This window comes from Rossellomorea vietnamensis, assembly GCF_025398035.1.
GTDB classification, from domain to species: domain Bacteria; phylum Bacillota; class Bacilli; order Bacillales; family Bacillaceae_B; genus Rossellomorea; species Rossellomorea vietnamensis_B.
In genome coordinates this window covers 1,899,682-1,953,584 of sequence record NZ_CP104558.1, presented here as the reverse complement: position 1 = coordinate 1,953,584, position 53,903 = coordinate 1,899,682, and the positions used below count along the sequence as shown (strand labels likewise).

The 53,903-nt window shown below is 46.5% G+C and carries 68 protein-coding genes, 2 pseudogenes and 1 riboswitch (1 of these 71 running past the window's edge); of the genes and pseudogenes, 45 read left to right on the top strand and 25 right to left on the bottom strand.

What is annotated here, in order from left to right:
• The 7 genes from hxlB to N5C46_RS10125 form a co-directional block, all read left to right on the top strand.
• Window positions 1-227, top strand: partial view of a 6-phospho-3-hexuloisomerase gene (gene hxlB / locus N5C46_RS10155; RefSeq protein WP_261751959.1) — the 3' portion only. The gene continues 322 nt to the left of window position 1, outside the view; only the last 227 of its 549 coding nucleotides appear in the window; its start codon lies beyond the left edge, outside the window; the stop codon is at window positions 225-227.
• Window positions 228-244: 17 nt separating this feature from the next.
• Entirely contained in the window at window positions 245-901 is a 657-nt protein-coding gene (locus N5C46_RS10150; RefSeq protein WP_261751958.1) for a bifunctional 4-hydroxy-2-oxoglutarate aldolase/2-dehydro-3-deoxy-phosphogluconate aldolase, read from the top strand.
• 16 nt (window positions 902-917) lie between these two features.
• Window positions 918-1,943, top strand: coding sequence for a TRAP transporter substrate-binding protein (locus N5C46_RS10145; RefSeq protein ID WP_261751957.1), 1,026 nt, complete (start codon window positions 918-920; stop codon window positions 1,941-1,943).
• 68 nt (window positions 1,944-2,011) lie between these two features.
• On the top strand, window positions 2,012-2,488 hold the full coding sequence (locus N5C46_RS10140) for a TRAP transporter small permease (RefSeq protein WP_261751956.1): 477 nt from the start codon (window positions 2,012-2,014) through the stop codon (window positions 2,486-2,488).
• Window positions 2,485-3,774 (top strand): TRAP transporter large permease, encoded by a 1,290-nt coding sequence (locus N5C46_RS10135; protein WP_261751955.1) that lies wholly within the window; start codon window positions 2,485-2,487, stop codon window positions 3,772-3,774. Before N5C46_RS10140 ends, N5C46_RS10135 begins: the two co-directional genes overlap by 4 nt.
• Before the next feature lie 36 nt (window positions 3,775-3,810).
• The gene (locus N5C46_RS10130) at window positions 3,811-4,092 is read left to right on the top strand and encodes a cupin domain-containing protein (RefSeq protein WP_261751954.1); all 282 of its coding nucleotides are present in this window, start codon (window positions 3,811-3,813) and stop codon (window positions 4,090-4,092) included.
• 176 nt (window positions 4,093-4,268) lie between these two features.
• Window positions 4,269-4,721 (top strand): GNAT family N-acetyltransferase, encoded by a 453-nt coding sequence (locus N5C46_RS10125; RefSeq protein WP_261751953.1) that lies wholly within the window; start codon window positions 4,269-4,271, stop codon window positions 4,719-4,721.
• Between the two features lie 76 nt (window positions 4,722-4,797).
• On the opposite strand, the gene N5C46_RS10120 is transcribed toward N5C46_RS10125, so the two are convergent.
• The gene (locus tag N5C46_RS10120; RefSeq protein ID WP_261751952.1) at window positions 4,798-5,622 is read right to left on the bottom strand and encodes an STAS domain-containing protein; all 825 of its coding nucleotides are present in this window, start codon (window positions 5,620-5,622) and stop codon (window positions 4,798-4,800) included.
• Between the two features lie 469 nt (window positions 5,623-6,091).
• On the opposite strand from N5C46_RS10120, the gene N5C46_RS10115 reads away from it, so the two are divergent.
• The 3 genes from N5C46_RS10115 (at window position 6,092) to add (ending at window position 8,683) form a co-directional block, all read left to right on the top strand.
• Window positions 6,092-6,304, top strand: coding sequence for a DUF5412 domain-containing protein (locus N5C46_RS10115; protein ID WP_261751951.1), 213 nt, complete (start codon window positions 6,092-6,094; stop codon window positions 6,302-6,304).
• 131 nt (window positions 6,305-6,435) lie between these two features.
• On the top strand, window positions 6,436-7,425 hold the full coding sequence (locus tag N5C46_RS10110) for an NADPH:quinone reductase (RefSeq protein WP_261751950.1): 990 nt from the start codon (window positions 6,436-6,438) through the stop codon (window positions 7,423-7,425).
• A gap of 112 nt (window positions 7,426-7,537) precedes the next feature.
• A riboswitch (purine riboswitch) is annotated at window positions 7,538-7,637 on the top strand.
• A 53-nt stretch (window positions 7,638-7,690) separates the two neighbouring features.
• Complete coding sequence (gene add / locus N5C46_RS10105) at window positions 7,691-8,683, top strand: adenosine deaminase (protein ID WP_261751949.1); 993 nt, start codon at window positions 7,691-7,693, stop codon at window positions 8,681-8,683.
• A gap of 80 nt (window positions 8,684-8,763) precedes the next feature.
• Here the strand turns inward: add and N5C46_RS10100 are convergent, their stop codons facing one another.
• Window positions 8,764-8,946, bottom strand: a complete 183-nt coding sequence (locus N5C46_RS10100) for a CsbD family protein (RefSeq protein ID WP_159361406.1) — start codon at window positions 8,944-8,946, stop codon at window positions 8,764-8,766.
• Window positions 8,947-9,223: 277 nt separating this feature from the next.
• Between N5C46_RS10100 and N5C46_RS10095 the strand changes: the two genes are divergently transcribed.
• Both N5C46_RS10095 and N5C46_RS10090 read left to right on the top strand, forming a co-directional pair.
• Window positions 9,224-9,565: a PadR family transcriptional regulator gene (locus tag N5C46_RS10095; RefSeq protein ID WP_159361407.1), complete on the top strand. Its 342-nt coding sequence runs from the start codon at window positions 9,224-9,226 to the stop codon at window positions 9,563-9,565.
• Window positions 9,562-10,575 (top strand): HAAS signaling domain-containing protein, encoded by a 1,014-nt coding sequence (locus N5C46_RS10090; protein ID WP_159361408.1) that lies wholly within the window; start codon window positions 9,562-9,564, stop codon window positions 10,573-10,575. The genes N5C46_RS10095 and N5C46_RS10090 overlap by 4 nt, the downstream gene beginning before the upstream one ends.
• A 35-nt stretch (window positions 10,576-10,610) precedes the next feature.
• Here the strand turns inward: N5C46_RS10090 and N5C46_RS10085 are convergent, their stop codons facing one another.
• Window positions 10,611-10,973, bottom strand: coding sequence for a VOC family protein (locus N5C46_RS10085; protein WP_261751948.1), 363 nt, complete (start codon window positions 10,971-10,973; stop codon window positions 10,611-10,613).
• Between the two features lie 193 nt (window positions 10,974-11,166).
• Here N5C46_RS10085 and N5C46_RS10080 point away from each other — a divergent pair, with 193 nt between their 5' ends.
• Window positions 11,167-11,571 carry a DUF4181 domain-containing protein gene (locus N5C46_RS10080; RefSeq protein ID WP_261751947.1) on the top strand — a complete coding sequence of 135 codons (405 nt, stop codon included), beginning with the start codon at window positions 11,167-11,169 and terminating at the stop codon, window positions 11,569-11,571.
• Between the two features lie 81 nt (window positions 11,572-11,652).
• Window positions 11,653-12,081: a DUF4181 domain-containing protein gene (locus tag N5C46_RS10075; protein WP_261751946.1), complete on the top strand. Its 429-nt coding sequence runs from the start codon at window positions 11,653-11,655 to the stop codon at window positions 12,079-12,081.
• A gap of 86 nt (window positions 12,082-12,167) precedes the next feature.
• Here the strand turns inward: N5C46_RS10075 and N5C46_RS10070 are convergent, their stop codons facing one another.
• Entirely contained in the window at window positions 12,168-12,299 is a 132-nt protein-coding gene (locus tag N5C46_RS10070; protein WP_261751945.1) for a DUF2959 domain-containing protein, read from the bottom strand.
• Window positions 12,300-12,544: 245 nt separating this feature from the next.
• Between N5C46_RS10070 and N5C46_RS10065 the strand changes: the two genes are divergently transcribed.
• The 4 genes from N5C46_RS10065 to N5C46_RS10050 all read left to right on the top strand — a co-directional run bounded on the left by N5C46_RS10065 (window position 12,545) and on the right by N5C46_RS10050 (window position 14,626).
• Window positions 12,545-13,063 (top strand): SRPBCC domain-containing protein, encoded by a 519-nt coding sequence (locus N5C46_RS10065; RefSeq protein ID WP_261751944.1) that lies wholly within the window; start codon window positions 12,545-12,547, stop codon window positions 13,061-13,063.
• A 27-nt stretch (window positions 13,064-13,090) separates the two neighbouring features.
• Complete coding sequence (locus tag N5C46_RS10060) at window positions 13,091-13,471, top strand: VOC family protein (RefSeq protein WP_261751943.1); 381 nt, start codon at window positions 13,091-13,093, stop codon at window positions 13,469-13,471.
• A 236-nt stretch (window positions 13,472-13,707) separates the two neighbouring features.
• Entirely contained in the window at window positions 13,708-14,100 is a 393-nt protein-coding gene (locus N5C46_RS10055) for a hypothetical protein (protein ID WP_261751942.1), read from the top strand.
• A 16-nt stretch (window positions 14,101-14,116) separates the two neighbouring features.
• Window positions 14,117-14,626: a GNAT family N-acetyltransferase gene (locus N5C46_RS10050; protein ID WP_261751941.1), complete on the top strand. Its 510-nt coding sequence runs from the start codon at window positions 14,117-14,119 to the stop codon at window positions 14,624-14,626.
• Between the two features lie 74 nt (window positions 14,627-14,700).
• Here N5C46_RS10050 and N5C46_RS10045 read toward each other — a convergent pair whose 3' ends face one another.
• The 3 genes from N5C46_RS10045 to N5C46_RS10035 form a co-directional block, all read right to left on the bottom strand.
• Entirely contained in the window at window positions 14,701-15,546 is an 846-nt protein-coding gene (locus N5C46_RS10045) for an AraC family transcriptional regulator (RefSeq protein WP_261751940.1), read from the bottom strand.
• A gap of 129 nt (window positions 15,547-15,675) precedes the next feature.
• A complete protein-coding gene (locus tag N5C46_RS10040; RefSeq protein WP_261751939.1) occupies window positions 15,676-16,689 on the bottom strand; it encodes a hypothetical protein in 1,014 nt (337 codons plus the stop codon).
• Window positions 16,682-17,566 carry an ABC transporter permease subunit gene (locus N5C46_RS10035; protein ID WP_261751938.1) on the bottom strand — a complete coding sequence of 295 codons (885 nt, stop codon included), beginning with the start codon at window positions 17,564-17,566 and terminating at the stop codon, window positions 16,682-16,684. Before N5C46_RS10035 ends, N5C46_RS10040 begins: the two co-directional genes overlap by 8 nt.
• A 115-nt stretch (window positions 17,567-17,681) precedes the next feature.
• Here N5C46_RS10035 and N5C46_RS10030 point away from each other — a divergent pair, with 115 nt between their 5' ends.
• Complete coding sequence (locus N5C46_RS10030) at window positions 17,682-18,356, top strand: hypothetical protein (protein WP_261751937.1); 675 nt, start codon at window positions 17,682-17,684, stop codon at window positions 18,354-18,356.
• Window positions 18,357-18,406: 50 nt separating this feature from the next.
• On the opposite strand, the gene N5C46_RS10025 is transcribed toward N5C46_RS10030, so the two are convergent.
• The 3 genes from N5C46_RS10025 to N5C46_RS10015 all read right to left on the bottom strand — a co-directional run bounded on the left by N5C46_RS10025 (window position 18,407) and on the right by N5C46_RS10015 (window position 21,261).
• The gene (locus N5C46_RS10025) at window positions 18,407-18,757 is read right to left on the bottom strand and encodes a potassium channel family protein (protein WP_261751936.1); all 351 of its coding nucleotides are present in this window, start codon (window positions 18,755-18,757) and stop codon (window positions 18,407-18,409) included.
• Between the two features lie 138 nt (window positions 18,758-18,895).
• Window positions 18,896-19,453: a DJ-1/PfpI family protein gene (locus N5C46_RS10020; RefSeq protein WP_261751935.1), complete on the bottom strand. Its 558-nt coding sequence runs from the start codon at window positions 19,451-19,453 to the stop codon at window positions 18,896-18,898.
• A 155-nt stretch (window positions 19,454-19,608) separates the two neighbouring features.
• Entirely contained in the window at window positions 19,609-21,261 is a 1,653-nt protein-coding gene (locus N5C46_RS10015; RefSeq protein ID WP_261751934.1) for an ABC transporter substrate-binding protein, read from the bottom strand.
• A 99-nt stretch (window positions 21,262-21,360) separates the two neighbouring features.
• On the opposite strand from N5C46_RS10015, the gene N5C46_RS10010 reads away from it, so the two are divergent.
• Both N5C46_RS10010 and N5C46_RS10005 read left to right on the top strand, forming a co-directional pair.
• On the top strand, window positions 21,361-22,617 hold the full coding sequence (locus tag N5C46_RS10010) for an MDR family MFS transporter (protein ID WP_261751933.1): 1,257 nt from the start codon (window positions 21,361-21,363) through the stop codon (window positions 22,615-22,617).
• A 71-nt stretch (window positions 22,618-22,688) separates the two neighbouring features.
• A complete protein-coding gene (locus tag N5C46_RS10005; RefSeq protein ID WP_261751932.1) occupies window positions 22,689-23,024 on the top strand; it encodes an NIPSNAP family protein in 336 nt (111 codons plus the stop codon).
• A gap of 40 nt (window positions 23,025-23,064) precedes the next feature.
• On the opposite strand, the gene N5C46_RS10000 is transcribed toward N5C46_RS10005, so the two are convergent.
• Window positions 23,065-23,535, bottom strand: coding sequence for a GNAT family N-acetyltransferase (locus tag N5C46_RS10000; protein WP_261751931.1), 471 nt, complete (start codon window positions 23,533-23,535; stop codon window positions 23,065-23,067).
• A 13-nt stretch (window positions 23,536-23,548) separates the two neighbouring features.
• The gene (locus N5C46_RS09995) at window positions 23,549-24,061 is read right to left on the bottom strand and encodes a hypothetical protein (RefSeq protein ID WP_261751930.1); all 513 of its coding nucleotides are present in this window, start codon (window positions 24,059-24,061) and stop codon (window positions 23,549-23,551) included.
• Between the two features lie 146 nt (window positions 24,062-24,207).
• Between N5C46_RS09995 and N5C46_RS09990 the strand changes: the two genes are divergently transcribed.
• The 8 genes from N5C46_RS09990 to N5C46_RS09955 all read left to right on the top strand — a co-directional run bounded on the left by N5C46_RS09990 (window position 24,208) and on the right by N5C46_RS09955 (window position 27,625).
• A complete protein-coding gene (locus tag N5C46_RS09990) occupies window positions 24,208-24,381 on the top strand; it encodes a hypothetical protein (RefSeq protein ID WP_261751929.1) in 174 nt (57 codons plus the stop codon).
• 166 nt (window positions 24,382-24,547) lie between these two features.
• A complete protein-coding gene (locus N5C46_RS09985) occupies window positions 24,548-25,039 on the top strand; it encodes a GNAT family N-acetyltransferase (RefSeq protein ID WP_261751928.1) in 492 nt (163 codons plus the stop codon).
• A complete protein-coding gene (locus tag N5C46_RS09980; protein ID WP_261751927.1) occupies window positions 25,029-25,562 on the top strand; it encodes a GrpB family protein in 534 nt (177 codons plus the stop codon). The genes N5C46_RS09985 and N5C46_RS09980 overlap by 11 nt, the downstream gene beginning before the upstream one ends.
• A 2-nt stretch (window positions 25,563-25,564) precedes the next feature.
• Window positions 25,565-26,170, top strand: coding sequence for a hypothetical protein (locus N5C46_RS09975; RefSeq protein ID WP_261751925.1), 606 nt, complete (start codon window positions 25,565-25,567; stop codon window positions 26,168-26,170).
• Window positions 26,171-26,180: 10 nt separating this feature from the next.
• The gene (locus N5C46_RS09970; protein ID WP_261751924.1) at window positions 26,181-26,456 is read left to right on the top strand and encodes a hypothetical protein; all 276 of its coding nucleotides are present in this window, start codon (window positions 26,181-26,183) and stop codon (window positions 26,454-26,456) included.
• Window positions 26,457-26,569: 113 nt separating this feature from the next.
• Window positions 26,570-26,917 (top strand): hypothetical protein, encoded by a 348-nt coding sequence (locus N5C46_RS09965; protein WP_261751923.1) that lies wholly within the window; start codon window positions 26,570-26,572, stop codon window positions 26,915-26,917.
• A gap of 134 nt (window positions 26,918-27,051) precedes the next feature.
• Window positions 27,052-27,261, top strand: coding sequence for a hypothetical protein (locus tag N5C46_RS09960; protein WP_261751922.1), 210 nt, complete (start codon window positions 27,052-27,054; stop codon window positions 27,259-27,261).
• On the top strand, window positions 27,233-27,625 hold the full coding sequence (locus N5C46_RS09955; protein WP_261751921.1) for a DUF3021 domain-containing protein: 393 nt from the start codon (window positions 27,233-27,235) through the stop codon (window positions 27,623-27,625). Before N5C46_RS09960 ends, N5C46_RS09955 begins: the two co-directional genes overlap by 29 nt.
• A gap of 254 nt (window positions 27,626-27,879) precedes the next feature.
• On the opposite strand, the gene N5C46_RS09950 is transcribed toward N5C46_RS09955, so the two are convergent.
• Window positions 27,880-28,140, bottom strand: coding sequence for a DUF4190 domain-containing protein (locus tag N5C46_RS09950; RefSeq protein ID WP_261751920.1), 261 nt, complete (start codon window positions 28,138-28,140; stop codon window positions 27,880-27,882).
• A 182-nt stretch (window positions 28,141-28,322) separates the two neighbouring features.
• Here N5C46_RS09950 and N5C46_RS09945 point away from each other — a divergent pair, with 182 nt between their 5' ends.
• The 7 genes and pseudogenes from N5C46_RS09945 to N5C46_RS09915 all read left to right on the top strand — a co-directional run bounded on the left by N5C46_RS09945 (window position 28,323) and on the right by N5C46_RS09915 (window position 36,854).
• Window positions 28,323-28,793: a MarR family winged helix-turn-helix transcriptional regulator gene (locus N5C46_RS09945; RefSeq protein WP_261751919.1), complete on the top strand. Its 471-nt coding sequence runs from the start codon at window positions 28,323-28,325 to the stop codon at window positions 28,791-28,793.
• Window positions 28,790-30,514, top strand: coding sequence for an ABC transporter ATP-binding protein (locus tag N5C46_RS09940; protein WP_261751918.1), 1,725 nt, complete (start codon window positions 28,790-28,792; stop codon window positions 30,512-30,514). The genes N5C46_RS09945 and N5C46_RS09940 overlap by 4 nt, the downstream gene beginning before the upstream one ends.
• Window positions 30,511-32,373, top strand: a complete 1,863-nt coding sequence (locus N5C46_RS09935; protein WP_272501233.1) for an ABC transporter ATP-binding protein — start codon at window positions 30,511-30,513, stop codon at window positions 32,371-32,373. The genes N5C46_RS09940 and N5C46_RS09935 overlap by 4 nt, the downstream gene beginning before the upstream one ends.
• A 370-nt stretch (window positions 32,374-32,743) precedes the next feature.
• Window positions 32,744-34,117, top strand: coding sequence for an MDR family MFS transporter (locus tag N5C46_RS09930; RefSeq protein WP_261751917.1), 1,374 nt, complete (start codon window positions 32,744-32,746; stop codon window positions 34,115-34,117).
• A 107-nt stretch (window positions 34,118-34,224) separates the two neighbouring features.
• Window positions 34,225-35,049, top strand: a complete 825-nt coding sequence (locus tag N5C46_RS09925) for an STAS domain-containing protein (RefSeq protein WP_261751916.1) — start codon at window positions 34,225-34,227, stop codon at window positions 35,047-35,049.
• A gap of 148 nt (window positions 35,050-35,197) precedes the next feature.
• Window positions 35,198-36,439, top strand: a complete 1,242-nt coding sequence (locus tag N5C46_RS09920) for an ATP-binding protein (RefSeq protein WP_261751915.1) — start codon at window positions 35,198-35,200, stop codon at window positions 36,437-36,439.
• 75 nt (window positions 36,440-36,514) lie between these two features.
• Window positions 36,515-36,854, top strand: a pseudogene (locus N5C46_RS09915) (n-acetylglutamate synthase).
• A gap of 73 nt (window positions 36,855-36,927) precedes the next feature.
• On the opposite strand, the gene N5C46_RS09910 reads toward N5C46_RS09915, so the two are convergent.
• The 9 genes from N5C46_RS09910 to N5C46_RS09870 all read right to left on the bottom strand — a co-directional run bounded on the left by N5C46_RS09910 (window position 36,928) and on the right by N5C46_RS09870 (window position 41,093).
• Complete coding sequence (locus tag N5C46_RS09910) at window positions 36,928-37,119, bottom strand: hypothetical protein (protein WP_261751914.1); 192 nt, start codon at window positions 37,117-37,119, stop codon at window positions 36,928-36,930.
• Window positions 37,120-37,275: 156 nt separating this feature from the next.
• Complete coding sequence (locus N5C46_RS09905; RefSeq protein WP_261751913.1) at window positions 37,276-37,695, bottom strand: hypothetical protein; 420 nt, start codon at window positions 37,693-37,695, stop codon at window positions 37,276-37,278.
• Between the two features lie 26 nt (window positions 37,696-37,721).
• Window positions 37,722-38,156 carry an Hsp20/alpha crystallin family protein gene (locus tag N5C46_RS09900; protein WP_261751912.1) on the bottom strand — a complete coding sequence of 145 codons (435 nt, stop codon included), beginning with the start codon at window positions 38,154-38,156 and terminating at the stop codon, window positions 37,722-37,724.
• A gap of 25 nt (window positions 38,157-38,181) precedes the next feature.
• Window positions 38,182-38,424, bottom strand: a complete 243-nt coding sequence (locus N5C46_RS09895) for a spore germination protein (RefSeq protein ID WP_224520951.1) — start codon at window positions 38,422-38,424, stop codon at window positions 38,182-38,184.
• Complete coding sequence (locus N5C46_RS09890; protein WP_261752332.1) at window positions 38,399-38,695, bottom strand: spore germination protein; 297 nt, start codon at window positions 38,693-38,695, stop codon at window positions 38,399-38,401. Before N5C46_RS09890 ends, N5C46_RS09895 begins: the two co-directional genes overlap by 26 nt.
• 157 nt (window positions 38,696-38,852) lie before the next feature.
• On the bottom strand, window positions 38,853-39,737 hold the full coding sequence (locus N5C46_RS09885) for a YitT family protein (RefSeq protein WP_336275585.1): 885 nt from the start codon (window positions 39,735-39,737) through the stop codon (window positions 38,853-38,855).
• Between the two features lie 34 nt (window positions 39,738-39,771).
• Window positions 39,772-39,960: a hypothetical protein gene (locus tag N5C46_RS09880; protein ID WP_261751910.1), complete on the bottom strand. Its 189-nt coding sequence runs from the start codon at window positions 39,958-39,960 to the stop codon at window positions 39,772-39,774.
• A gap of 97 nt (window positions 39,961-40,057) precedes the next feature.
• Complete coding sequence (locus N5C46_RS09875; protein ID WP_261751909.1) at window positions 40,058-40,381, bottom strand: hypothetical protein; 324 nt, start codon at window positions 40,379-40,381, stop codon at window positions 40,058-40,060.
• Between the two features lie 91 nt (window positions 40,382-40,472).
• Window positions 40,473-41,093 carry a lysozyme inhibitor LprI family protein gene (locus tag N5C46_RS09870; RefSeq protein ID WP_261751908.1) on the bottom strand — a complete coding sequence of 207 codons (621 nt, stop codon included), beginning with the start codon at window positions 41,091-41,093 and terminating at the stop codon, window positions 40,473-40,475.
• Between the two features lie 143 nt (window positions 41,094-41,236).
• On the opposite strand from N5C46_RS09870, the gene N5C46_RS09865 reads away from it, so the two are divergent.
• The 4 genes and pseudogenes from N5C46_RS09865 (at window position 41,237) to N5C46_RS09850 (ending at window position 44,737) form a co-directional block, all read left to right on the top strand.
• The gene (locus N5C46_RS09865; RefSeq protein ID WP_261751907.1) at window positions 41,237-41,596 is read left to right on the top strand and encodes a hypothetical protein; all 360 of its coding nucleotides are present in this window, start codon (window positions 41,237-41,239) and stop codon (window positions 41,594-41,596) included.
• 75 nt (window positions 41,597-41,671) lie between these two features.
• A pseudogene (locus N5C46_RS23315) lies at window positions 41,672-42,355 on the top strand (aminoglycoside phosphotransferase family protein); the annotation flags it as partial.
• Between the two features lie 192 nt (window positions 42,356-42,547).
• Entirely contained in the window at window positions 42,548-43,405 is an 858-nt protein-coding gene (locus N5C46_RS23310; protein WP_261752331.1) for a serine/threonine-protein kinase, read from the top strand.
• Between the two features lie 159 nt (window positions 43,406-43,564).
• A complete protein-coding gene (locus tag N5C46_RS09850; RefSeq protein WP_420720445.1) occupies window positions 43,565-44,737 on the top strand; it encodes a S1C family serine protease in 1,173 nt (390 codons plus the stop codon).
• A gap of 61 nt (window positions 44,738-44,798) precedes the next feature.
• Here the strand turns inward: N5C46_RS09850 and N5C46_RS09845 are convergent, their stop codons facing one another.
• Window positions 44,799-46,898, bottom strand: coding sequence for a peptidoglycan D,D-transpeptidase FtsI family protein (locus tag N5C46_RS09845; protein WP_261751905.1), 2,100 nt, complete (start codon window positions 46,896-46,898; stop codon window positions 44,799-44,801).
• 221 nt (window positions 46,899-47,119) lie between these two features.
• On the opposite strand from N5C46_RS09845, the gene N5C46_RS09840 reads away from it, so the two are divergent.
• The 5 genes from N5C46_RS09840 to N5C46_RS09820 all read left to right on the top strand — a co-directional run bounded on the left by N5C46_RS09840 (window position 47,120) and on the right by N5C46_RS09820 (window position 52,682).
• The gene (locus tag N5C46_RS09840; RefSeq protein WP_261751903.1) at window positions 47,120-48,391 is read left to right on the top strand and encodes a S1C family serine protease; all 1,272 of its coding nucleotides are present in this window, start codon (window positions 47,120-47,122) and stop codon (window positions 48,389-48,391) included.
• A 216-nt stretch (window positions 48,392-48,607) separates the two neighbouring features.
• The gene (locus tag N5C46_RS09835) at window positions 48,608-49,495 is read left to right on the top strand and encodes a peptidylprolyl isomerase (protein WP_261751902.1); all 888 of its coding nucleotides are present in this window, start codon (window positions 48,608-48,610) and stop codon (window positions 49,493-49,495) included.
• Between the two features lie 86 nt (window positions 49,496-49,581).
• Window positions 49,582-50,451: a hypothetical protein gene (locus N5C46_RS09830; protein WP_261751901.1), complete on the top strand. Its 870-nt coding sequence runs from the start codon at window positions 49,582-49,584 to the stop codon at window positions 50,449-50,451.
• A gap of 130 nt (window positions 50,452-50,581) precedes the next feature.
• Window positions 50,582-51,289, top strand: coding sequence for a response regulator transcription factor (locus N5C46_RS09825; protein ID WP_261751900.1), 708 nt, complete (start codon window positions 50,582-50,584; stop codon window positions 51,287-51,289).
• A complete protein-coding gene (locus tag N5C46_RS09820; RefSeq protein WP_261751899.1) occupies window positions 51,279-52,682 on the top strand; it encodes a sensor histidine kinase in 1,404 nt (467 codons plus the stop codon). The genes N5C46_RS09825 and N5C46_RS09820 overlap by 11 nt, the downstream gene beginning before the upstream one ends.
• 75 nt (window positions 52,683-52,757) lie before the next feature.
• Here the strand turns inward: N5C46_RS09820 and N5C46_RS09815 are convergent, their stop codons facing one another.
• Both N5C46_RS09815 and N5C46_RS09810 read right to left on the bottom strand, forming a co-directional pair.
• Window positions 52,758-52,958, bottom strand: coding sequence for a hypothetical protein (locus N5C46_RS09815; RefSeq protein ID WP_261751898.1), 201 nt, complete (start codon window positions 52,956-52,958; stop codon window positions 52,758-52,760).
• Window positions 52,959-53,012: 54 nt separating this feature from the next.
• Window positions 53,013-53,726, bottom strand: coding sequence for a DUF421 domain-containing protein (locus tag N5C46_RS09810; protein WP_261751897.1), 714 nt, complete (start codon window positions 53,724-53,726; stop codon window positions 53,013-53,015).
• Window positions 53,727-53,903: the final 177 nt, after the last annotated feature.

Here is a 53,903-nt window from a genome sequence, read left to right as displayed (position 1 = left end):
TTGTAAGTACAAACCGTGAATCAAAGCTTGCGTCGATCAGTGACGGGATCCTTGTTATCCCCGCTGCTACGAAATTCCGGAGAGCGGAGGAACCGGAAACGATCCAGCCTCTCGGGAACCAGTTCGATCAGTCGGTCCATCTGGTGCTTGACGCCGTCATCATCGGAACACTGGGTGATGGGGATACGAATGAAACCATGGCCAAACGGCATGCAAATATAGAGTAGAGAAGGGCGGTGAAGGAATGAATCCAGTAGAGTTTATGAAAGAAGAAATCCTCGTGGCCGTCATCCGGGAAGCCACTCCACAAACCATTCTGCCAATTGCAGAAGCTTTGTATGAGGGTGGAGTGAAAGTGCTTGAGATCACGGCCGAGACACCGAAGTTTACTAGGTTAATCGAGATCGTCAGAGAGGAAATGGACGGCCGGGTCTTGACTGGTGCAGGCACTGTCCTTGATCCAGAAACAGCAAGGGCCGCCATTATGGCAGGAAGTGAATTCATCGTTTCTCCGTCATTCAATGCGGACACAGTGAAGATGACGAAGCGCTACGGCATCCCGAGTATCCCGGGAGCCCTGACACCAACGGAAATCCTGACGGCATATGAGCTCGGGGCTGACATGATCAAGGTATTCCCGGCCAATACATTCGGACCAGGTTACGTGAAGAGCATCCAAGGCCCTTTCCCATCGATCCCACTGATGGTGACCGGGGGAATCAATCTGGATAATCTTACGGAATATCTGGAAGCAGGGGCGTTGGCTGTCGGTCTTGGGGGCAACTTAGTGAATACAAAGCAATTGCATCGTGCGGAAGATTTTCAGCGTTTGACGCAGAAAGCACGGGAATACACGCAAATCGTTCAGAAGGTAAAGGCTGTTCAAACGATTAAATCATAATAAGGGGGAACTAGGGATGAAGAAATTTTTCACATTATCATTTGTATTATTGTTGGCTGTTTCCGGAATTTTGGCTGGATGTGGAAGTGACGAAGCATCAGGGGGAGAAGCAGGGAAGAAAATCAAGATCGTAGCGGCGCATAACCAGACATCACCGGACAATCCATATCAAACGGGACTTTTGAAATTCAAGGAAGTCGCTGAAAGCAAGTCAGACGGTGATATCGAAGTGGAAGTGCACGCAGGAACCATTGGAACGGAAGAATCTGAACTGGTTGAAAAGCTAAAGCTTGGGGCAGCGGATGTGGTCCTTGTTTCACCTGGATTCATGACTCAGACAGGAATTAAGGAAATCGACCTTCTGGCACTTCCTTACCTATTTGACAGCTATGACCACTGGGAAAAGACGGTTGACGGAGAAGTTGGGAAAGAAATGGCGAAATTGATCAACGAAAAGTCGAACAATGATTTCAAACTGATCGGATACTGGTCTGCCGGTGTAAGACATTATTACGGGAAAAAACCGCTTGAAAAAATGGAAGACATTAAGGGAATGACGTTCAGAACACAGACTTCAGGTGTAGTGGCAGACTATTGGAAGAAAGTCGGAGCAATCCCGACATCGATTGCATGGGGAGAATTGTATCAGGCGCTTCAGCAAAATGTCGTCGATTCATCTGAAAACTCTTACCCATACTTTGTACAGCAGAATCATCACAAAACAGACAACGGAAAATACATCACTGAGACAGCACATGATTACACAACGCGCTTCTTATTGGTAAACGGAAAGAAATTTGATTCCTACTCGAAGGAACAGCAGGATATCATCATTGAAGCAGCAAAGGAATCTGTGAAAGCGGAAAGAGAAGCAGTTTATGCTCAGGAAGATGAATACAAACAAAAAGCCATTGATGAAGGGGCGAAAGTAAACGAAATCGACCGTGAACCATTCATCAAGCTGGCAGAGCCTCTTCAAGAGAAAGCAGCCAAAGACATGGGAGCAGAAGACCTGCTTGAAAAAATTAAAAAGCTTAAATAATTACGCTCGTTAAAAGGGAAGAGGTGATCTGTTCTTCCCTTTAATTGTGAAAGGGGGAAGACGATCATATGATTAAGGCTCTTGAAAAAATTCAAATGACCATCGGTGCTATTTTCTTACTTATCTTTTTTGCAGCCATCATGGTTCAAATCGTCACCAGACATCTTGGGATATCTGTCATCTGGACAGAAGAGGTGGCCAACTACTCGTTCATCTGGTCGGTCTTTATGGGGGCATCAGTCATGGTGAGCAAAAGGGAACACTTCAGCTTCGACTTCCTTATCGGGAAGCTTCAAGGGAAGTCGAAAGTTTCATTACTGATTGTGATTGATGCAGTCATCTTATTATTCTCATTTGCTCTTTTCTACTATGGAATTGAAACCGTACAGAATTTCTGGAACTACAATTGGACGTCCATCCCTGAATTAAAGATGGGGTATGTGTGGATTTCCATCCCGGTCATGGGAGCGACCATGATGATTTACTCCGGGAGTCAATTAATCACAAATATTAAAGCGTTTAAAGGAAGGGGGGCACAGGCATGATTGGTATAGGATTGGTTGGATTATTTCTGATTTTAATGCTGATTGGTGTACCGATTGCCTTTGTCATCGGCATCATTGCTCTCCTTGGTATTTTCACCGTTCCTTATATTCCTGAGGTGACGGTTCCGATGAAGATGCTGAATGGGATCGACTCGTTCGTCCTTTTGGCAGTGCCGTTATTCATCCTGGCTGCCAACCTGATGAATCACGGGAAGATTTCGCAAAAGCTCATCGATCTTTCCCTGACGATGGTCGGTCATATCAGGGGTGGCCTTGCTCACGCGAATATTCTCGTCTCGATGATTTTTGCCGGAGTATCTGGAGCAGCACAAGCTGATACAGCCGGTGTGGGGAAAATCCTGATCCCAAACATGAAAAAGCAGGGATATGATACGGAAACGGCAGTCGGAGTGACGGCAGCTTCTTCCACGATCGGCGTCATCATCCCGCCGAGTATCCCGATGATCATTTTCGCCGGATTGACGAATGCCTCGGTTGGTGCGTTATTCCTCGGTGGAATCGTACCAGGCGTCTTGATCGGGCTCGGCATGATGCTCTTCATTTATATCATGGCATTGAAAAAGGGGTATCCAAGATCGAAACGCGCGACATTCAGTGAATTTTTCAAACTGGTGTATGAAACGGTGCCTGCTCTGGTCACGCCGATCATCATTATCGGTGGGATCATCTCAGGATTCTTCACACCGACGGAAGCCGCAGCCGTTGCGTGCTTATACACTTTACTAATCTGTATGTTTTTCTATAAAACATTGAAACTATCGGATCTTCCAAAGATCATCAAAGACACACTGGCACTAAGCTCCCTATCCCTCTTTGCCCTTGCGGCTGCAAGTGCACTGGGAGAGTTGATGAGCTACTATCAATTATCGGTCAAAGCACAGGAATTCTTCGTGAATAACGTAGGGACAGAATGGATCTTCATTTTGATCATCATCGCATTCTTCCTGTTCGTCGGAACGTTCATGGATGCCATCCCGGCCATGATCTTATTCGTCCCGGTCATCCTGCCGACAGCCAATCTATTTGGAATGGAGCCGGTGCACCTTGGACTGATCGTGGTCATGACGCTCGCCATCGGACTCGTCACCCCTCCTTACGGGTTATGTCTCCTGCTGGCAGCGAAAATAGGCAATCTCAGCATCGAGAAGTCCTTCTCTGCCGTCATGCCGTATATCTTGATTGTCCTCGTCGTATTATTATTCGTTGCATTTTTACCGGAAGTGGCATTCTACCTTCCGAAATTAATTAACCCAAGCCTATTCTGATGAACCGGCTGTATGGAAAAAGGAGAGTCGATTTCAATGGTAAAAAGAGAAGTGTTAAGCAGTGAAGGCTCCATGATGCTCGTAAAGGTGGAACTCTCGGAAGGCTTCGTCGGTGATATCGACCAGCATCCGGAAGAGCAATTGAGCTTCATTGAAAAAGGGCAAGTGGAGTTCGAAGTCGATGGAGAAAAAAGAATCCTGAGTCAAGGGGATACGCAGTATATACCATCAAGCATCCAGCATCGGGTGAAGGTGCTCGAGGAATGTGTGATTTTGGATATGTTCTCGCCGATTCGGAAGGACTTGCTGGAGGGATAAGGTATAGGAGATATAGGAGAGCTTCACCCCGTGTTTGAGGGTGAAGCTTTTTTTATCCTTTATATAGAAGTATGATAAATGGGGACGACTCTGTTGCTTTGCTTTGAGTGAAGAGGAAGCACGAGAACCGTCCCCATGCTTCCCTTAAAACTATACAACAGAGGTGACCCCATATCATGAGCTGGAAAGTAAAAAGCTTCAATGAACTATCAACCCACGAACTATATGAAATATTACAAGTAAGGACCCAGGTTTTTGTCGTGGAACAGGAATGTCCCTACCTGGAAGTCGACGGGAAAGATGTGCACGCCCATCATCTTTATAAGGAAGAAAACGGTGAGGTGTTGGCCTATGCACGGCTTTTACCTGCGGGTGTTTCCTACAACGAACCGTCCATCGGGAGGGTCCTCGTGAAGGAAGGTCATCGTCGGAAAGGGTTCGCAAGCGAATTGATGAAAAGAGGACTGGCTTTTATTCATAATGAGTGGGGGGAGCAACCGGTGAAGATCCAGGCACAGGAATATTTGCGGGAGTTTTATGGTTCATTTGGATTCAAGGCGATCACGGAAACCTATTTGGATGATGGGATTCCACACATCGATATGATATTGCAGAATCCTACCAGTTAAAAACATGCCAAACAAGCCACGGGGACAGGTCCCGTGGCTTGTTTAAGTTGCTGATATGGAAGCATGAGAACCGTCCCTATGCTTGTAAAAATTTCTCCAAAGCAATATGAAGGCTGGAGGTTACAGCGATATTGGAGGAGTCGATTCCAAGGTGGGTCATGGTCTGGGCGATCTCGGGTCTGATTCCGGATAGGATGGTTTCGATTCCGATCAGGGATAGGGCATCCACTACCTTGAAGATGCGGTCTGCCACCATCGTATCGATGATCGGAACGCCGGATAGGTCAATGACCATGTATTCCAGTGATAAATCGTTCCCTTTTGAGAGTGCTTTATCCATCAGTTCCTGAGCTCTTTCGGTGTCTATGTCCCCGATCAATGGGAGAACTCCCACTTGCTTCGTGATTTTGATCACCGGGATGGATAACTCCAAAGCTGTCGCTTCTGCCGCATTGATCCGTGTATAAAATCTTCTTGAATACGACATGGTCAGCCAATATATGGCCCTGTCCACCACTGCATCAAAATCAGAGATCAGGTCATAGAATTGATCAAATGACATATCGAATTTGGAAGCTTCCTCTTTCATGATTTGCCCGATTAAATTCCGGTAATCCCTCACTTCATCCAGGGCCACTTCCAAAGGAAGATTGAAGTTAACCAGTGTGTCGACCGCTTCCGATCCCCATTCCTTTAATTTTTCGAAGGCCGTGTCCAGGTCGCTCTCAATCGATTTTGCATAAATGTCGATGATATCCTCACGCCAACTATGAAGCTTAGATTCTATATTGCGGTACTCGCTTGACCGTAAATTATCCTTTTCGACAATCAGCTCTTGCTTTTGGCTCAATACTTTCTCACAGATTGCTTTCGTATATGTTTGTCTGCCTTGATCGATCATGTTCGTTACGCCTCTCCTTTTACTGTAGTTTCCAACTATATTTTAACATAATGGATGATGAGCATTGGAGTGGGAACGTTTGGGAGGGGGGAGGGGCCAGGAACGGAAGTGGGGCTGTTTGTAGGAATAGCAAAGAGATTCGTGAAGGAATGTGGCTGATTTGCCACGGAAGCATAGGGACGGTTCTGCTGCTTCCATCCTGACCAACAGGAAGCACGAGAACCGTCCCTATGCTTCCCCTATGCTTCCCTTCTTTATGATACAATTTTTGTAAAAAGGAGGGGTGTGTTTGTCCAGGTGTTTACTATCATTCTTTAAAAGATATCCCGTTTTACTATCTTTATCTTTTGTTTTCATGCTGGTCTTTTGCGTTTTTGGTTACATAGTTCATTGGGCATTTTACAATATTGAAAGAATTGAGCCCGGGTAACTCATTTCTGAAAAGTCATCGCCAAGTGGCGAATATACAGTGAAAACGTACTTGAATAACGGTGGAGCTACGGTGAATTATGCCGTTCTTGGAGTTTTATTTTCGAATGAAAAAAATGACGACTCCAAACATATTTATTGGCAATATGAAGAGACGGCGGGGGAAATCAATTGGATCGATGAAGATACCGTTACGATTAATGGTCAAAAAATTAACGTTCCTGATGGAAAGTATGATTATCGGCATCCATGAGGTCCCGTGGATCAGTGACAGGCAGATGAATGGTGAAAGCATTAGATGTTTGTGAGAGGGAATAGTAAGGGAAACATGATTAAGAAGCACGAGAACCGTCCCTATGCTTCTAAAAAAGGAGGATGTTATGTATGAAAGCAGCGTGGTTCAGTGAGTTTGGTTCAGCATCGGAGGTTCTTCATGTTGGGGAGATGGATAAGCCGTCCCCGTCACATGGGGAGGTTCTGATCCGGATGCATACGTCGGGTGTCAATCCTTCCGATACGAAGAAGCGTCTTGGGTCATTCCCGGAATTACTTGATAACGGTCCTGTCATCCCGAATAGTGACGGCGCAGGTATCATAGAAGCGGTTGGCGCTGGGGTTCCGCATTCACGCATCGGTGAACGGGTCTGGGTGTATCAAGCCCAGTATGGACGTCTCCACGGCACGGCCGCAGAGTATGTCTCCATTGATAGCAAGCGTGCCGTTCCTCTCCCGGAAAACACGAGCTTTGTGGAAGGGGCTTGTTTGGGGATTCCCGCCATGACCGCCCATCGGAGTGTATTCTCGGATGGCCCTGTAGAGGGGCAATGGCTGTTGATCACGGGTGGTGCCGGACGGGTTGGGCACTATGCGATTCAATGGGCGAAGCATGCAGGGGCAAAGGTGATTGCGACAGCGAGTAATGAGGAAGCACGGAGGCACTGCGTTGAGGCAGGAGCAGATTATGTAGTGGACCATCGTAGTGACGGAATGGTGGATGAGGTGCTTAAGATCACGGGTGGAGACAAGGTTGATCGGGTGATTGATGTTGAATTTGGTGCGAATCTTCCGAGAGTTCTGGAGCTGATCCGTATCGGTGGAGTGATCGCGACCTACTCCTCCACCGTTGTAACGGAACCCGTTTTGCCTTTCAGGGACATGATGTTCATGGACTTAACCCTTCGAATGATCATTGTATACGCCATGCCGGAAAGTGCGAAGCAGGCGGCGATCGAGGATATTATAGAGGCACTTGAGAATGATCGATTACAGCATCGGATTGCAGAGACGTATGCGTTGGAGGACATTGCGACGGCGAATCAACGGATAGAAGATGGTGGGTTTTATGGGTGTGTGGTGGTGAAGGTGGAAGCATAGGGACGGTTCTTCTGCTTCCATCCCGACCTAAAAAGGAAGCACGAGAACCGTCCCCCCGCTTCCCCCCCGCTTCCCTTGACTTTCCCCGAAAATTTTATTATCGTTATAAAAAACCAAATACGATTTTCACATTCGTATAACTCCAATAATATGGTTTGGAGGTCTCTACCAGGAACCAGAAAATCCTGATTACGAAGAAGGTACCGTTCGGTGTATTTTCTTCGTAATCAGGATTTTTTTTATAGAAAATTTGAGGAGGTCCACCATGAATTATTCAAAAATGCCTAAAATTGAACTACACTGCCACTTGGATGGGAGTGTAAGACCTGAAACGATCATTGATTTAGCAAAGAAGGACGGGATCCATATCCCTTCATTTGATAGGGAAGAGATGAGAGGAGAACTCATTGCCCCATTGGACTGTGAATCATTGGATGAATACTTGGAGAAATTCTCGATTCCCAATGACGTGATGCAGTCGAAAGAAAATTTGAAGAGAATCACCTTTGAGCTGTATGAAGATGCATCGGGTGAAAACGTGAAATACATGGAGGTCCGGTTCGCCCCGTTGCTCCACACACGGAAGGGATTATCGGTCGAAGAGATCATTGAAAGTGTGATCGAGGGCATGAAAGAGGCGGAAGAACAATTTGATATCAAAGGAAATATCATTCTATGTTGCATGAGGACGATGTCTCCGGAAAGTGCCTTTGAGGTCGTGGAAAAGGGGAAGAACTTCCTCGGAAAAGGAGTCGTCGCAATTGATTTATGTGCGTCCGAAGAGGAAGGATTCTGCAGGGAATTCATTGAACCGATTGCCCTCGCAAGAGAATATGGCTACAGAGTTACGATTCACGCCGGTGAAACGGGAATCGGTAGAAATGTTCTCGAGGCGGTTGAATGGCTCGGGGCCGAACGAATCGGGCACGGTGTTTACATAACAGACTGTCCTGAGGCCTATCAGGTTGTAAAAGAGAAGGGGATCGTCCTTGAAATCTGCCCGACCAGTAATGTCCAAACGAAAGCTGTGGAGGAGTTCCGTGATCACCCACTGTACGATTTTCACCGGGACGGAATTAAGATCACCATCAATACGGACAATAGAACCGTATCGGATACGACGATGACGAAGGAATGTGAACTTGTCTGGGGTGAATTTGCGATGAATGAAGAGGATTATCGGGCGATTTACATGAACAGTGTCGAAGCTGCTTTTGCGAGTGATGAGGTGAAGGCTGGGTTGAGGAGGTATTTGTAGGAAGCATGGGGACGGTTCTACTGCTTCTTTTTGACATGAAAGAGAAGCACGAGAACCGTCCCCGTGCTTCCCGTTTACAGTTACCAATTCTTCTTGACAGTTTCCTTCACATCTCCAACTTTTTCTTGCATCTTCCCTTTATCCTTGTCGCGTTCGCCTTCTGCAATCATAGAATCGTCGTTTGTCAGTTTTCCTAAGCCTTTCTTCAAATCTCCTTTAACCTGTTTTTGCTTTCCACTTGTTTGATCATGATTTTCTCTCATTTTTCACTACCTCATTTCTATAGTTTTATTTCCTATTATTCAATAACCCATTGGAATACAAATAAAACAAAAAGGGAGACGGGAAATAGTGGGAATTGGTGAGGGACGGACCTGCTGCTTCTTTTCTAACCGAAAAGGAAGCACGAGAACCGTCCCCATGCTTCCCATGCTTCCGTGAAAAAAACATCTTTCTTTTTTGCACGTCCATAGTGTATGATACATAGTATAAAGCATATAGTGTACGATACACAGTATTTTTAATCAAAGAGGTGAACGTATGGATAAGTCACTGCTGACATCGTTGACGACCGAATTGCGGAGGGGGACGTTGACCCTGGCCGTATTGAGTCAATTGCGGACACCGCAATATGGATACTCACTCGTTCAATTATTGGAGAAAAGCGGAATTTCGATGGAGCAGAGTACGCTGTATCCACTGCTGCGCCGGTTGGAGAAACAGGAACTGGTCACAAGCAGCTGGGACCGGACGGAAAGCAGGCCGAGGAGATATTATGTGCTGAGCGAATACGGCATTGAGATTCTCGTGCAATTACAGACCGAATGGGAAAAGATGTCTGGGGAATTGGCCATTCTATTAAAAGGGGATGAGGAAGGATGAAGCTTGTTGAACTCTATATTCAAGAAGTGATGAGAAGGCTTCCGGAGAAGAACCGGGACGATATTGCCTTGGAATTGAAATCGACGATTGAAGACATGCTGCCGGACGATTACACAGAAGAGGATGTGAGAGAGGTCCTAACTTCACTAGGAAATCCGGCGGTGCTGGCTTCGAATTATCAAGACAGGCCGATGCATCTGATCGGGCCGAGATATTATGATCTATATTTAACGCTACTAAAGATCATTCTCCCGCTTTCCGTCGGGATCACGTTCATCGTGTTGGCCGTTTCATCTGTTTTGAGCTATTCAGGGGAATCAAATCCCATCGAGGTCCTCTTGTCGATTGTAGGAAATGGGCTGGGCGAGGCAATCGGAACAGCCATGCAGGTATTCTTTTGGCTGACCCTCACATTTGCCGTCATCGAGCGGACCGTTTCAACGGACAGTCAGCTTCCCATCACCATGAAAGGGAAAGAGTGGACGCCCCATGACTTGAAAGACATCCCCTATATTCCGAAAGAAAAACGAATTTCCAAGTTTGAGATTTTCGGAGGCTTGGCTTGGACGATCATCTGGGCAACCTGTTACTTTAAAGCCTCAAGTATCGTCGGTATGTATGAAAAGACGGACAGCGGAAGAATATTCACTCCTTTTTTCAACGGTGATGTACTCATCGGATATTGGCCGTTGGTCGTGTTCCTGATCGCCCTGGAACTTCACCTGCTCCTTAAAAAGTGGAAAGCGGGGGTATGGACCAAGAAGCTTGCGATCGTGAATGCAGTCTACCAATTCATTCCCGTTCTAGCCTTTATGTTTATGTTCAGAAATATGGACTTGCTGAATCCTGGATTTATCGATCGAATCCAGGAACTATTCAACGGCTCCTTCAACTTCCAGTGGCTGTACCTGACCATATCCGTTGCGTTACTCGTCGCAGCGGTGATCAACAGCTATGACGGATTTAAAAAAGCCTGGAAGCATGGGGACGGTTCTGCTGCTTCCATTTGATTTGAAAAAGAAGCACGAGAACCGTCCCCGTGCTTCTAAACCGCTTGAATCATTTCCACCCGATTCCCAAATGGATCCCTGAACTCGAAACGTTCGAATCCGGGTATCGGGATTCCTTCAAGGATTTGAATGTTATGTTTCTCTAGCACATTTCTCCAAGTGGAGATATCATCGACCTGATAAGCCAAGTGCGCTTTCGTCTTGGAACGGTCGACCCCATCTTCCGTGCCGACGTGAACATCTCTGTCCCCGACTTTTAGCCAAAACCCGCCCCGACCTTTTAGGGAGTCGGGTTTTTCCATTTCAGGTAAGCCAAGAAGACGGCAATAGAAGTCTTTCCCTTCGTTCTCAGAGCCTTTTGGAATCGTGATTTGGACGTGGTGTAGACCTAGGATCATTGTATTTCCCCCTTATTTGAGTGAAATGTAACCTTACTCCAATCCTATCCCTCCCATATTAATAAGTAAATGACGTTTCCTTTATTATGTATGATAAGATTTACTTATTATGGATATATATTCTAATTAAGAGGATAGTCCTTGAAACTTTCATGATTTGAAAATCGTCAAATAGATGAACAGGGGGTGCTGAATGTTCTGGTTGAAGTTTGTCTTGGTTGCGTTGGTGGTGTTTGCCCTTATCTCATTTGTTAAATTTATTTTACGTAGAACGTTGAAGATCGAGAAAGTACAGAAGGAATTCTTTTCTAATAACTATATTAATGAGTCGCATCGTAAAGTGGACAAATGGGTGAGGCGTTTGACCGGGCTCAGCTTAGCTATAATCATACTGGTTCAGATTAACAATGATGCCTTTAATTACTTATTGATAGTGGGTTTGATTTTTACCTCCATGCTCGACTATGGTATGAAAGCATTCTTTGAGTATAGATATAGTGAAGTCCCGAAGCAGGCGATTTTAACAGTAACAGAATGGTTCATGGTGTTGACAGCCGTAGTGGTTGTGTTGCAGTTGGGGGTGCTTGGTTCTTTTTAAGAAGCATGGGGACGGTTCTGCTGCTTCCTTTTCTGCAGTGGACATCTCCCCAAAAAATTTTTTACGGAAAGGGGGAGGAGGATGGGATTCTTCTTCTTAAAAATCATGCTCATCTTGATGATCTACCTTTTGCTGATGTACACATTCCACCAAGGGATAAGCAGCTGGCTCGGTGTGGGCAAACGGAAAATATTTTCCCATGATATCATTAATATCATTAATATCATTAATGAACACCATGAAAAAGCGGATACATCACACAGGAAAATCATGTTGAGCGCCTTGTTCTCATGTGTCATTATAGATGTTATTTTTGATTATGAGCATTGGTATCAAAATCCTTACTCTTACATGCTGCTCCTTCTCATCAGCGGTTCATTCTTGAAAGCCTACATGGAATGGAAGTATGTTGAGAATAAACGTGAATGTACCTATACAGTATTGGAAACGAGTTTCGGATATGGTCTATTACTCTTGTTATTAACAGTGGGAATTGAATTGGTTTTCTAAATAAAAGCATGGGTAAAAGCATGGGGACGGTTCTGCTGCTTCTTTTCTATCCGAAAAAGAAGCACGAGAACCGTCCCTTTGCTTCCTCAAAGGTTATCTGTACTGATCCTTGGGGCTTCGGATTTCAGAGAGGCTGCTGCTCTGGCGTTTTCGTTGTGTCGGTCGTATTTCTTTTCGGATGGGCTGTATTCTTTGGGTGTTTTCTTTTTGTCGGCCATCATATCACCTCCTATGGATAATATGCTCCATTTTCACGGGGATAATGAATGTGGGAGAAGCATGGGGACGGTTCTGCTGCTTCTTTTTTAACTGAAAAGGAAGCACGAGAACCGTCCCTTTGCTTCTCCAGAAGGAATTAAGGTTTTTCTGAAGAATAGTACAAAGAGCTGCTTTTTTTGCATAAAGGCCATCATGTCATTACATACGTATTTTCATCTCATTTAGAACCTGGGGAGGAAACGACATGTCTAACAGCAATCAAATGCTTTCAAGAGTGGAGGATGACCGGGTACTTGTGCTGGAGAGGATCTTCGATGCACCGCGTGACCTGGTATTCAGTATGTTCAAAGAGCCCGAGCATCTTCAAAATTGGTGGGGACCAAGAGGCTGGGAGCTTCCTGTGTGCCATATGGATTTCCGGCCGGGCGGAGTGTGGCATTACTGCATGAAGTGCGCGGACCGGGGTCAGGGACAATTCTTCGGGATGGAATCCTGGGGAAAAGGGATGTATAAAGAAATCATTGAACCGGAGAAGATCGTCTATGTCGATGTGTTCTCGGATGCGGAAGGTCAGACGAACGAAGACATGCCGGCAACGGAAGTGACGTTGGAGTTCTTTGAAATGGACGGTAAGACGAAGTTGGTCAATCGTTCTGTATACTCTTCTGCAGAAGCCCTCAAGACCGTCCTGGATATGGGAATGGAACAGGGTATCACGGAAACGTGGGATCGGCTGGAAGAAGCCCTGCAAAAGCTAAATTAATACATGATGTTGAGGAGTGGAGAATGAATGATCACGAAAGTCGGTCAAATTATGTTATACGTCAATAACCAGGATGAGGCAGTCCAATTTTGGACGGAAACAGTAGGGTTCACAGTGAAGGCCGAGGAAGATAACGGTCAGGGAATGCGATGGATTGAAGTGGCCCCGACGAAGGATGCTGAAACGAGCATCATCCTTCACAACAAAGAATTGGTGGCCAAAATGTCACCTGGCTTGAATCTGGGTACCCCTTCTTTAATGTTTTTCACTGATCGATTTTATGAGCTCTATACTGGTTTATCCAATAAAAAAGTCAAAGTAGGGGAAATCGTCGACATGCCCGGGGGCAGAGTATTCAACTTTGCCGACCATGAAGAAAATTATTTTGCAGTGATGGAGATGAAGTAGAAGCAGGGGGACGGTTCTGTTGCTTCGTTTCATTTGAAGATCGAAGAAGAAGCACGGGAACCGTCCCCGTGCTTCTTCTTTAAGGTCGTTCCAACACAGCAACAAGCATCTTATGCACAACTTCATGATCCCGGACATCATGCAAGTGATACTCCTCTCCGGGGAGCGAATACCATTCTTCGGCCCCAACGTAGGTGATAGCAGGCTTTAGTTCACCAATAGAAGGAGGGGGAACAATGAAAAGAATCATACTGACTGTTCTTTTTGTCTTTGTATTTGGATGGATAAGTTATTCCGTGTTATACAACGGTTTTTTCGGCGTGAAAAGTATGACCATACAAGAATACGATCGAACATTTGACGATGCTGAAAAGGTTACCGACCATGAAGTCATCTCAACCGTCACGGGAATCCTTAATCGATCGAATAAAATAACCAATGTGCATTATAAACTCGCCGTAGAGCCTACATACAAAATTAGATTGGAATATAAAGAGACGGATGAAATTTTATACCTTCACGAAGGCTTCGATACAAATGAAACGTTGATTTCGAGTAATCGTAGTGAATATTATTACAAAATCAATCAGAAACAAACGGATACAATCGTACAGCTATTATCAAAGTGAAAAAGGAGGATGGCTCATGATACATATCCTGAAAGCAAACGAGGATCATGTTAAAGGGATAAGAAAAGTCTGTTCGGATGGGAATTGGGCAACTTACCGGGAGATATATGCGAAAGAATATATTGAGAGAGTGATAGAAGAATTTTATAACGAAGAACGGATATTAAAAGAAGTGACCACATCGAACCGGGAGTGGGGTGGATACTTTGTCGCAATTGATAAAGGTGAAGTCATTGGCGCTGGTGGAGGTGGGATGATTGGTGATAACGAGGGAGAACTGTATGTCTTATACCTGGATCCAACCAGGCGAAATGAAGGAATCGGGACACTCTTGTTAGAGGCCATCACCCAGCAGCAGAAGGAAGAATTCCATGCAGGGAAGCAGTGGGTGTCTGTGCAAAAAGGGAATGAGAAAGGGATTCCTTTTTACGAAGCGAGAGGGTTTGTGTTTGAGCGTGAGCAAGATGGCTATGGGAATAAGGAAGACGAGGACTATCGATCATTGAGGTATTACCGTTTCATTTGAGAGAAGCACGGGGACGGTTCTGTTGCTTCCTCTCGACAAAAAAAAGGAAGCATGGGAACCGTCCCCGTGCTTCCCTATCTTTTAACAACCGGCACCCACAACTCATGCCGAGGCTTATGCCCAGGGCCATAATAACATTCAATGCAAGGTAAATTTGCCAGTTCATATCCTGAAGTCGGTACCCATTCAGCATATAGCCGTTTCCAGGCTTCTCGAACATTCGGGAACACAGCCCACGTACTTGGGGGAATGATGAGCGTTTCCATTCCTTCACGAGGCTCAATGTCATACCGTACCCCCATGAAATACGTGAATTCCTCATCCATGATCGCTGCTTCTTTTCCACAAACTCCCAATATGCCTTCCAATGAGCATTTCGGGTTTTCCCACGACAGATCAATTAATTCCTGCATGAAGCCTTCTTTCTTCGCTTTACTCCAAAGGTTCGGGATGATTTTGAAGGCTCTATTGGTGTTGACTGTTTCCCCTTTTCCTGCCAATTTGATGTCAAATTCTAAATGCTCGATTCGATATTCCATCTCCGTGTCCCCTTTTATCGTCAATTGAAAGGATATTTTCGGAAAAGCTTTCAAAGAGACCCCTTCATGACGGCATTCAGATGGTTTGATTCCATGAGTCTTTTTAAACGCACGGGAAAAAGAATCAGCAGACTCATAGCCATACTTATTTGCCACTTCTAAAATCCGGATGTCCGATTTTTGTAAATCAAAAGCCGCCCGTGTCAATCTTCTGCGTCTGATATATTCAGAGAGTGTAATCCCCGATAGTGAGGCAAACATTCTGGAAAAATGAAACTCCGAGCAGTACGCAATCTGTGCTAAATGTTTGTAATCAATGTCCTGCTCCAGATGATCTTCTATGTAATCCAACACCCGGTTCATTCTCACTAGCCAGTCCATCAAATACCCCCTTTCTATATCCATTTTAATAAAATCAGGTCCCCTTTGTCCGACATTTTTTGCCTGAAAAAGTAGGGTGTCTCTTCATTGAAAAAAGAAGCACGAGAACCGTCCCCGTGCTTCGGTGCTTCACCCCTTAAACGTAAACAATTCCTCCGACCGCACCACTTGTTCTTTTGATTTCTTTTCTTCTTTCACCTTTTGTTTCACTGGCAGATCACTATCAATCAACGCCTTCTTTAATGTGGAGCTGATGGAGTTGATGCTCAGGATCAGGATGGAGAATAGGATCAATGGCACGACGACGAGTATGGGAGTGGAGAACACTTGCTGGATGTTCATACTGATCGTGGCAGCCCATTCGTTCGTTTCAGAAAAATAAACCGGGTTGCTTGGTTCAAAGGGACCAATGGCGAATTCGGCCACCTTCATGCCTCCCAGGGCCATTAAGATGATGCCGAGCTGAATGAGCAGGGACAGGGCTTGGGATACCTGCTCGGAAAATAACACGATCGAGTGGCGAAGGAATTGGGGCAGGAGATGTTTTCGTATGAGATGAAAACGGCTCGCTCCCATAGTCTTCGAGACATCGACAAATTCCTGCTTCATGAAGAGCTTCATCTCTTCCCCAAGATAGATTCCTAGAGACGGGATGGTGATGGCTGCGATCCCGGCAAGCTGGATGAAGAAGTAGTGGCCTGAAGGAAGTGCCCCTCCCTGGAAAGCCCCTTCTATCGGTGCCAGCAGTCCAAACACGACAATTGCAAGGGGAAGGTACTGAAACGATTCCCCCAACCCTTTCAATGGCCGGGTGAATGAACCCGGCAGAAACGTGTAAAGAAGGGCGAATCCAAATCCAAAGATCATTCTGAGGGCAGCAATGACAAGGGCTGCGAAAATCGTGAATTTCGCACCGGCCATCAGGAGCAACAGGAAGTTCCTGCCCAGTCGATCACTGCCGAGAAGCGGCATTTCTTCAGGCGTGAAAGGCGGTGCTGCGATTACCTTATTGTTTTCATCCGATAAATATTGGGTGATTTCCTCATAATCAGGATAGAGGACGGGAATCAGGAAGCTTGCCACTAGCAGGCCGACGATGATCAACACGGGGAAAGCCAGTCTTTTCACGAGCGTCTTAGACATTGTATTCTCCCCCTTTCAACCATTTCTTCAACAGTAGGGAACCGATCGTAAACACGATGTAGAACGGGACGAAGATGAGAAGCATCCCTACGAAAAAGGCCGGCGATGACGAGGTGGCCGTTCTGAGCAGGACCGTCATGAAGCCTTTGATATTAAATAAAATCTCGATGACAAGAAGGTTCGAAAGCATGAGCAGAAAGATCGGCTTCAAATGCAGGAAGAAGTGAATCCATACATTCCGGAACACATGGAACCAGATTGTGTAACTCTTCTTGAACCCTTTTGAATAGGAGAATTCTACATAAGGTTTGCCCTCTTCTTCCTTCAGCTGGAATATGAATTGTTTCACTAAAAACACAACGGGCAGGAACGAGAGGCAAATGACGGGAAGCGTATAAATCTTTTCTTCCCCGGTCGTATAGATGTCGAATAAGAGGACATCCGTTCTTTTAAATAGCCAGATGATAAACAATTGGAATAATACGACGAGGAATACATCCGGGATTCCGTCGAGAACGTTGACTACTTTTTCCGAAGCGCGGTAAAGCTTCCTGGGCATGAGCATCATCAGGTAACTGGCGACCACTGAAATCATGATGGCAGCCACAAAGGAGATGAACAAAATGGTGAACGAATAGGGATAGGTGCTGGAAAAAATCTCGAACATCCCGTACTTTTTATCACCAACGCCCCACAGGACAATTATGGAAGAAGGGGAGGTGAGTTCAAGGATCGTATCCCATAGCCTAAGGCCGTATGCCCCCATATTAATGACAAGTTCTGTATCATAATCTAATAAAGCGCTGATGCCGCTGAGTAAAAACAAACCGATGAACACAATCAAAAAGTGCAAAGGCGTGCGTAATGCTTTATTCATAGAATCCCCCCTTCCTAACTTTAGGAAAAATGACAATTTTTACTATATAAATGGTACAATAATGGCGTGGAATAGTAAACACAATTCAGAAAAAAGTGTCGAAGGTGATATCGTAATGTGTCGAAATAGAATTGTTTTTGTTTTACTCGTTTTATCCTGTCTGTTCCTTTCCGCCTGCAGGGTTGTCTTTGATCCATTCGCTCAAAACACGGAGCAAAAGGAAGCCCAAAAAGAAAACCGGCAAAAAGCCGACGTGCAGGAGCAGGAGGAAGTCGTGCAGGAAGAGCCTGAGGAACCTGCGTTCAACATCGATGCGACTCTTACATTGGATGGGGAGAATATGGTGTTATCAGGGGAAACGGACCTTCCGCCTGACACAATTTTAGAAATTAAATTAAAGCCATATAAGGGAAATGCGACGGTGGAAGAAATTGAGGAAGAAACTGCAGGGACTCTGAATGAAGTGCCTGCCAACACTGTAGGGATCGGCACTTCGGTTGAAGAAGACGGATCCATCCGGGAGAAAACATACTTCAGACCTGATTTATCGACCCGTTACCGATTTGAATTGACCTTTGAACCGGAAGGACAGGAAGAAGAGATCAAACAGCAATTAATCGAACAAGCGGGCGCCCTCGATGAACTGGCCGGACTACAGGTGTTGAAGGAAGCCGATCCCGATGCCTCCATGGTCCATGGGGATGACCCGGTGAAAGGGTATATCCAAACCGTCAATATCGTGAAAGCCGATGAAGAGAATGGGGACGGAGTGACGCTGGAGCTTGAGTGAGCACGGGGAGCATGGGGACGGTTCTCGTGCTTCCAAATATAAAAGGAATGCTATTCACTCTCAGCATTCCTTTTTTGCTTTTCGGGTTTCTGAATCATCGCATACGCCACATATCCAATCATGCCAATGAACACCCCGTTGCCACCAAATATGTAGATCATCGTGAAGATCTTGCCGAATGTCGTTTGCGGTTCGAAGGTAGGATGCCCGATCGTACTTAAAGTCACCACGCAAAAATAAAGGGCGTCGATTACGGCCAGGCCTTCCTGCTTCACATAGAAAAGAGTGCCTGAGAATAACATGACCAGGACCAGGGTGAAAAGAACCTGGAAGTTTTTTAGTTTAAAAGCCTGCCATAGGGCTTTGAGCAGCCGCTTTAGTGTGAGAAAAAATGAAATCATGGTGTCGTGTTCTCCTCTGTCAATTTGAGATGGTGATAGCATAACAGATGGAGAGGTAGGTTGAGAAGAGCTTCTTGGAGGGGATGGGGAGACACTGAAAAAAAGCCACGGCATATCGATCACCATGGCCATCACTTTTTATCCCCTAAGAAGATTTTTAAAAAACAACATGGTTTCCAATTCATCTTCCCGATCGTTAAATAGGTTTAACTGTTTTCCTACCTCAACAGCGAATTCAACATAGGCGCTGCCTTCTGCCGTGATGAGGTTTTCACATACCGTGGTATCTGCCTTACTTTGATACGCGGGATCGAAACAGGAAGGGAATTCTGAGATGTCGATGGAAGTAGAGTAGGTTCTATTTCGTAACACAGAACTCTTTCCAAGGAAGGTAGACGCTCCGCAAATGGCAGCAATCCACTTGTTTTCCTGATCAAAATCTTGAATGAGCTTCAGGAATGCTTCTTCCTCCAGCAGCGGTTCGGGGTCTCCGCCCGGGATGACCAAGATGTCGTAATCGCTCACTTCACACTCTTCCACAAGACGATCGACGTTGATCCGGAATTTCCCGCTGTTCGTCACTTCCTTCTGGAGAGCCGTCGTCTCGATTTCAACATTGGTTACACTGAAGATGTAGGAGAGGGGACTGATTTCCCACTCGACATAGTGGTCGTATAGTAAGAATAAAGCTTTCATTGATTCAAACCCTTTCAATAAAGAATAACCTGCTTACATTTATCATATCAGAAGAGGTTGAGTAATTGGGATTTATTAACTGAGGAAGCACGGGGACGGTTCTGCTGCTTCTCTTTAAACTGAAAAGGAAGCACGGGAACCGTCCCCATGCTCCCTTACACCTCCGGCCGCACCCACAGCTTTGCAAAGTCTACATACCCAAAATGTTTGAATTCGATATTCATAATGTCCGTTGAAAAAGGGATATAGCGTTTTTCATAGTAAAGAGGGATCATGATCGATTCTGTCATCAGTCTATTTTCCAGTTTCTTGTTTAACGCCGCCCAGTCTTCAAAGGGTGTGTGCTGATATTCGTCCAGGTAGGCCTTCCACGCGCTTCCTTTCTCAAAAAGTCCATGAATAGGGGAATATCCGTTTTTCAAAAAGTGATAAAACGAAAAATCCTGGTTCGATTCAAAGATTTCCCCGTGTACGAACAGATCTACATTCAGGGTCTCCGGCTGCCTCGTCAGCGTGTCTGCGAATGAAAACCACTGTACGTCCACAGGAATCCCTTCCTTTTCAAACATCTCCACAAGCCACTCGGTAGTCTTCGCCGTATGATTGGCACAGCGGATCACGAGGGGTTCGGTGAACAGGGGACGGTTTGCTTCAGAGATCGTCATGCCTTGATCCTGACCGACGAGAATGCTTTTCCCGTTCGGGGTCAGGCGGGGATCAAGGTCACGAAGGGTGTGGCGGTTCTTCGCAATCACCCAGTGCAGATAATCCCGCACTTCTTTTCTCTGAATCTGGGAATCTCGTCCGGGCACGGCATTCATGACGACGATCCCGAATCCTGAGTCACTCTCGACTTCGACGGAAGAGGATTGACTTTCTTCTAGATGAGAGTGATAGATTCCTTTGAAATCCTTCGGCACCTGAACAAATTCAACGGCATCGAGGAGCGGCCTCTCCTGGAAGTGCTCTTTAAAAGCAGCGAGTGTCGTCTTGGAATTTGTGTTTTCCTCAAGGGAAAAGCAGCCTGTCCCGAAGGTCCGTCCCTTGGATTCTTTATAAATGCTCGCGCACATCATGGTGAGCATGGGGAGGATGTAGGTGCAGCCTTCGGGGTGGTGGATGTCGATGATGAGAGGTGCTTTGACCTCTATTTTTTCAACAGGTTCCCATAGTTCCCGGTAGTGGATACAGGTCCTGAGTTGTTCGAGACAATGGACGACATCTTTTGCCGTCAGGATGGAGCCGTCGTGGAACCGGACATCCTTTTTTAGATAGAGTCGCAGTTTACCAGAGGATACGTCCCAGCTGTGCACGAGTTCCGGCAGGATATCCCCTTTTTCAGTGATGGAGACAAGACGGTTGAAGACGTTCGCCACGAGGTGGGCGCTCATGACATCGGCCGCCTCCAAAGGATGAATCGAGAAAAAGGGATAGCGCTTCGGCACAATCAGCTTATCCTTGGACTCTTTCACAAATCCGAGCTTACTGTGAAAGGTATTCATCAGCCTCATCTTGCTGTCCGTGGACCAGTTGTACATGAGATACTTGCTGCTCTGTTCGATCGGTTCCTCTTCCATGAGCTTCACGACTTCTTCTTCGAAGGCGTCCTCGACATGTTTTTTCCACTGCAGTGTCGAGACATTCCCCCGCCCGCGTCCCGGGGTGAACGCGATCCAGCCTTCTTCATCCCATTTTTTCAAATAGCGGGAGGTCTGTTTATGGCTTAATTGCAGGGTTTCAGAGATTTCTTCCACGCGGATGCTGCCTGAGGGATAGTATCTCCAAAGGGTGAGTAATTTGTTCTCCATATGTTTTTCCTCCTAAAAGGGGACATCAATTTGAAAAGTGTCTATTTTTAAAAAGTTCCGTCTAGTTTACTATACAGTAAATAGAGGAGGGGGAACAACATGAAGTGGAAGGAATTACCTCAAAACATTAAAGTACGGATGATCACGTCATTCTTCAACCGTGCTGTTTCATCCGCCGTCATGCCGTTCATGGCGCTGTTCTTTGCACAGGAACTGAATAAAATCTGGGCAGGGATTTTCCTGATCGGAACCGTGGTGATCGGATTCTGTGTCAATCTCGTCGGGGGATATATATCGGACCGCTTTCCCCGGAAAAAAGTTCTATTGACAACATCTTGGCTGAATGCGCTTTTCTTTTTCATCATGACGGTCAGTCTTTTTCCAGAAAAGAACCTGATCCTGCTGTTCGCAGGTGCGTATATCGGATTCATCATCACAAGCAGCCTGGGACGCCCGGCGATGCATGCGATCATCATTGACTCGACGACGCCGGAGAACCGGAAAGCTGTCTATGCGCTGGATTACTGGCTGGTCAATTTGAGTATGGCGATCGGTGCCGCCCTTGGGGGACTCTTGTACTTGAATCATCAAACAGAATTATTCATGATGCTGACCTTCACATCGACGACGATTCCCATTGCGTATGGAATCTGGCTTCAGGACAACTTCAAGGACCAGCTTCAGAAAAAACATGAAAATGTGTTCGTCGATCTCGTCAACAATTACCGGATTGCCTTCAGGGATTCGGCTTTCGTAAAAGTGGTGGCAGGGTCCACCTTCATCTTCGCGGCGGAATTTTCCCTGAACAGCTATATCGGGATCCGCCTGGCTGAAACATTCAAGGCGGTGAGCATCGGGAGTTTCGAAATCGTCGGGGTGAGGATGCTCAGTATTCTGAACATCGAGAACATGATGCTCGTTGTCTGCCTGACGTTCATCATCAATCGTTATACAGATCGCCTGAATAAAAAGAACGCTCTCTTGATCGGGCTGCTCCTGTATGGCATCGGCTATGTGACCGTCACATCCGCCAATACGTGGTACGTCCTGATCGCCTTCAATCTGATTGCGACCATGGGAGAGCTGATCTATTCGCCGATCCGCAACGCAGAACAGGCGAACATGATTCCGAGCGACAAGCGGGGATCGTACTCCGCATTCTCCAATCTGTCCTTCAGCGGAGCGGACCTGGTCGCACGATCCACCATCATCATCGGAGCCTTCCTGATGCCAACGATGATGAGTGTATACATCGGCTTCATCGTCATGCTCGGCACCGTTCTCGTTTACACGGGACTATTCGGCGGAAACTGGGTGAAAGCGAAGGTAGTGGGTGTAAGAGGGACGGACCTCTAAATCCTAAAATCGTTTCACGCAAATGGACGTTTGGAAGGTCCGTCCCTCAATAAAGGAAAGGAGGAATCATGTTGATTTATCGAAGAAAGATGTATCGTGTGTCTCCACGGATTATCGACGATTTCAATGTGCATTTTAATCAAACGCTGTTACCGACTCAGCTGAAATACGGATCCAGGTTGGTGGGAAGATGGATGAAGGAAGAGGCCGATGGGGAAGTGGAAGTGTTTGCGATATGGGAATATGACAGTTTTGAAGAGTATGAGAGGATCGAATCCCTTGTGAGGGGTGACGCGGCACACGTGAAGCGGGTGCAGGACTGGTACGGAAAATGGGGTGGGAGAGAGAACCTGAAAGAGCATTTTTATCACATCGATCAGGATTTTATCGATTCCACTGTTACGTGATGGAAATGGGGGTCAGACCTTTGAGGCTGACCCCTTTTGTTTAAAAATTCTTTTCCATAATAGTAAATGGATAGTTTTCACCCCGTATTTCATTTTCGAATGATCCCCGTTTCCGGAACCCTTCTTTCTCATACGTCCGGATCGCCCGTTCATTGAAATCCGCGACGGCCAATTCCAAATGAGTGAACTTCAGCCGTTCACGTCCCTGTTCGATGATTGCTTGCACAAAGGCCTGACCCAGTCCCTTACCTGTCAAGGAAGGCTTCATTTGAACCCCGAGGACCAGAATGTTTTCCCCGTCTTCTTCCACATCGTAAAACTCACAATTTCCTACAAGATACTCGTTCTCGTCCACTACGGAAAAGGCTCTTTCCAAATGGACGCTTTCTTTCAATCCCTGGATTTTTTCTAGTTGGGTATCATTATCGTAAAACGAATAGATTCCGTCGTACGTCCACATGATGAATTCGTTGATATCTTCCGGTGTCCTTCTTCTAATGGTAAGTTCCATGCTCATTTCCCCCTTAGGAATCCGGCTTCTCAAGCCATGCTTTCACTTTTTTGTCCATCTTTTTCTCGAGTCCCCCGATATTCCCATTGTCCCTCCGTGCGGACTTCACGTATTTCGCCGGGAACATTTTCTCCAGGGAGGACTGGTACATACTGCCGTCTTGTGGTTCTGTGTAGTCGATGACCGAATAGGCGTCGCCTTCTTGTTTTAAGCGGATCAGAGCAGGCAGAGAATGTCCGGACTGGGCCTCTAATCCGTTGGCTTGGTTGAATCCCCCGTAATACGACCACATGTAGACACTCAGGATCCCATCCTTTTCGCTCGTCCCATAGACTTTATGGACTTCAAACTGCTTTTCTGTGCCGTAGTAGGAGGTGGCGTACTTTTTGACAATATAATGAGAAATCGCGTCATCGATCTGCGGGGTTATCTGTTTATCGCCATCGGTTAGATTCAGGCCTTTGTCATTACATGAAGCCAGTAAGACTGCGCTCATCACTAAAATGAAGAATCGTAACTTTGTCAAAATCTTTATTGCTCCTTAAGTAAAAAAGTTATTTTAATAGAGGACCATTTCTAATCCATTTTATCATATAATTTCTATTCTTTTCCTTTTTTTACAATTAAATCTATGGTATCTTCAAGTATAGTGATAGTAAAGGAGATATGCCCATGTCCACTGGAATCATGGCCTTACTTACAACGTTGATCTGGCTTGTCGCCATTCACGAGTTTCAAAAGCCTGAACGAAAACAGAATAACCGAATCATCATCCTTTCTACGGCGGCAAGGTCCTTGCTTACATTGGTTTTGACGATTTCGCTTTTTCAGAGTCTTTCTTTTTAAAACAGGGAACTTAATTTGAATCATGATGACAGAGGTTCCATAAGGGATTTCTGTTTTTTTGTGAGTGAGTTCCAAAGCATTACCACCGCAAATGATTTCTCAAAATGGAAGCATGGGAACCGTCCCCTCGCTTCCCCCCTCGCTTCCCAAAAAGGGGAGAGAACGAATGAACATCGTTTCACTGGAAGAATTACAGCGAGAGAAGGTCACCGACTTTTTTCACCAGCATTGGGGAAGTCCAAAGATGGTGATTTCAAGCGGGGTTTATGATTGTGCTTCTTTAGACGGCTTTGCCGTTTTGAATAGAGATCGTGTAATCACTGGTTTGATTACATACGTGTTTAAAGATGCCGAATGCGAGATTATTTCACTTGATAGTTTGGAAGAAAAGAAGGGGATCGGCACCTCTCTTATGGAAGAAGTAGAAAAGGTGGCTGCCGAAAACGGGTGTAGACGCATCACGCTGATTACGACGAATGACAATTTGCTGGCGCTGAAATTTTACCAAAAGAGGGGCTTCAGGATATCGACGATCCACCGGGATGCCGTGGAGAAAGCGAGACGGATCAAGCCTGAGATTCCGATGATCGGGAATGATGGGATTCCGATTCAGGATGAGATCGAATTGGAGAAGGGTGTGACAGGTGATGGAAAATAGTCATTGGCCAAAATGGGCCGTAGAATCGATAGAGGTCGTACCTCCGAATCCGGACTGGATCGAGGCGGGAAGGGCGGAGGTGAGGGAACTCATACAACGTTTGAGTCCCTATGGTGTCAAAGAAGTCGATCATGTAGGGAGCACGTCGATCCGTGACCTTCCGGCGAAACCAATCATTGATGTGATGGCGATGATTCAATCTTTTGATGAAGTGGAAGAGCTTGCGGGAAAACTGGCGGAAGATGACTGGCATTATGTGCCGGTGGAGCTTGATAACCGGCCGTGGAGAAGGTTCTTTATCAAGGTGGAGAATGATAGGCGTGTAGCCCATCTGCATCTCATGCTGGAAGGGGAACCGCGGTGGGAACAGCAGCGGCTATTCAGGGACCGGTTGAACGGAAACCCTGCCTTGAGGAAAGAATACGCAGAACTGAAAAAAAGTCTGGCAAACCAATTTCCCGACGATCGGGAGGCATATTCTGACGGGAAAGCAGCTTTTATAGAAAGAGTATTGGGGGAATAAAAATGAAGAAACGAATACTGATGATCATGATACTCTCCGTAGGATTCCTTTTGATGGCCTGCAGCGGTGCAAAGCAGCAGGTGGTGGAGCAGGCAAAACCTGACCAGGAAAGCGAAGACGCAGCAACAGAAACGGATGAAGAAATCGATTCGGTGGATTTGGGAGAAGCAACTGGACAAGGACAAGATCTAGTTCAAGAGGAATCGGACACCACGAAGGATCCACTTGCTACATACCCTTCAGAAAAAATCGAATACGCCCGAGTCTGGCTGCAGGTGATCGGGAATGGAGATGTAGAGGAATTGAACGTCCAACACATTTCAGCCGGTGAGCAGCTGAATCCTTATGATGACAAGAGCGTCGCCTATCCGGAAGACGTCATCGTGTTAACCGGTAAAGCGTCGGCAGACGGAACCGTCACCTATAGCGGCAACGGCGACGGCACGATCAATGTGTACGATGTGCCATCGCACTGGCCGAGCAGTGAGCAGATCGAGGAGTCGATGGAAGAGTATACGAAGAACATTGTGGATGGTACGGAGAAGGTTTCGGTTGATGCAGGGGATGAGGAAGAAGTTGTTGGGGTGATCGGGAAAATTAGTGGATAGGAGGATCATATTGAAGAAAGAAGCACCATCAAAGAAATGGAATACCTTTCGAACAATCACACTGGTAATCATCCTGTTCATCTATATAAAGTATGTATTCGATGAAGATCCAACTAATGACCGCATCGGGTGGTCAGTGTTTATTCTTTTTTGGACCTTTAAGGGTTTGTTTGATGCGGTTGAAGATAGAAGGAAAGGTAAGAAGAAGTCGATGATTGCTAATATTGTCTTTGTCATTGCTGGCTTTGGTGTCCTGCTTTGGCAGGGAATACAAGTGATCTTTTAGCTTCTGAGGGACGGACCTCATCAGTAAAGTTCTTATGAATTGATCTTGATGACGGATGATTCTCTTACAGATGGGGGACTCTTCTTAATAGGAACGGAATGAGGAGTGGACGTATGGAATTAGACGGTAAGAGGTTAAAAGATAAGGCACGTGCAGCCATGCATAAGTTGAAGAATAACGTTAAAGGGTCGTACTATTCGATGGCAGATATCCCGTCATCGTCTGTACAGGAGCTTGCGGTTTTTATTCAGCTGAACCCTGAGTCCCACGTAACGAAGAAGAATCTGCTTGGAAACTCATTTTCTTTTTTTAGACTGAATCTGAACAGGTATGATTTCTACCTGGAAACCAGGGCTGGCCGTATTTTGCAGCTGGATGGATCGAAAGATGGAAAGAGATTCGTTTCCTATCGGTCCTACCGGGATGCTGATGATTTGCATTCCCCGGTGAAATTGAGTTGAGGTTTGAAAGATAGGCTTTCTTATTGAAGAAGGCCCCTTTTTTTGTTCTGAAGAGGGACGGACCTTCCCGAATATGAAACTTTTTACAGTTCGGTTTCGTATCTAGAGTAAAAGCTTATAGGAGGCCTCCCTTAATGAACCCATACAAAAATAAGCGTTACTGGATCCTCATGCCACCATTTCTTTTAACAACATTGGGACTTTTCTTTATCCTTCCTGAGGAAAATTGGGGATATCCTTTTTTCGTCGTGATCGCGTTTTGGATTACGTATTATGCTTGGAATGACTATACTTTGAAGAAGAGCGAGGAAACCAATGAATCTACTGAAAAAAGGATTAATTAGAGGTCTCATCCCGTTTATTCTTTTCACCGTCACTTCGCTGATATGGACGCAATTCGAAGGGGCATCAGCAATTTCAAAGAGTCTCTTATTTTACGGTCTGATCGCATTTTTCCTCGGAGTGGCAAGCGTCATCTATGAAGTGGAGCGATGGCGCTTCATCCAACAGATCTTGGTTCATTATCTGGTCATGCTGGTGACTGTTTTCCCAACGTTACTGCTGAGCGGTGCGTACCCCGTGGATTCTATCAGGGATGTAGCGAGGGTATATTTCCTTTTTAATGAGATGGGGTTGATTCTATTTTTAAGTACCTATTTTATGTTTAAATGGAGGAATCGGGCGTATATGAGGGAGCAGAGTGAATAGAATAGTGGCTCTAGTAAAGAATATTCTACCCGGCAGCATGATTATTGGATTTCCCGCATGAATAATCTGAATCCGGCATGATTTTTCCGTGAGCCGCATGATTATTCCATATCCCGCACGAAAAGTTTCAATCCCGCATGAATCATACGAATGAAGCACGAGGACGGTTCATCTGCTACCAACTAATCGTTTTGTAAGGGGAAACCTCGATTTTGCTCAGTAAAAGGAAGCAAAAGAACCGTCCCCTTGCTCCACTACGACATAACCACCCACCAGATCGAGAACACAATGCCGGCCAAACTGAAAATGATCCCAAGAATGGCCAGGTGCTTCCCCTCCTGGCCATTCTGTTTGACTTCACTCCGCCCGATCAACCCAAGTAGAACCCCCACCAGACCGAGAATCGCCCCCGCCATAGGAAAAATCACCATCACAATGGACAAAATCCCCAATAAGACAGATACCACGGCTTTTCCATTCAAGCCTTTCCTCTTAAGCTCATTCCCATGATTCATTCCTCACTCCTCCTTAGAAAAGTATATGAATCCACCATGGTAAAACGTGAGGGACGGACCTCCGCACCCATCCACATTTTGTCGAAACACTCCCTTTGACTATCTCCCGCAAAAGGAATAGACTAAGATAGTTCCATTATGAACAGTTCATTATATTAACCATTAGAAGTGAGGGCATAACCATGGAAAATCAGCAGATCACTCCTGCACTGCAATTATTGCGCTCCTTTTCACGGGTGAATAAGACGATGATGCGGTTCGTCCAGAAAACGGCTGCAGACAACGGCTTATCCGTCCCGCAATATACGATATTGGTGACGATCGCCCCTGAGGGAGAGCTGACTCAGAAGACGATCGGGGAGAGGACCTTCTTACCGAAAAGCACGCTCAGTACAGCCGTGGATGGGCTGGTTCAGGCAGGATTTCTCCACCGGCAGCAGGTGGAAGACAATCGCCGGGAAATGCTTCTTTCCCTGAGCCATCAGGGGGAGACGATGCTAAAAGGCATTCATAACAAGGAAGGCAGCATCCACCAGCTGACGGAGGGGGCAGTGGAAACGCTGTCCGAAGAAGAGTTCGCCGGCCTGCTGGAGGCCCATGAGAGGATTGCCGACTATTTTGATGAAAAAGGGAAAGAGGAGGATGCGACATGATCAAGCTTCTGAAACACTTATCCTCGTATAAATGGATGATCGTGGGGATCTTCGTTCTGATCTTCATTCAATCCATGTCGACGCTATACTTACCGACCCTCATGTCTGACATTATCGACAAAGGGGTCGTCGTCGGGGACATCCCGTATATATGGAAGATCGGCGGATTCATGCTCGTCGTGTCTGCTCTCGGTGCGGTGGCTTCCATCATTGCAAGCTACTATTCTTCAAAAGCAGCCGTCGGATTGGGACGCGATGTCCGCCGAAAGCTCTTTTATCATATTGAAAAATTCTCCTTACAGGAATTCGACGAAGTGGGGACCGCTTCCCTAATCACAAGAACGACGAATGATATCACACAGGTGCAGCAGGTCGTGATCATGCTGCTCCGGATGATCATCAGTGCTCCGATCATGCTGGTCGGCGGGGTCATCATGGCAGTGTTAATGGATGCCAAGCTATCCCTGGTCATTATCTTGACCATGCCGGTGTTGGTTGGCTCCATCCTGCTGATTTTATATAAAGGGATTCCATTATTTCAAACCGTCCAGAAAAAGCTGGATCAATTGAATCTCGTGCTTCGTGAGAACTTGACCGGTATCCGCGTCATCCGCGCCTTCAACCGTGAACCGGAAGAAAAGGAGCGCCTGAAACGGACGAATCATGAACTGACCGATGTGTCGATCAAGGTGAATAAAATCATGGCCTTCATGATGCCTGTGATGATGCTCGTCATGAATATGACCGTCGTCGCCGTCATCTGGTTCGGTGGCATCCGGATCGATAACGGCGGGATGCAGATCGGGGATTTGATGGCGTTCATTCAATACGTCATGCAAATCATGTTTGCCTTGGTCATGGCGTCGATGATGTTTGTCATGGTGCCACGTGCCGATGTGTCGGCGAAGCGGATCAACAAAGTGCTTGAAATGACGCCTTCTTTTAAAGATAACGGAACGAAAAGAGCAGACGTTCAGGAAGGGACATTGGAATTCGATTCGGTTACGTTCCATTATCCCGGTGCCGAAGAGCCTGCCCTGTCGGATGTCAGTTTTACCGCACATCCTGGTGAAACGACGGCCATCATTGGTGGGACCGGTTCAGGTAAAACGACGCTCATCAATCTGATCCCCCGATTTTATGAGATCGCGAGCGGCACGATCCGGGTCAATGGTGTGGACATCAGGGAAGCTTCCCAGGAAGAAATCCGGTCGAAGCTTGGACTTGTGCCTCAGAAAGCGACTCTTTTTACCGGCACAATTGCAGAAAATATCCGCTTCGGAAAAGAAGAGGCGAATGATGAAGAAGTGGCAGAGGCAGCCCGGATCGCCCAGGCGGAAGAATTCGTCAGCCGGATGGACGGGGGATTCCAGGCAGAAATCGAGCAGGGCGGATCGAATCTCTCAGGAGGTCAGAAACAGCGCTTGTCGATTGCTAGAGCCCTTGTGCGCAAACCGGATATTTATTTATTTGACGACAGTTTCTCAGCCCTCGATTATAAAACGGATGCCAGACTCCGTTCCTCGTTGAAAAAAGAAACCGGTGAGGCAACCGTGCTCATCGTTGCTCAAAGGGTGAGCACAGTAGTCGATGCCGACCGGATCATTGTGCTCGAGAAAGGAAGGGTGGCCGGGATTGGTACCCATCAGGAGCTGCTTGATTCCAATGAAGTGTACCAGGAAATCGTCGCATCACAGCTTTCAGAGGAGGAATCGGCATGAGTAAGGAACGTAAACCTCAAAGAGGCGGAGGTCACGGAGGAGGATTCGGTCCAGGCGGCGGCAACATGATGATGATGGGGCAGAAGCCGAAGAATTTCAAGAGCACATTGAAACGGCTCCTCGGTTATCTAAAACCACGCCGTGGGCAGTTGATCGCTGTTCTTTTTGCCGCCATCTTAAGCACGGTGTTTGCCATCATCGGCCCGAAAATCATGGGGAACGCCATCACAGAATTATTCGAAGGAGCCTATGCAAAATTTAAAGGAGTGCCGGGAGCCGGGATTGATTTTGGCAGAATCGGTGAAATCCTGCTGTTGCTTGCAGGACTTTATGTGTTCAGCAGTATCTTTAGTTTTATCCAGCAATACATCATGTCGAGTGTCGCCCAGTTGACGGCGTATGACTTGAGGGAAGATGTGAATCAAAAGATCGAGAAGCTTCCACTGAAGTATTACGATGGCCGTGCGAACGGGGAGACCCTTAGCCGGATGACGAATGACATCGATACCATCAGCAGTACGCTGCAGCAAAGTCTGACCCAGTTCATCACATCGATCGTGACGATTGTCGGGATCATCATCATGATGCTATCGATCAGTCCCCTGTTGACCCTCATTTCGGTGGTCAGCTTACCGGTTTCCGTGTTTGCCATCCGTCCGATCTTGAAGCGGTCACAGAAACACTTTGCCGATCAACAGCGGACGCTTGGTCAATTGAATGGGCATATTGAAGAAATGTTCACCGGTCACCAGGTCGTGAAAGCCTTCGGTCATGAAAAGAAGGCAGGCGTGGAGTTCGATTCGGTGAACGATGAATTGTATGAAGCGGGAAGCAAAGCCCAGTTCATCTCCGGGATCATCATGCCGATCATGATGTTCATCGGAAACATCAGCTATGTGCTGATCAGTGTCGTCGGTGGGATCCTCGTCACGAACCGGGCGATTTCCATCGGGGACATCCAGGCGTTCATCACGTATACACGCCAGTTCACCCAGCCGATCACCCAGACGGCGAATATCGCCAACATCATCCAGTCGACGGTGGCAGCGGCGGAACGGGTATTCGAGCTTCTGGATGAGGAAGAAGAAGTGAAAGAAGAAACGGTCGCTCACCTTTCCCGTCCGGAAGGCGAGGTTGCGTTTGAACATGTGGACTTCGGTTATGGTGAGAATCTGTTGATCAACGATATGAACATCCATGTGAAACCCGGCCAGACGGTTGCCATCGTCGGACCGACCGGAGCGGGTAAAACGACGCTCATCAACCTGTTGATGCGGTTTTACGAACTGAACGGCGGGCAAATCAAGATCGACGGCATCGACACGAGGTCCGTCCCTCGAAGTGAATTGAGAAGAAGCTTCGGGATGGTGCTGCAGGATACGTGGCTGTTTAAGGGGACGATCCGGGAAAATATTGCGTACGGAAAGACGGGTGCGACAGAAGAGGAAATCATGGTGGCATCCGAGATGGCCCATGCGGATCATTTCATCCGTACTCTTCCGGAAGGTTATGATACAGTCCTGAATGAGGAAGCATCGAATATTTCTCAAGGACAGAAGCAGCTGATCACCATCGCACGGGCGATCCTTGCCGATCCTCCGATCATGATTCTGGATGAAGCGACCTCAAGCGTCGATACCCGGACCGAGCTATTGATCCAGCAGGCGATGAATCGCTTGATGGAAGGCAGAACGAGCTTTGTCATCGCTCACCGACTGTCGACGATCAAGGATGCGGATCTGATTCTCGTCATGGACCAAGGATCTGTCATCGAACAGGGGACGCATGCAGAATTACTCAGACAGAACGGTTTCTATGCAGATCTGTATAATAGTCAGTTTGGGGAAGTGGCTGGATAAGCGTCACCCTCTTTCAGGAAGCAGAGAATGTGGTGCCGGTCCTCTTATATGGGGGTGCCGGCATCTTTTATTGTCTTTCATATAAAGAAAATTCGACACGGGGGCATGAAAATCGTATTTCTCGCATGATTCTTGTCAATCATGCGCGATTGTTTTGAATCTCGCATGATTATCTCAAATCCCGCACGATGAAGCCCGATTCCCGCTTGAATGTTTCGAAGCGAGGAGAGGGAGGCCTCCTGAGAATTCCTTCTCCTGTCTTTTACTCTCGTAAGTGATAAGATGGAGGTGAGATTCTCATATATTTTTAAAAAACGGGTCTTATTCTATCATTTTCATGAATTTACATAAAAGAAAGGGATCAGACAAAATGAACCAAGAAACCAAACAAAAATCCGTTGTATTTGCTTTATTAATCGCCACGTTCCTCACAGCCATAGAAGGAACGATCGTCAGTACGGCCATGCCGAAAATTGTGGAGGACTTGGGCGGAAGTGAGCTGTATACATGGGTCATTTCGGTCTACCTATTAGCCATAGTCATCAGTACACCCGTCTTCGGGAAGCTGGCTGATTTATTCGGAAGGAAGATCATGTTTACCATCGGGGTCAGTATTTTCCTGGCAGGTTCCATGCTCTCAGGGCTGTCGCAATCGATGGAACAGCTCGTTCTGTTTCGCTTGATCCAGGGAATTGGAGCGGGGGCGCTCACCACTTTGCCGTTTACGATCATCGGTGATGTATTTACCTTTGAAATGCGGGCCAAGATGCAGGGCTGGATGAGCAGCGTCTGGGGGATTGCCGGCATAACGGGACCACTTGCAGGCGGTTTCATTGTCGACACGATCTCATGGCATTGGATCTTTTATATGAATCTGCCATTTGGTATCGTGTCCCTCATCCTATTATGGACATCATTAAAGGAAAACATAGAAAAGAAGAAACACAAAATCGACTATAGCGGGATTTTTACTTTTGCCATCAGTATTACCGCCTTCCTTTATGCTTTGACTCTTTTAAAGGAAGAAAAGCACGTGACAGGTGGAATACTCACATTACTGATTGTGGCAACCGTTGGAATCAGCCTGTTTCTCTGGATTGAATCCAAGGCGGAAGAGCCGATGCTGCCACTCACCTTATTCAAGAATCGCTTTATCACCATCTCGACGATTGCCGGTTTCCTGCTGGGCTTCATCCTGGTTGCCGTTACTTTCTATATCCCTTTATGGGTCCAGGGCGTCACCGGTTTAAACGCCACCATGTCCGGTGTGACGATGCTGCCGATGTCGATTACCTGGCCGTTCGCCGCAGTGCTGTCGGGTAAGTTGATGGCGAAAACCTCCATCGGACGAATCACCGTGATGGGGATTTCCGTCATTACAGCAGGCTGCCTCGGGTTGGTTTTATTTACGGAACATACGATTGTTCCGTTGATGATGGTGGTCACTGCCGTCATTGGCTTTGGTTTCGGTTTGTCCCTGACAGCCTTCACGGTCGCCGTCCAATCCTCCGTTGAATGGAAGGTCCGGGGAGCCGCCATGGGGACATTCAATTTAATGCGAAACCTCGGGCAGTCCATCGGGATCGCGGTTTCTGGCCTGTGGCTGAGCGATCAGTTAAGCGGACACGTGCTGGAGTCAAGTCTCCACACCGTCTTCATGATCCTCGTGGCATTAGCACTATGCGCCATCGTCACAGCAGGAGTCCTACTCGGTGAAAAAGGGAAGGAGCTTTCATTGAATTAGGAACCGTCCCTCTGCTTCTTTTTTTTCATTTCTCTCTTTTTACAGAAGGATTTTTTTTCCTGAAATCGAATAAGGGATATATTCAGATGAAAAAGGAGAGAATCATGATGGCTAACAACTACCTGAGTAAGGAATGTGTAACGGATTTCCTTAAGGCGAATAGAGAGGACTTTCAACAGAAACTATTATCTGAAGCTGTAAATGTTAGAGGGAAAATCAGTGATATACTTGAAAAAGGTAACATTGATCTGTTAAAGAATGCCGAACTTGTCGCTCACTACATTGTTGAAAACAAAGAAGAAGAGCTGATTGCATTTGCGAAGGTAGAGGGGATTGCCTGGGCGCAGCATGCCCTTACACTGGCATTCAAACTCGAATGGGTCCATGCCATAAGGAGGACACTTTGGCATTTCCTTTATCAATATGATGAGCAGTTTGGAGAGGATGAATCTCCACGAAAGACCTTCTTTGACTTGGAAAAAAGGATCAATGACAACGTGGATCAATTCCTGAATAACTTCTTTATCAGTTACTCGAACTATAAAGATGAACAGCTGATGTCCCAGAAAAAACTGGTGCAGAATCTATCCGTACCGATCATTCCGATTCATAGTACGATTGCGGTATTGCCTCTGATCGGAATGATCGATTCTTACCGGGTCAATGCCTTGGAAGAAAAAGTGTTGATGGAAATCGGTTCGATGAGAATCCAAACCCTTATTATCGACTTATCGGGTATGGCAGATATGGAATTGGACGTCCTATTTCAATTTGAGAAGATTCTAAGCGGAATCAATATGATGGGCTGCAAAGCGATCCTTACAGGGCTCAGGGTAGAACTTGTCAGAAAAATAGTCGATTCAGGAATCGAATTTGACAGTCTAGTAGAGATAAAGGGTACACTACAACAAACGCTGAAGGAACATTTGTAAAAAAGCAGAGGGACGGTTCTCGTGCTTCCGAAATGGAAGCACCGGAACCGTCCCTCTGCTTCTTGTCGAACCGCCACGTCATAGAGAGGATTTCCTGGGAAAGTGTCGAAGAGTTAGAGTAGATATTTTTTCCTAAAGGAGATCCAATATGGTAGAGACGGTCCATCATTTAATTTTGCATGTAGTATTTATCCTGTTTACCATTCTTCTATTTCAAATGTTTACGAGTGAATCGGATGGCGATACTAGAGGGTTTCCCGTCCCTTTTTTCCTGATGAATCTTGTTGTTCTCGCGGTGACGATGGCATTTCCCGAGGTATATTCAAGTGGTTATGTGTACGATTTTAAAGTGATCCCGGTGATCCTTGCCTTTCTCTATGGAGGGAAGAGGGTGGGAATCAGTACGTTTTTCGCCATGCTCGTCATCGGGTGGTTCACGGACCATGTATGGATCTTTCTGCTCATAAATTATGCGATTTACAGTATGCTGCTGATTCCGTTATCTACATGGTATCGAAAGTTATCCTGGAAAAGCAAAATGCTCCTGATATCAGGTTTTTATTTGTTCATCCCGGTTACCCGGTCCATCTATTTACTCACGCATCAAGAAACGGAGCAGCTTCTCTTTATGGCAAGCTCCACCTCCATCATATGGATCACCTTGATTCTGTCGATTTATCTGATTGAAAATCGACTGGAACAGATCAGGGTCAAAAAGGAGCTCATCAAAGCGGAAAAGTTTAACGTAGTGAGCGAGCTGGCAGCATCTGTTGCCCATGAAATCCGGAATCCGATGACGACGGTGAGGGGATTCATGCAGCTCCTGCAGAGAGAAACGTTAACGGATCAGCAAAAGAGCTTTATCGATATTAGCATCCAGGAACTCGATCACGCCCAAGACGTCATCAATCAATACCTTTCCCTGGCAAAGCCCCAGACGGAGGAATACGAGGTGTTCAGTCTGTCCGAGACGATGAATGAATCCGTTGACGTCATGACGACCTATGCCGTGATGAACAGCATAAAAATCAATAAGAATATTGAAGAAGATTTGATGATCAGAGGGATGAAACTGGAGGTGAAGCAGGTCCTCCTCAATCTTTTGAAAAATGCCATCGAGGCGGTAAAAGAAAATGGGAAAATCACGGCTGCCGCGAGTCGCCATCATGACGGCCGGATGCGGATCATCGTTCAGGACAATGGAACCGGCATGCCGCCTGAACAACTCAAAGTACTCGGCAGGCCCTATTATTCCACGAAGGAAAAAGGGACGGGACTCGGACTCACGGTGAGCTATCAGATCGTGAAGCGAATGAAGGGTGAAATCAAAGTGGAAAGCGAACCAGGAGTGGGAACGACATTCAGCGTCTTTTTTCCAGGCAGTACATAAGAGGGACGGACCTCTTGCTTCTTCTAAGCAAGGGTCCGTCCCCATCCAATTTCGCAAAACAAGGAGGAGCTGTACATGATCAATTATGACGGGCGTACATTCGTATCCATTGAAAATACAGCAAACGGGGAGGTGTCCTCAAAGACCGTGTTTAAGTATAAGCAAGAAGGGCAGATCCTTTCAGCTGCGTATAGTGGGGGGAGATATTACGAAAGGGACCCTGATTGGCATCGTGAATGACGATGGCAGCTTAGTGTTCAGATATAACCATGTGAACGTGAATCATGAAATCAGGGGAGGTCAATGCACCTCTGTGCCTGAAATACTGAAGGATGGTCGGATAAGACTACATGAAAAATGGAAGTGGATGGACCGTGAACAAAGCGAAGGGGAATCGGTTGTGGAAGAGTATTAGAGGGGAGCATGGGGACGGTTCTCATGCTCCTATAATCGTGACAATGGAAGCAGAAGAACCGTCCCCGCGCTTCCTAGCGAATAATCCCCAGTTGTTTTTCAACTTGTTCAAGCCTCTGGGACAATGCGTATACCCTCCTATCCAGCATGGCATATTGTTTCCTGAGAATATCTAACTGAGTTTCAAACCCTCCAGGATATTGTCGGATATAGCAGTTTAAGGGATTGGCATATGGTGCTTGATGATTTCCTCTGTAATAAACCATAATCGTCACCTCCATTAACAGAATAGAAAAGGGAAGCACGGGGACGGTTCTCATGCTCCTATAATCGTGACCATGGAAGCAGAAGAACCGTCCCCCCGCTTCTCAAAATCGCGAAAACGGAAGCAGAAGAACCGTCCCCGTGCTTCCCGGTTGTCTCTACGAACGTTTTCTTGTTGTGACTTTAATTTTGGGAGAGTGATGGGTGGGTGCCGGCATCTGGTTGGCAAGGGAAGGTGATGATAATTCTTTTTCTATGCTGGCAGGGGGTTTAAGCTTGTCATATGTGGTTCCGATGTATAATTGTCCCTTCAGGTCTTTAATGCCGAGATTTCCGAAGTTGTTACTAAGGTCAGCGTGATCGATGTTTACATTTTCAATGGATAAGTGCTCAATCACAATTTTTGCAGGTTCCTGCTGGCTGGAGAGCGTGTCTTTGACGTCTGAAGCTAAGCCCTGTTTCAAGGATTGGATTTCCTTTTCAAGGGCCTGGATCTTGTCTTTCATCTCACTTTGCTCAGCATTCATGCTTTTTTGAATGTATGAAGTTAGTTTTTTCTGAAAGTAAGTATACAACATGTTCTCACATTCTTTTTAGTATTTTTTCATTGTGAGCCTCCGTGTAATGAAACGTCTTCTATTTTCCGGGGGTAGGCCACTTGGATGAGGCCATTGAGAAACTGGATGTTGATGGATTTCGCTTCGGCCGGTTCCGGGAGGGGAATTGTTCGTTCGAATTCCCCTCTGAACCGCTCTGCCTTGACTTCCATTTCTATCGGATATACGGGTCTGATCATCCCTTTTATCAGAAGGTTTGTATTGGAATTCAATGAAAACTTAATATCATCTTGGGTGATCCCCGGAGCATCCAGGATGATGCACACATGGGATTCGTTCTGATACACATCATAACGGGGGAATTCGTCATCTGTAGAAAAGAACTGGGAAGGGTTATTGTTTTCGAATACGCTGTTCCAGAAATTATCGCTTTTGTATTGGTTGGTGAGTTCCAGCCATTTTTTCATTTTTTCCATATCCATGGATTATCACCTCTTATGGGTACGCCTAAACTTGAACAGTATACGGGATGGCCGGGTTGGCGATTTGGTCTTGATCGCTGACGTCCGGATCGAGTACCCCTGTATTCATCTGTGAGCCGGTAGGCGAGAAATCACCGAATGAAAAGTTGGCTCCGAATAATTTCGCATTGGCGGTATGACTGTTGTGAACGGTCGGCCCGATATCGACGTTCCCGTTCTGCGTCACGCCATTGACTTTGATATTAAATATGTTGATCTGATACGGCATGAGGATCCTCCTCTTCGGTTTCTCTTGGGTCTACGGGTACAGGAACAGGAACCGGCAAAGGTGCTCCCGCATTGACTGAATCCGCATTGCCTAAATCGGATTGATCGTTCACATCTGGATCGATATATACATTTTCCATCATTGATTCTGTAGGGGACGTATCACCATAGGAAGAGTTGATTCCCTGGGACTTATTATTCGACGTATGACTGTTATGAACGGCTTCTCCAATGGTGATCGAACCATTGCCCGAGACGCTATTTACCTTCATACAGTATAGGTTTACTACAGTCTGCACAGTTTCCCACCTCTTTTGTCTTTGGGATACTATATGCGTTCGTCAGCCCATACGTTCATGAATTTATGCGTGGGCGTAAACGGAAGGGAGCGCCGACACTCGGTCGACGCTCCCTTTCTTACGGCTATTTTTAATGAATGTCCTTCTTCTTAAATCTTCCACCCCGCACTTCATTGATATCTGCGACAGCAAGGAATGCGGAAGGATCCAATTCTTCCACGATCGATTTTAATTTGGCTTCTTCCAGTCGGGTGACGATGCAGAAGATGACTCGCTTGTCGTCTCCGGAGTATCCGCCTTCCCCTTTTAAATAAGTGACACCGCGTCCGAGGCGGGCGAGTATCGCATCACCGATCTCTGCGTCTTTATCACTGATGATCCATGCTGATTTCGATTCGTCAAAGCCGTCGATGACGATATCGATCGTTTTGAATGCAATCACATAGGCGAGGACGGAGTACATGGCCCGGTCCCAACCGAGGACGAAGCCTCCCCATGTGAAAATGAATACGTTAAACAACATGATGAATTCCCCAACGGAAAAGGGGAATTTTTTATTCAAGAGGATGGCAAGGATCTCACTCCCGTCAAGCGCCCCTCCATACCGGATGACCAACCCTACACCGGCACCCAGTACAATCCCGCCAAACACGGTGGCAAGCAGCATATCTTGTGTGAAGGCAGCTACATGATGAAGATAATTCGTTGCCAAGGAAAGAATCGAAATCCCTATTATCGTGGAAATCGTAAAGGTTTTTCCAATCTGCTTATATCCCAGGAAGAAAAACGGGATGTTCAGCAAGAAAATGAAGAGACCGAGACCGATGCCGGTCAAGTTATAGAGGATAATCGAAATCCCGACGATTCCCCCGTCCATAATCATATTTGGAACAAGGAAAACCTCGATCCCGAGGGCCATCATGATGGCACCCAGTACGATGAAAAATCCTCTTTTCGCGATTTTTAATTTCGTTAGCTTCGGGTGCTGCAGACCCGATTTGATCTGTTGTTCAATTGTTTCTTCAGTCAACGTGCGTTCCTCCTGCCTTTTATTCTTTTAAGTCAAAAATGGCTTTGATATCTTCCCACTTGATGATCATATCCCGGGAAAATTCCGGTATGAATGAAGTGAGGGAGTTCCCCGATAGCTCTGCCGTTATAAACATGACGCCAAAAAAACCAATCAAAAACACAGCACAAAAAAGATAACATGCGAATGATTCCCTGTTCTTTTTCATAAAATCCTCCATCCACTTTGATGAAAAACGCCAATTTTAATAAACCCTAATCCCATAGAGTTTTTGAATGAGTATATGAATGAAAGAGAAACATGGTTTAAGAGAGGTAATTGGATTGAGACATGATAATTTTCTTAAAGCCAATCGCATCAGGAAAGATGTCCATGGCAACATACTCCGTCACATGAGGGGGAGCATACGATTTCAACTTCGCACTTAAGAAAATTTTACGAGGTACCACACTATCAACATGATGAGGGAGTGAAGAGAGGGGAGAGAGCATGATCTCAATACTTGTCAGATGTGAATCATCCGCTTTTAATACATCCCCATCCATATGGCCGTTTTGAAATTCCAACACGTGTGGCTGCTGAAAACTGATTAAAATCAACAGTAAGAACCATATTGAAGCTTTTTTCATCCTTCCCCACCTCCTTCATATGTATAGGTTCATTATATCATAGGAGCTGTGGGGGCAGGGGCCAGTAAAGCCCCAACCTCATAACCGATTCTTATTTCTGCATATACTCCTCCACCAACTCATAACAACGAGCCTTCGTCGATTCATATAACGAGATATACCACGCCACATTTTCAAACGTGCCGCCTTCATACTTCAATCTTTCTTTCTCTGCTTTCGCTTCTTTTTCCTCGATCCATTTCACTTGTTCCGTTTTTAACTCTGCCATGACTTCTGGAGACAACTTTTCTTTCAGAAGGGAGTATATCTCATTCAACGCATCGTCATATTTTTCGTAGGATACGCCATAGTAGTTTTTCATGGCGTTCGTGGCACCTTTATCTGAATCCTTCTTATCAGGCATGGCATCCAGTTCCTTCTGGATGTTGTCCAGTTTAGCTAAGTATGCCTGTTTTCCTTCCACCTTTGTGACGGGTGGATCCTGTTCCGGACTACTCTCTTCAACGGATCTCTCATCTGACTGAGCCTTCTCGTTACCCTCGGATTCCTTCGTATCTTCCACCTGTGAATCATCTGAATCCGTACTCGCTGCAGCCGCCTCAGATTCAGGTTTACTGGCGGCATCCTCATCAGAAGATTGACTACAGGCAGACATTCCGACGAGGACCATCGCTGATAAAGTGGTGACGGTCAACCAATTGCTTTTCTTCATTCTTACAGCTCCAATCTTTTATAAAAAATGCTCACTTGGATTATTTTAACATACCCAGATATATCCTTCTAACTACCTCCCTTTAAACTGAAATGAAACTTTTTCCATTTTACACCGTATATGTAAAAAAGGGGGAGAAGTATATGAGAGTTAAAAAAGTCAGTACCATATTCATCATGTTACTCGTCATGGGTTTTTCTGCCGTCATCCTGAGTGGCTGCCGAATTGGCGGACCAACAAATGAAGCAAAAGAAACCATTGTAGAAGAGGAGCAGAAGGAAACGCCTGTGGCCACACTGGAAAAATATAATCAATTGGAAAAAGGGATGAGTTATGAGGAGGTATCAGATAATTTGGGGTTTTCTGGCACTCCGATGTCTGATGAGAGTAGTGAAAGTAACCATAAAACCTATGCATGGGACGGGGAGCAGCCAAAATCCTTTCTTACGGTTACCTTTTTGAAAGAAAAGTTGTCAACGAAACAACAGGTAGGATTGCAATAGCATTCCCATTTCGAACTATCTTCTGGTAAAATCAGGTTTATAAAACTAGTAAACTAAAATGGAGCCGGGGGACCAATGGCTCACTGGGGGTGCCACGTGCTTGATATCAAAACGGATTACGTGTTTAAAAAGATCGACCCGATCACCAAAGGCTGGTCGGGTGACAAGAAATATTTCGTCGAAACGGAGACGGGGGAAAGGCTTCTGCTCCGGACGGCGGATCGTTCCCTATATGAGAGTAAGAAGAGCGAGTTCGAGGCCATGAAGCGGTTAGCTGACACGGGGATTCCTATGTCTGTACCCCTTGAGTTCGGTATGTGTGAAAATGGCGATCAAGTGTATTCGCTCTTTACATGGTGTGAAGGGAATGATGCTGCTGAGGTACTGCCTGGATTAACGGATATGGAGCAATATGAGCTTGGCTTGAAGTCGGGTCGTTACCTGAGGGAAATCCATTCGACTCCTGCACCGCCCGATGAAGAACGGTGGGAAACGAGGTTCAATCGCAAGGTGGATAAAAAAATCCAGCAATACCACGAATGTCCACTCAAGATCGAAGCCGGCGATCTTATTTTAGAATACATAGAAGCAAACAGACATCTCCTGAAGGGACGCCCGCAAACGTTCCATCACGGTGACTATCACGTGGGGAATATGGTTATTTCGGAAAACGGCGAACTCTCCATCATCGACTTCAACCGTCATGATTTCGGGGATCCGTGGGAAGAGTTCAACCGCATTGCCTTCAGTGCATCGGCGAGTCCCCATTTTGCCACGGGACAGCTGAACGGTTATTTTAACGGACGCCCCCCGGAGGATTTTTTTAAGCTCATGGCTTTTTATATCAGTAGCAACATGCTTTCGTCCATACCGTGGGCGATGAGGTTCGGTGAAGAGGAAATCGCCTTCATGAAGGAGCAGGCGAAGGAAGTGATCGGTTGGTTTGACGGGATGAGGAATCCTGTGCCGACGTGGTATGTAGAGGACTTTTATGTTCAGTACGTAGATGACATTCCGTATAAATTAAAGGCACCGTTCGACTTTTCTTTTTTACAAAAGTTCGGAGAGGTCTTCAAGGTGTACGACGATCAGGACTCGGGCAATATCTGTTTCGGGGTCAGAAACGGTGAAGAGAGATTGTTCATCAAATTCGCCGGTGCCCCGACCTCGCGATATGAAGGGAAGCCGGAAGAGGCGATCGCCGCGTTGAAATCTGCTGTGAACGTGTATGAAGATTTGGCTCATCCCCATTTAGTGAGATTGATTCGCGGAGAAGAAGTCGGTGGTGGGTTTGCAGCTATCTTTGAATGGAGCGACGGGGAGTGCATGGGGAAGATGTATCCCCGGTCCCGGGAAGCATTCATGCAGTTGCCTGACATCACAAGGATTGACGTGTTCCGTGATATCCTCGACTTTCACATCCATGCGGCGGATCAGGGGTATGTGGCCATCGATTTCTATGACGGCAGCATCCTTTATGATTTTTCAAAAAGAAAGACGTTGATCTGCGATATCGATTTGTATGAGAAGCGTCCCTCTTTCAACACAATGGGCAGAATGTGGGGTTCATCCCGATTCATGTCGCCGGAGGAATTTCAGAAAGGTGCCGAAATCGATGAAATCACGAATGTGTATGTGATGGGGGCCACCGCCTTTGCGTTGTTTGGCGGGGAGAAGGACCGTTCGTTGGAAAATTGGCGATTGAGCGAAGCGTTGTATGAAGTGGCCCTTAGAGCAGTGAGTGATGAGCGGGAGAAGCGTCATGGGTCGCTGGTGGAGTTTAAGAGGGAGTGGGATTCAAAGATGTGATGAAATGAGCCACGGGACCTGTCCCCGTGGCTTTTCTGCGCCTCCTAAATGCATATTACACTTTTATCTTCTCTTATATAGGGTAAAGAAGAACTATATAATCCTGTGTTTCCTGTTTTTAAGAGGAAGGGATAATCGTAGAGAAAGGGTTGATAAATGGTGAACGAGTTGAATGATGGCAAGAAGGAAAAGAAGAACAGGGTAAAGCCAATGCGGACGGCCATTGTGTCATTTGTCCTTGGAGTGCTGGTGATGTTCCTGGTTGTCGAAGGGTTCAATATTCCAGGTGAGGAGGCGACGGAGAGGGTGACTCCCAAGTCGACGTCTGTGAAGGCAAGCGCAGAAGGTGTTGATGAAGGTCGTTCCATCACCGAAGCGGTTGAGAAGAGCCGGTCATCCGTTGTGAGTGTCGTGAATTTTAAAGGTGGGAATATGTTCGAAGGTTCAGAACCTCAGCCTGCTGGATCAGGTTCCGGCGTGATTTATCAAGAAGAAGGAAATAAGGCTTATATCGTCACCAACCATCATGTGGTTGAAGGGGCAACGAAGCTTGAAGTCACATTGAATGACGGGACCAAAATCCCTGCTGAATTGCTGGGTTCGGATGCCCTTTTGGATCTGGCCGTTTTGGAAGTGGATTCGGAGAAAGTGAAACACGTGATTGAATTAGGGAAATCGTCAAGCCTGAAACCGGGTCAACGCGCCATTGCCATTGGTAATCCATTAGGTTTCCTGGCCGGGACTGTCACGGCAGGGGTCATCAGTGCTGCCGACCGTTCCATGCCGGTGGATGTGAATAAAGATGGGGTAGTGGACTGGCAGTCAGAAGTGATCCAGACCGACGCCTCCATTAATCCTGGGAACTCAGGTGGAGCTTTGATCAATCTGGATGGAGAGTTGATCGGCATCAATTCTTCCAAGATTGCGATGGAAAACGTAGAAGGGATCGGTTTTGCCATACCAGTGGATATTGCCCTTCCGGCTCTGGAGGAATTGAAGGAGTACGGAGAAGTGAAGCGCCCATTCATCGGGATCGTTCCTGTCTCTTTATCACAGATCCCATCCCAATACTATGATGAACCACTCAATCTTCCTGAAGAAGTGAAGGAAGGAATCGTCGTAAGACAATCCGAGCCGGATTCACCGGCCGGGAAAGCGGGTCTGGAGCAGTATGATGTCATTACCATGGTGGATGGTGAAAAAGTGACAAAAGTCAGTGACTTGAGGAAGTATTTATACAATGAAAAAGAGGTAGGTTCAAAAGTGGAAGTCACCTATTACAGGGATGGAGAAAAGAAAAATACCACTCTGACATTAAGTGAACTAGAATAATCACAAAAAAAAAGGGACGTCCCGGAAGTAGCAAGTGCTACCTTCGGGAAATCCCTTTTTTTTATTTATTCTCTTCCTTTTTCATTTCAAAATACGTATCCATCACCCGTTTGGAAATGACCTTATTAATGTAAGGATCATGATCCTGATGGGACCATGGGACGACGGTAGAAAAGGCGATTTCCGGATTGTCGAATGGTGCGTATCCGATAAGAGTCGTGTTGTAAGTTGGCTTTGCACTCTCCATGTCCGGTCCTTTGTAAAATGCTTCTGCTGTTCCTGATTTCCCGGCAGCATTGTACGGAGCATCCTTAAACAGATTGGCCGTACCTTCTGGACCGTGGAAGACCCGGTAGAATCCTTTCTGAACGTGTTCGATTTCTTCCCTTGATGCATCGATCCGGTTCAGCACCTCTGGTTCCTCCTTGTACACGACGCTTCCTAACCGGTGTGGCTGATTGGAAGGTTCACGTACTTCTTTTAACAGATGGGGCTTAACGCGTTTTCCACCGTTTGCGATGCTGGATACATATTGAGCGAGCTGCATCGGTGTGTACGTATCGTATTGCCCGATGGCAAAGTCAAGGAGCAGTCCCGGATGTTCAGCGGTTCCTTGATATCCAGAAGACTCCCCTGGAAGGTCGATTCCTGTCGGCACACCGAGTCCCATCTGGGCGAAATGCTCCCTGAACGTACGGAAGGCGTCACCTTTCAGCTGAATCGGTGCGTGAGGGACATAGCGGTTCCCGGCAATCCGGAGAGCCACTTTCCACATATATGCGTTGGACGATTTCTCCAGGGCATAGAGATCGCTGATCGGGCCCGTTTGATTTCCCCATACATTGAACCATGATGTTTTCTTAGGCGTTCCTTTAATATAGAGAGGTTCATCCACAATCATTTCCCCCGGCTCGATATGATCCGTCATATAACCCGTCAGGAGGGTGGCGCCTTTGACAACTGAGCCAGATTCATAGGACGTCGTGTATGCTCCTAACGAATAATCCTCGAATTCGATTTCTCCGTTCGGATGGATTTCCTTCACTTTTTGACCGACCATCGCTTCAATTTCCCCTGTGTGAGGGTCCATCATGACGACAAAGGCACGGTCGAGATAAGGAGATCCCTTTGTTCCGATATGTTTCGAAAGTTCTTCTTGAACGATTTTCTCGATCGCTTTTTGCAATTCCACATCAATGCCGAGTACGAGGTCTTTTCCGCTCTGACCCTGCTGGATGACCTTCGTTCCAACGACCTGCCCGTCTTCTATGATGTTTTTCACTTTCTTTTTCTGACCATTCAACAGGTCTTCATACTTTAATTCCAGGTAACTGGTCCCCACGCGGTCATTCCGGTTATAACCTTCGGCGAGATATTCCTTGAGCAGATCTTTCGGGATCCCTTCCCTGGTCGACGATACGTCTCCAAGCACGGAACGGAGGGTATGATCAAGGGGATATGACCTTGTCCAATCCGTGGTCACATTCACTCCCGGCAATTCATCGAGATGGGCGCTCACCTGTGCATATTCCGTGATGGTCACCCCTTTATTCTTTACAATTTGAGGGGAGAGGGCATACCCTTTGGAAATATTTTGATAGATAGCGAGTACTTCATATTCTTCCTCTGAAAAAGAAGACCATTCCTCTTCACTGATGCGTTCAAGCTTCAGTTGATAAATCTTTTGATCGGCTTCTTTTGTTGAGAGATCCTTCTCTCCCTGAATGCGATCGACTTCGGATGCGGAGACTTTCGCATCTGCCTTGGAAGGATTCATCAAGATCCAGAAATCCTTTTTATCCCGTGTGGTGAGTGAATCGGTCTTAACGTCAATCATGTCCGCGAGTTTCCCCGCCACCTTCAACAATTCCTCCTGAGTCGAATCCGACGTCCGGGTAAAAGTAATGGCCCTCTGTGGTTTATTATCGACAATCAACTTCCCGTTCCTGTCATATATGCTCCCCCTCGGCACGGGAGAATCCACCGTCAGGCTTTCCTTCTTCTCCACCGCTTTTTCATAAGACTGGCCGTTCGCAATCTGAACCATCCCGAGCCTGACAATCAGCGTGCTGAATAAGAGAAACACTGTGACGAAAAGAATCTTCATGCGCTTCGGCAGTACCATTTTTCTAGTTCGCTGTGTTCTGTTTTTTTCCTTCATATCATCACCATTTTATAGCTTTGACTTTATTACAATTAAAACAAAGACATGACAAAAACCCAAGTGATAAGAGAAATCGTTCACGAAATCGTTTCATTCAACTCTTATTCTAAAAACTTCCCATCCTGTACACAGATTGTTAATAGTTTCGTAACATTTACCCTCTAAGATGAAATCAACAGCAAAGTTCAACAGGCTAAATCAATCGAGGAGGAAAAAACATGTTTGAACAAAACAATCAAAATGAAGAAATGAATTCTATGGAAACAACCGATACAGACGTCACTCAAAAAGAAGAAATGCAGCGGACTCCGAAGCAGAAGAAGCCGTTTAAAGGAAGAGGGTTCCTCAACACGGTTGGTGCGGGGATCATCGGTTCGGTCCTGACGCTGACGGTCTTGCCACAAACGGACTATTATCAGAACCTGGCTCAGCCAAGCGTCGAGCAATCTGCAGACAACGGACAGGCAAATACATCATCGAATTCAGGGATCACCCCTACATCGGTTTCAACCGTGGCCAGCGGAGATGTAGCGAATATCGTGGAGGATGCCTCAGAGTCCATTGTCGGTATCGTCAATTATCAGAGTCAAAGCAGAATGGGATCCGGAGAAGCCACTCCGGCGGGGACAGGGTCCGGCGTCCTTTTTAAAAAAGAAGGGGATAGTGCTTTCATCATCACGAACAACCATGTGATTGAGGGGGCATCCAAGATTGAAGTTTCCCTCTATGACGGGGAAAAGACCGAGGGTGAGCTGATCGGAGCCGACCCGCTGACGGATCTTGCCGTCGTGAAAATTGATGGTAAATATGCAGACAATCTGCTGGAAGTCGGTGACTCCAGTGCCCTGCGCGCCGGTGAACAGGTCATCGCCATCGGGAACCCCCTCGGACTCGACCTCTCACGGACAGTGACACAGGGAATCGTCAGTGCCGTCGACCGCACGATCCCCGTGCAGACATCTGAAGGGGAATCTGAACTGAACGTCATCCAGACAGACGCAGCCATCAACCCTGGTAACAGCGGGGGCGCACTCCTGAATTCCAAGGGTGAACTGATCGGGATCAACAGTGCGAAGATATCGAACTCCGGTGTAGAAGGACTCGGCTTTGCCATTCCAAGTAAGGACTTCATGCCGATCGTCAGTGAAATCATCAAAACAGGGAAAATCGAACGCCCATATATCGGAATCGGGATGAAGAACCTGGCAGATATCCCGCGTTCATACTTACCGAATCTGCCCCAATCCGTTGAATCCGGCGTGGTTGTCGCCAATATCGATCCGACATCTGCAGCAGCGGACGCAGGTATCAAAGAAGGCGATGCGATTACCGAAATGAACGGCAAGTCGGTCGAAAATGTCGCCGACCTGAGAAGGCAGCTGTATGGTGACCTGAAAGTCGGGGACAAAATTGACCTGACCGTCTACCGTGATGGTAAAAAAATGACGGTGAGCCTGAAGCTTACTAGTAATTCGATGATGAATGGGTAATGGGTGATGTGTGTACCTGGTACAAATCGAGTAAGTTGTACCAGGTACAATCAGTTCAAAGTGTACCAGGTACAAAATGAGTAAGTTGTACCAGGCACAATCACTCCAAAGTGTACCAGGCACAAATCGAACAAATGGTACCAGGTACAAAAGCCCCCAAATGTACCAGGCACCAAAAAAACGACCAATAAACAAACTAAAAAGGAGTACGAATAAGTGACTAAAAAGAAACAATCCATCACATTATGGAGCATTATCGGAGGCATTGTCCTCATCGGATCGCTGCTGGCGGTGTTTGGTTTTTCCAAAGAGGATGCAGTCGCCAAAGTGGGAAGCGAGACCATCAGTAAAGACGATCTGTATACGACGCTTGTGGATCAGTATGGGGATGGCGCCCTGGACACACTGATTGCGGAGAAGATTGTGAAGCTTGAGAGTGAGAAGAAGGATCTCACGGTGAAGGATAGTGAGATCAAAAAGGAATTGGAGAATATCAAAGGGCAATATGACAGTGAAGAGGCATTCAATGAGGCACTCGCTTCAAGCGGGTCGGATCTTGACAGCGTCAAGGAAAATATCAAGACGTACCTGTTGACGGAGAAGCTCCTGAAGGACCGGGTCAAGATCACCGATGATCAGATCAAGGAATATTTCGAAGCGAATAAGGAGTCGTTTGCTCAAAAAGAGCAGGTTGAGGCCAGTCATATCTTAGTGGACGATGAAAAGACGGCACAGGAAGTGAAGAAGAAACTTGATGCCGGCGGAGATTTTGCCGAGCTTGCGAAAGAGTATTCCACGGATACGTCGAATGCCGATTCAGGTGGGGAGCTTGGTTATTTTGGCAAGGGTGAGATGGTGACGGAGTTTGATGATAAGGCGTTTTCCATGAAAAAGGGTGAAATCAGTGAGCCTGTGAAGACGGAATTCGGCTATCACATCATCAAGGTGACGGGCAAGAAGGAAGCAAAAGAGGCGGTCCTTGCCGATCACAAAGATGAAATCAAGGACATCCTGTTTGATCAGGCCCTTCAAACGGAGTATGGCACGTGGTTAACTGAAAAAAAGAAAGAGTATAAGATTGAAAAAACCTTAAAAGATTCATAAACCGGTCATGGTTTGTTCATGATTTGGCCATAACTTCTGGAAATAATGATAGAGCAGCTGCAACTTATAAAAAGGAGGAAATCAATATGAACAATAAGAGAGCACTCGCACTCGCTGGTGTGTTAGCAATCGGGATTGCAGGGGCACTTCCCGCTTTTGCAGCTGAGGAGGATGCCGGGAAGACGGATGACACGGCGGTTGTCAGTGAAAAGTCCGAGCCGGTATTTGGCGGTCATCATGGCAGACACGGGAAGTTCCAGTTGAATGAAGATCAGCTGAAGGAAAAAGCCGAAGAACTTGGGATCGACACCACGGATAAGGATACACGTGAACTGGCCAAAGAGATCATGGATGCCGAACTTCAAAAAAGAGCGGAAACATTGGGAATCGATACCGATGGAAAAGAACCCCGTGCCATCATGGACGAAATCCGCCAGGCGGAGCTGAACAAGAAAGCGAAGGAACTGGGCATTTCCACTGACGGAAAAGACGGGGAAGAGCTTGCTCAAGAAGTAAGGGAAGCCTTCTTGAAACAACAGGCGAATGAACTTGGAGTTGACACCGAGGGCAAGGATTTGAAGGAACTCGCTGGTGAAGTGAGAGAAGCTGCCCTTGCGAAACAGGCGAAGGACCTTGGCATCGAGACAGAAGGAAAAGATCATCATGAACTGCAGAAGGAAGTATTCGAAGCGTCAATTCTGAAAGCGGCGAAAGAACTGGGAATCAAAACGGACGGTAAAACGTCGAAAGAACTGATGGACGAAATCATGCCCGAACATGCCGATGAAGCGAAGAAACTGGATTTCTTCCCTTTCAATAAGGAAGAAGGCTTCTTTTTCCACATGGGCGGTAGGGGTCATCACGGTCAGGGACACGGGAAAGGACCACATGAAGCTCCTCAGAATGATCCATCGATGGACGAATCTCAAAGTGAATCTCAAAGTGAATCATTATAGGAACGGAAATCCCCGCCATATGAGCGGGGGTTTTTCGATTGAAGGATATCAATAGAAGGAATTGGTCAAAACGACTATAATTTAGATAGAGAGAATTCAGGAAGGGAATGCTCGGAAAGGAGCGATGTTCATGAACGTATTGGTCGTTGAAGACAATCAAAGCGTCACAAGCATGCTTGAGATGTTTTTTTCAAAAGAAGATATAAAGGGTGAGTTTGTCCATGACGGTGCTGAAGGGTACCGTCGTTATCAGGAAGGCGAGTGGGATCTGGTCATCCTTGATTGGATGCTGCCCGGGATGGACGGTGTGACGATTTGCCGGAAGATCAGGGAGGAAGGGTCCCAGGTTCCGGTCATCATGCTGACGGCGAAGGACAGTGAGTCCGATCAGGTGCTTGGGCTAGAACTTGGTGCCGATGATTATGTGACGAAGCCTTTTTCACCTCTAGCCTTGATGGCGAGAATCCGGGCGGTGACCCGTCGTTACCAGGGGCAAGGGGAGAAGAACAGTACTGGAACTCACGATGAGGCAACGTCCGACTTCCGGATTAGCAAGGAAACCCGAGAAGTTTACCTGAAAGGCGTGCCCCTTACGAATTTGACGCCGAAAGAGTTTGAGCTTCTCTATTATCTTTCCCAGCATCCCCGGCAGGTGTTCTCAAGGGAGCAGCTTCTGGAGCGGGTATGGGGATATGATTTCTACGGAGACGAGCGGACGGTGGATGTACATATTAAGCGTCTCCGGAATAAGATCGGCAGTAAGGACAAGCCGTATCTTCATACAGTGTGGGGCGTAGGATATAAATTCGATGAGGCGGCGGCCGGGGATGAAGTTTAGGTATCTGTATCAGCTGCTCCTCAGTCATACGAGCGTTCTCATCATTGCCTTCATGATTCTCGGTCTCCTGTTTTCCCATTATGTCGAAAACCTCGTGTATGAAAATAAGGTGACAGAGCTCAGGACGTATGGGGATAAAATTTTATCAGATCTTGAGCGGCCAAGTCCGAGACGGCCCCTGTATCTCGACGAATACAGTAACCTGCTGCACGCCCGCAATATTGATGTGATCACCTTCAATCGTCAGGGGGAAGTATCTTTTTCAAGTGGAGGGGTCTATCCGCGGATCGAACTTTCAAAAGAAGAATGGCAAAAAATCGAGAGCGGTGAAACCGTTCCGTTGAAGAAAGATTTCGGCCGCTTTGATCAGGCGGTGTCACTCGTCATCATGCCCCGGGTGGTCAATGAACAGCTGACAGGAGGACTGATCCTGATTTCCCCGATCAGCGGGACGAGGGAAATGCTGAGTGAAATCAATCAATATCTGTTGTATATCGTTCTGTTGGCACTCGCCATCTCCGTTCTCGTCAGCTTGTTCCTATCGAAGCTCCATGTGAAACGGATTCAGCGGATGAGGGATGCCACGTCTAAAGTTTCGTCGGGAGATTATGATGTACATGTCCCGAGCTCCAACTTTGATGAAATCGGCGACCTGGCTGAAGACTTCAATGAAATGGTCACGAAACTCCGGGCATCGAAAGAAGAAATCGACGCATTGGAGAACCGGAGACGTCAGTTCATGGCGGATGTCTCTCACGAACTGAGGACCCCGCTGACCACGATCCGCGGTGTCATCGAAGGGATTCGGAATGACATGATCCCGGAGGAACAGAAAGAGAAAAGTTTCGGTCTTGTCAGTCAGGAAACGATGCGGCTGATCCGCCTCGTGAACGAGAATCTCGATTATGAAAAAATCCGGTCCAATCAGGTGGTTCTCTCGAAAGTGACCCTGCCGCTGCTCGATCTATTCGAAGTCATCAAGGAACAGCTGGATCTGCAGGCAGAGGAAAAAGAGAACACCATTACGATTGTGGCAGACCAAGATGCAGTGGTGCATGCCGACTACGACCGCCTCGTCCAAATCCTGATCAACATTACAAAAAACAGCATCCAGTTCACGACGGGTGGAACAATCACGCTGAGTGGAACTTCTTCCGAAAATGAAACGGTCATTGAAATCCAAGACAACGGAATCGGCATGGATCCCCAGGAAATCAAGTCCATTTGGCGTCGTTTTTATAAAGCGGACCTGTCCCGGACGAATAATCCATACGGTGAATTCGGTATCGGACTCTCCATCGTGAAGCAATTGGTCCTTATGCATGAAGGGTCGATTGATGTGTTCAGTGAGAAGGGTGAGGGGACGAGGTTTGTGATCCGGCTGCCGCTTTGACGGGTGTTAAAGCCATGGGAAAGCCATGGGGACAGGCACCTTGGTCTTCTTAAGACGAGGTACCTGTCCAGCCCACTACGGCTTAATCCCAAGATATCTTTCAATACGCTCGACCCTTTCAAGCAGTCGCTGCACTTTTCGATTCAATTGGGAATAGTGTGCTTCGATCATGTGCACATGGGTATCATACCCTCCTGTATATTGTCTGCAGTAAGGATGGCACCTGGGGTCATGTGGATAAACAACATGATTCCCCGGTGTTCGGTGCTGGAACATACGGTCACTCTCCCATTTCATTGGTCTATTCGGACGTTGAGATACTATATGCCTTTATCTGTCCATACGTTCACTGTCGCCTGGGAGATGATCTTTAAAAAGGTCGATGAACAGGGTGCCGTTGCTGTTGATCACGGCATAATAGATGTCATGTAATGTGATCCCTCTCTTGTTCGCTTCGCTCTCCAGCCATTGTAATGTGTAGGGAGGAGACAGGTTTTTTGAAATGACCTTGCCCTCCATTATCAGTTCAATGGGAATGGAAGCAGAAGGGCCAGGGTCCATATTCATGTCAGCCTTTGCAAGTGGCAGAAAACGGTTTTTCTTTTTGACGGACAGGACCCCGCTCACTTCCAACAGGGCATATTCCACTTCGTTTATATCAAACACGCCAAGTTCCCGGAGGTGCTGATTCAAGTCATCCATCGTGAACTTTAGTTTTTTCATATTCTCATCCAAAATTTTACCCTTTTCCATCAGGATCGTGGGACGTCCGGATAACCATCGTCTGAATAGCCGGTTTTTCGAAGAAAGTATCAGAAATAGATAAAATAATATGACCAGCACGATAAAAGAAATGAAGATATTCAAAAAATCAATGTTCGTATCAAATCCCATATTGGCAATGCAGGAACCGACCGTGATCGACAAGGCAAAACTGTAATGATTTTTGTGTGAATTGATATGTTTACCAATAGCTAACGTGACAATGACCAATAAAAGAAAACTGATCAACGTTCTTACGACAGCGATTAAAACTTCGTCCATAGGAAATCTCCTTATTCCAAGTATTCATTTCCATTATGGACAAAGGACGGAGAAAGAAGACGAGCATGCGAAATGCTGTCCAATAAAAATAAAACACATTCTGTTCATTTCAGTTATAATAGAATATGTAGTTTGATTTTTTAAAATCTTTTAAAATTACTGAAAGTAGGGAAGAAA

What these genes read in the sequence shown, in the direction of transcription:
- N5C46_RS10120 (WP_261751952.1), bottom strand. Translation starts at nt 5,622, where the DNA reads ATGATCGATCAAGGCAGACAAACATATACGAAAGCAATCTGTGAGAAA.
- N5C46_RS09955 (WP_261751921.1), top strand. Translation starts at nt 27,233, where the DNA reads ATGAATCTACTGAAAAAAGGATTAATTAGAGGTCTCATCCCGTTTATT.
- N5C46_RS09950 (WP_261751920.1), bottom strand. Translation starts at nt 28,140, where the DNA reads ATGAATCATGGGAATGAGCTTAAGAGGAAAGGCTTGAATGGAAAAGCC.
- N5C46_RS09945 (WP_261751919.1), top strand. Translation starts at nt 28,323, where the DNA reads ATGGAAAATCAGCAGATCACTCCTGCACTGCAATTATTGCGCTCCTTT.
- N5C46_RS09985 (WP_261751928.1), top strand. Translation starts at nt 24,548, where the DNA reads ATGAACATCGTTTCACTGGAAGAATTACAGCGAGAGAAGGTCACCGAC.
- N5C46_RS09840 (WP_261751903.1), top strand. Translation starts at nt 47,120, where the DNA reads ATGTTTGAACAAAACAATCAAAATGAAGAAATGAATTCTATGGAAACA.
- N5C46_RS10065 (WP_261751944.1), top strand. Translation starts at nt 12,545, where the DNA reads ATGTCTAACAGCAATCAAATGCTTTCAAGAGTGGAGGATGACCGGGTA.
- N5C46_RS09925 (WP_261751916.1), top strand. Translation starts at nt 34,225, where the DNA reads ATGGCTAACAACTACCTGAGTAAGGAATGTGTAACGGATTTCCTTAAG.
- N5C46_RS09825 (WP_261751900.1), top strand. Translation starts at nt 50,582, where the DNA reads ATGAACGTATTGGTCGTTGAAGACAATCAAAGCGTCACAAGCATGCTT.
- N5C46_RS10150 (WP_261751958.1), top strand. Translation starts at nt 245, where the DNA reads ATGAATCCAGTAGAGTTTATGAAAGAAGAAATCCTCGTGGCCGTCATC.
- N5C46_RS10090 (WP_159361408.1), top strand. Translation starts at nt 9,562, where the DNA reads ATGAAGCTTGTTGAACTCTATATTCAAGAAGTGATGAGAAGGCTTCCG.
- N5C46_RS09845 (WP_261751905.1), bottom strand. Translation starts at nt 46,898, where the DNA reads ATGAAGGAAAAAAACAGAACACAGCGAACTAGAAAAATGGTACTGCCG.
- N5C46_RS09960 (WP_261751922.1), top strand. Translation starts at nt 27,052, where the DNA reads ATGAACCCATACAAAAATAAGCGTTACTGGATCCTCATGCCACCATTT.
- N5C46_RS10110 (WP_261751950.1), top strand. Translation starts at nt 6,436, where the DNA reads ATGAAAGCAGCGTGGTTCAGTGAGTTTGGTTCAGCATCGGAGGTTCTT.
- N5C46_RS09935 (WP_272501233.1), top strand. Translation starts at nt 30,511, where the DNA reads ATGAGTAAGGAACGTAAACCTCAAAGAGGCGGAGGTCACGGAGGAGGA.
- N5C46_RS23310 (WP_261752331.1), top strand. Translation starts at nt 42,548, where the DNA reads ATGAGGAATCCTGTGCCGACGTGGTATGTAGAGGACTTTTATGTTCAG.
- N5C46_RS10125 (WP_261751953.1), top strand. Translation starts at nt 4,269, where the DNA reads ATGAGCTGGAAAGTAAAAAGCTTCAATGAACTATCAACCCACGAACTA.
- N5C46_RS10025 (WP_261751936.1), bottom strand. Translation starts at nt 18,757, where the DNA reads ATGATTTCATTTTTTCTCACACTAAAGCGGCTGCTCAAAGCCCTATGG.
- N5C46_RS10100 (WP_159361406.1), bottom strand. Translation starts at nt 8,946, where the DNA reads ATGAGAGAAAATCATGATCAAACAAGTGGAAAGCAAAAACAGGTTAAA.
- N5C46_RS10035 (WP_261751938.1), bottom strand. Translation starts at nt 17,566, where the DNA reads ATGAATAAAGCATTACGCACGCCTTTGCACTTTTTGATTGTGTTCATC.
- add (WP_261751949.1), top strand. Translation starts at nt 7,691, where the DNA reads ATGAATTATTCAAAAATGCCTAAAATTGAACTACACTGCCACTTGGAT.
- N5C46_RS10015 (WP_261751934.1), bottom strand. Translation starts at nt 21,261, where the DNA reads ATGGAGAACAAATTACTCACCCTTTGGAGATACTATCCCTCAGGCAGC.
- N5C46_RS09865 (WP_261751907.1), top strand. Translation starts at nt 41,237, where the DNA reads ATGAGAGTTAAAAAAGTCAGTACCATATTCATCATGTTACTCGTCATG.
- N5C46_RS09810 (WP_261751897.1), bottom strand. Translation starts at nt 53,726, where the DNA reads ATGGACGAAGTTTTAATCGCTGTCGTAAGAACGTTGATCAGTTTTCTT.
- N5C46_RS10050 (WP_261751941.1), top strand. Translation starts at nt 14,117, where the DNA reads ATGATACATATCCTGAAAGCAAACGAGGATCATGTTAAAGGGATAAGA.
- N5C46_RS10145 (WP_261751957.1), top strand. Translation starts at nt 918, where the DNA reads ATGAAGAAATTTTTCACATTATCATTTGTATTATTGTTGGCTGTTTCC.
- N5C46_RS10020 (WP_261751935.1), bottom strand. Translation starts at nt 19,453, where the DNA reads ATGAAAGCTTTATTCTTACTATACGACCACTATGTCGAGTGGGAAATC.
- N5C46_RS09920 (WP_261751915.1), top strand. Translation starts at nt 35,198, where the DNA reads ATGGTAGAGACGGTCCATCATTTAATTTTGCATGTAGTATTTATCCTG.
- N5C46_RS10030 (WP_261751937.1), top strand. Translation starts at nt 17,682, where the DNA reads ATGTGTCGAAATAGAATTGTTTTTGTTTTACTCGTTTTATCCTGTCTG.
- N5C46_RS09980 (WP_261751927.1), top strand. Translation starts at nt 25,029, where the DNA reads ATGGAAAATAGTCATTGGCCAAAATGGGCCGTAGAATCGATAGAGGTC.
- N5C46_RS10000 (WP_261751931.1), bottom strand. Translation starts at nt 23,535, where the DNA reads ATGGAACTTACCATTAGAAGAAGGACACCGGAAGATATCAACGAATTC.
- N5C46_RS09965 (WP_261751923.1), top strand. Translation starts at nt 26,570, where the DNA reads ATGGAATTAGACGGTAAGAGGTTAAAAGATAAGGCACGTGCAGCCATG.
- N5C46_RS09990 (WP_261751929.1), top strand. Translation starts at nt 24,208, where the DNA reads ATGTCCACTGGAATCATGGCCTTACTTACAACGTTGATCTGGCTTGTC.
- N5C46_RS10055 (WP_261751942.1), top strand. Translation starts at nt 13,708, where the DNA reads ATGAAAAGAATCATACTGACTGTTCTTTTTGTCTTTGTATTTGGATGG.
- N5C46_RS09820 (WP_261751899.1), top strand. Translation starts at nt 51,279, where the DNA reads ATGAAGTTTAGGTATCTGTATCAGCTGCTCCTCAGTCATACGAGCGTT.
- N5C46_RS09940 (WP_261751918.1), top strand. Translation starts at nt 28,790, where the DNA reads ATGATCAAGCTTCTGAAACACTTATCCTCGTATAAATGGATGATCGTG.
- N5C46_RS10140 (WP_261751956.1), top strand. Translation starts at nt 2,012, where the DNA reads ATGATTAAGGCTCTTGAAAAAATTCAAATGACCATCGGTGCTATTTTC.
- N5C46_RS09815 (WP_261751898.1), bottom strand. Translation starts at nt 52,958, where the DNA reads ATGTTCCAGCACCGAACACCGGGGAATCATGTTGTTTATCCACATGAC.
- N5C46_RS10135 (WP_261751955.1), top strand. Translation starts at nt 2,485, where the DNA reads ATGATTGGTATAGGATTGGTTGGATTATTTCTGATTTTAATGCTGATT.
- N5C46_RS09875 (WP_261751909.1), bottom strand. Translation starts at nt 40,381, where the DNA reads ATGAAAAAAGCTTCAATATGGTTCTTACTGTTGATTTTAATCAGTTTT.
- N5C46_RS10095 (WP_159361407.1), top strand. Translation starts at nt 9,224, where the DNA reads ATGGATAAGTCACTGCTGACATCGTTGACGACCGAATTGCGGAGGGGG.
- N5C46_RS09975 (WP_261751925.1), top strand. Translation starts at nt 25,565, where the DNA reads ATGAAGAAACGAATACTGATGATCATGATACTCTCCGTAGGATTCCTT.
- N5C46_RS09895 (WP_224520951.1), bottom strand. Translation starts at nt 38,424, where the DNA reads ATGCCGTATCAGATCAACATATTTAATATCAAAGTCAATGGCGTGACG.
- N5C46_RS09905 (WP_261751913.1), bottom strand. Translation starts at nt 37,695, where the DNA reads ATGTTGTATACTTACTTTCAGAAAAAACTAACTTCATACATTCAAAAA.
- N5C46_RS09910 (WP_261751914.1), bottom strand. Translation starts at nt 37,119, where the DNA reads ATGGTTTATTACAGAGGAAATCATCAAGCACCATATGCCAATCCCTTA.
- N5C46_RS09900 (WP_261751912.1), bottom strand. Translation starts at nt 38,156, where the DNA reads ATGGATATGGAAAAAATGAAAAAATGGCTGGAACTCACCAACCAATAC.
- N5C46_RS09880 (WP_261751910.1), bottom strand. Translation starts at nt 39,960, where the DNA reads ATGAAAAAGAACAGGGAATCATTCGCATGTTATCTTTTTTGTGCTGTG.
- N5C46_RS09930 (WP_261751917.1), top strand. Translation starts at nt 32,744, where the DNA reads ATGAACCAAGAAACCAAACAAAAATCCGTTGTATTTGCTTTATTAATC.
- N5C46_RS10010 (WP_261751933.1), top strand. Translation starts at nt 21,361, where the DNA reads ATGAAGTGGAAGGAATTACCTCAAAACATTAAAGTACGGATGATCACG.
- N5C46_RS10040 (WP_261751939.1), bottom strand. Translation starts at nt 16,689, where the DNA reads ATGTCTAAGACGCTCGTGAAAAGACTGGCTTTCCCCGTGTTGATCATC.
- N5C46_RS09830 (WP_261751901.1), top strand. Translation starts at nt 49,582, where the DNA reads ATGAACAATAAGAGAGCACTCGCACTCGCTGGTGTGTTAGCAATCGGG.
- N5C46_RS10075 (WP_261751946.1), top strand. Translation starts at nt 11,653, where the DNA reads ATGGGATTCTTCTTCTTAAAAATCATGCTCATCTTGATGATCTACCTT.
- N5C46_RS09870 (WP_261751908.1), bottom strand. Translation starts at nt 41,093, where the DNA reads ATGAAGAAAAGCAATTGGTTGACCGTCACCACTTTATCAGCGATGGTC.
- N5C46_RS09890 (WP_261752332.1), bottom strand. Translation starts at nt 38,695, where the DNA reads ATGAAGGTAAATAGCGTCTCGGGCAATGGTTCGATCACCATTGGAGAA.
- N5C46_RS10070 (WP_261751945.1), bottom strand. Translation starts at nt 12,299, where the DNA reads ATGGCCGACAAAAAGAAAACACCCAAAGAATACAGCCCATCCGAAAAG.
- N5C46_RS10060 (WP_261751943.1), top strand. Translation starts at nt 13,091, where the DNA reads ATGATCACGAAAGTCGGTCAAATTATGTTATACGTCAATAACCAGGAT.
- N5C46_RS10085 (WP_261751948.1), bottom strand. Translation starts at nt 10,973, where the DNA reads ATGATCCTAGGTCTACACCACGTCCAAATCACGATTCCAAAAGGCTCT.
- N5C46_RS10130 (WP_261751954.1), top strand. Translation starts at nt 3,811, where the DNA reads ATGGTAAAAAGAGAAGTGTTAAGCAGTGAAGGCTCCATGATGCTCGTA.
- N5C46_RS10080 (WP_261751947.1), top strand. Translation starts at nt 11,167, where the DNA reads ATGTTCTGGTTGAAGTTTGTCTTGGTTGCGTTGGTGGTGTTTGCCCTT.
- N5C46_RS10045 (WP_261751940.1), bottom strand. Translation starts at nt 15,546, where the DNA reads ATGGACTGGCTAGTGAGAATGAACCGGGTGTTGGATTACATAGAAGAT.